The 45,123-nt window shown below is 50.2% G+C and carries 45 protein-coding genes, 3 tRNA genes and 1 pseudogene; 32 read left to right on the forward strand and 17 right to left on the reverse strand.

Features of this window, described 5'->3' with window-relative positions; translation table 11 throughout:
• A pseudogene (locus tag ACTHSQ_RS09760) lies at positions 1 to 126 on the forward strand (IS5/IS1182 family transposase); the annotation flags it as partial.
• 199 nt (positions 127 to 325) lie between these two features.
• Here the strand turns inward: ACTHSQ_RS09760 and ACTHSQ_RS09765 are convergent.
• Both ACTHSQ_RS09765 and ACTHSQ_RS09770 read right to left on the reverse strand, forming a co-directional pair.
• On the reverse strand, positions 326 to 1,129 hold the full coding sequence (locus ACTHSQ_RS09765) for a basic amino acid ABC transporter substrate-binding protein (RefSeq protein ID WP_440371882.1): 804 nt from the start codon (positions 1,127 to 1,129) through the stop codon (positions 326 to 328).
• A gap of 76 nt (positions 1,130 to 1,205) precedes the next feature.
• Positions 1,206 to 1,457 (reverse strand): NGO1151 family protein, encoded by a 252-nt coding sequence (locus ACTHSQ_RS09770; RefSeq protein WP_003680526.1) that lies wholly within the window; start codon positions 1,455 to 1,457, stop codon positions 1,206 to 1,208.
• 162 nt (positions 1,458 to 1,619) lie between these two features.
• Between ACTHSQ_RS09770 and ACTHSQ_RS09775 the strand changes: the two genes are divergently transcribed.
• The 4 genes from ACTHSQ_RS09775 (at position 1,620) to ACTHSQ_RS09790 (ending at position 4,678) form a co-directional block, all read left to right on the forward strand.
• Positions 1,620 to 2,420 (forward strand): hypothetical protein, encoded by an 801-nt coding sequence (locus tag ACTHSQ_RS09775; protein ID WP_440371883.1) that lies wholly within the window; start codon positions 1,620 to 1,622, stop codon positions 2,418 to 2,420.
• A gap of 121 nt (positions 2,421 to 2,541) precedes the next feature.
• Positions 2,542 to 3,102: a DUF3465 domain-containing protein gene (locus tag ACTHSQ_RS09780; RefSeq protein WP_036472891.1), complete on the forward strand. Its 561-nt coding sequence runs from the start codon at positions 2,542 to 2,544 to the stop codon at positions 3,100 to 3,102.
• A 113-nt stretch (positions 3,103 to 3,215) separates the two neighbouring features.
• Positions 3,216 to 4,385: an O-succinylhomoserine sulfhydrylase gene (gene metZ / locus ACTHSQ_RS09785; RefSeq protein WP_440371884.1), complete on the forward strand. Its 1,170-nt coding sequence runs from the start codon at positions 3,216 to 3,218 to the stop codon at positions 4,383 to 4,385.
• 86 nt (positions 4,386 to 4,471) lie between these two features.
• Positions 4,472 to 4,678, forward strand: coding sequence for a DUF2788 domain-containing protein (locus ACTHSQ_RS09790; RefSeq protein ID WP_003680520.1), 207 nt, complete (start codon positions 4,472 to 4,474; stop codon positions 4,676 to 4,678).
• A gap of 72 nt (positions 4,679 to 4,750) precedes the next feature.
• On the opposite strand, the gene ACTHSQ_RS09795 is transcribed toward ACTHSQ_RS09790, so the two are convergent.
• Together ACTHSQ_RS09795 and ACTHSQ_RS09800 are read right to left on the reverse strand one after the other, a co-directional pair.
• Positions 4,751 to 5,542: a Cof-type HAD-IIB family hydrolase gene (locus ACTHSQ_RS09795; RefSeq protein ID WP_440371885.1), complete on the reverse strand. Its 792-nt coding sequence runs from the start codon at positions 5,540 to 5,542 to the stop codon at positions 4,751 to 4,753.
• 197 nt (positions 5,543 to 5,739) lie between these two features.
• The gene (locus ACTHSQ_RS09800; protein WP_440371886.1) at positions 5,740 to 7,131 is read right to left on the reverse strand and encodes an exonuclease domain-containing protein; all 1,392 of its coding nucleotides are present in this window, start codon (positions 7,129 to 7,131) and stop codon (positions 5,740 to 5,742) included.
• A 115-nt stretch (positions 7,132 to 7,246) separates the two neighbouring features.
• On the opposite strand from ACTHSQ_RS09800, the gene ACTHSQ_RS09805 reads away from it, so the two are divergent.
• The 17 genes from ACTHSQ_RS09805 to ylqF all read left to right on the forward strand — a co-directional run bounded on the left by ACTHSQ_RS09805 (position 7,247) and on the right by ylqF (position 21,685).
• Positions 7,247 to 7,323: transfer RNA gene (locus ACTHSQ_RS09805), tRNA-Arg, on the forward strand.
• Positions 7,324 to 7,335: 12 nt separating this feature from the next.
• Positions 7,336 to 7,410, forward strand: a tRNA-Glu gene (locus ACTHSQ_RS09810).
• Positions 7,411 to 7,578: 168 nt separating this feature from the next.
• Positions 7,579 to 9,804: a DNA internalization-related competence protein ComEC/Rec2 gene (locus tag ACTHSQ_RS09815; protein WP_440371887.1), complete on the forward strand. Its 2,226-nt coding sequence runs from the start codon at positions 7,579 to 7,581 to the stop codon at positions 9,802 to 9,804.
• A 404-nt stretch (positions 9,805 to 10,208) separates the two neighbouring features.
• Positions 10,209 to 10,829, forward strand: coding sequence for a phosphoribosylanthranilate isomerase (locus ACTHSQ_RS09820; protein ID WP_440371888.1), 621 nt, complete (start codon positions 10,209 to 10,211; stop codon positions 10,827 to 10,829).
• 36 nt (positions 10,830 to 10,865) lie between these two features.
• Complete coding sequence (locus ACTHSQ_RS09825) at positions 10,866 to 11,468, forward strand: hypothetical protein (RefSeq protein ID WP_003685255.1); 603 nt, start codon at positions 10,866 to 10,868, stop codon at positions 11,466 to 11,468.
• Positions 11,469 to 11,472: 4 nt separating this feature from the next.
• Positions 11,473 to 11,883 (forward strand): hypothetical protein, encoded by a 411-nt coding sequence (locus tag ACTHSQ_RS09830; protein WP_003685036.1) that lies wholly within the window; start codon positions 11,473 to 11,475, stop codon positions 11,881 to 11,883.
• A 111-nt stretch (positions 11,884 to 11,994) separates the two neighbouring features.
• Positions 11,995 to 13,197 carry a tryptophan synthase subunit beta gene (trpB, locus tag ACTHSQ_RS09835; RefSeq protein WP_003685337.1) on the forward strand — a complete coding sequence of 401 codons (1,203 nt, stop codon included), beginning with the start codon at positions 11,995 to 11,997 and terminating at the stop codon, positions 13,195 to 13,197.
• 194 nt (positions 13,198 to 13,391) lie between these two features.
• The gene (locus ACTHSQ_RS09840) at positions 13,392 to 14,297 is read left to right on the forward strand and encodes a DMT family transporter (protein WP_003685126.1); all 906 of its coding nucleotides are present in this window, start codon (positions 13,392 to 13,394) and stop codon (positions 14,295 to 14,297) included.
• Positions 14,298 to 14,349: 52 nt separating this feature from the next.
• On the forward strand, positions 14,350 to 15,639 hold the full coding sequence (bioA, locus tag ACTHSQ_RS09845) for an adenosylmethionine--8-amino-7-oxononanoate transaminase (protein WP_440371889.1): 1,290 nt from the start codon (positions 14,350 to 14,352) through the stop codon (positions 15,637 to 15,639).
• Positions 15,636 to 16,292, forward strand: a complete 657-nt coding sequence (gene bioD, locus ACTHSQ_RS09850) for a dethiobiotin synthase (protein WP_440371890.1) — start codon at positions 15,636 to 15,638, stop codon at positions 16,290 to 16,292. Before bioA ends, bioD begins: the two co-directional genes overlap by 4 nt.
• Entirely contained in the window at positions 16,282 to 16,776 is a 495-nt protein-coding gene (locus ACTHSQ_RS09855; RefSeq protein ID WP_003684952.1) for a chorismate--pyruvate lyase family protein, read from the forward strand. Before bioD ends, ACTHSQ_RS09855 begins: the two co-directional genes overlap by 11 nt.
• 228 nt (positions 16,777 to 17,004) lie before the next feature.
• Entirely contained in the window at positions 17,005 to 17,844 is an 840-nt protein-coding gene (gene ubiA / locus ACTHSQ_RS09860; RefSeq protein WP_372340633.1) for a 4-hydroxybenzoate octaprenyltransferase, read from the forward strand.
• 296 nt (positions 17,845 to 18,140) lie between these two features.
• On the forward strand, positions 18,141 to 18,590 hold the full coding sequence (gene ptsN, locus ACTHSQ_RS09865; RefSeq protein ID WP_003680500.1) for a PTS IIA-like nitrogen regulatory protein PtsN: 450 nt from the start codon (positions 18,141 to 18,143) through the stop codon (positions 18,588 to 18,590).
• Positions 18,591 to 18,593: 3 nt separating this feature from the next.
• Positions 18,594 to 19,556, forward strand: coding sequence for an HPr(Ser) kinase/phosphatase (hprK, locus tag ACTHSQ_RS09870; RefSeq protein ID WP_049328647.1), 963 nt, complete (start codon positions 18,594 to 18,596; stop codon positions 19,554 to 19,556).
• Positions 19,537 to 20,391: an RNase adapter RapZ gene (gene rapZ / locus ACTHSQ_RS09875; RefSeq protein ID WP_440371891.1), complete on the forward strand. Its 855-nt coding sequence runs from the start codon at positions 19,537 to 19,539 to the stop codon at positions 20,389 to 20,391. The genes hprK and rapZ overlap by 20 nt, the downstream gene beginning before the upstream one ends.
• A 34-nt stretch (positions 20,392 to 20,425) precedes the next feature.
• Positions 20,426 to 20,650, forward strand: coding sequence for a protocatechuate 3,4-dioxygenase (locus ACTHSQ_RS09880; protein ID WP_070748174.1), 225 nt, complete (start codon positions 20,426 to 20,428; stop codon positions 20,648 to 20,650).
• 93 nt (positions 20,651 to 20,743) lie between these two features.
• A complete protein-coding gene (ylqF, locus tag ACTHSQ_RS09885) occupies positions 20,744 to 21,685 on the forward strand; it encodes a ribosome biogenesis GTPase YlqF (protein ID WP_440371892.1) in 942 nt (313 codons plus the stop codon).
• A gap of 55 nt (positions 21,686 to 21,740) precedes the next feature.
• On the opposite strand, the gene ACTHSQ_RS09890 is transcribed toward ylqF, so the two are convergent.
• The 8 genes from ACTHSQ_RS09890 to ACTHSQ_RS09925 form a co-directional block, all read right to left on the reverse strand.
• Entirely contained in the window at positions 21,741 to 22,334 is a 594-nt protein-coding gene (locus ACTHSQ_RS09890; protein WP_003685091.1) for a LolA family protein, read from the reverse strand.
• Between the two features lie 58 nt (positions 22,335 to 22,392).
• A complete protein-coding gene (locus ACTHSQ_RS09895) occupies positions 22,393 to 24,615 on the reverse strand; it encodes an NADP-dependent isocitrate dehydrogenase (protein WP_440371893.1) in 2,223 nt (740 codons plus the stop codon).
• A gap of 173 nt (positions 24,616 to 24,788) precedes the next feature.
• Entirely contained in the window at positions 24,789 to 25,991 is a 1,203-nt protein-coding gene (locus tag ACTHSQ_RS09900) for a beta-ketoacyl-ACP synthase (RefSeq protein WP_440371894.1), read from the reverse strand.
• A 3-nt stretch (positions 25,992 to 25,994) separates the two neighbouring features.
• A complete protein-coding gene (locus ACTHSQ_RS09905) occupies positions 25,995 to 26,513 on the reverse strand; it encodes a hypothetical protein (RefSeq protein WP_440371895.1) in 519 nt (172 codons plus the stop codon).
• A 97-nt stretch (positions 26,514 to 26,610) separates the two neighbouring features.
• On the reverse strand, positions 26,611 to 27,849 hold the full coding sequence (locus ACTHSQ_RS09910; protein WP_440371896.1) for an NAD(P)/FAD-dependent oxidoreductase: 1,239 nt from the start codon (positions 27,847 to 27,849) through the stop codon (positions 26,611 to 26,613).
• A gap of 134 nt (positions 27,850 to 27,983) precedes the next feature.
• Positions 27,984 to 30,302, reverse strand: coding sequence for an MMPL family transporter (locus tag ACTHSQ_RS09915; RefSeq protein ID WP_440371897.1), 2,319 nt, complete (start codon positions 30,300 to 30,302; stop codon positions 27,984 to 27,986).
• Between the two features lie 93 nt (positions 30,303 to 30,395).
• Positions 30,396 to 31,013: a 4'-phosphopantetheinyl transferase family protein gene (locus ACTHSQ_RS09920; protein ID WP_137040991.1), complete on the reverse strand. Its 618-nt coding sequence runs from the start codon at positions 31,011 to 31,013 to the stop codon at positions 30,396 to 30,398.
• Positions 31,014 to 31,065: 52 nt separating this feature from the next.
• Positions 31,066 to 31,578 (reverse strand): hypothetical protein, encoded by a 513-nt coding sequence (locus ACTHSQ_RS09925; RefSeq protein ID WP_003685285.1) that lies wholly within the window; start codon positions 31,576 to 31,578, stop codon positions 31,066 to 31,068.
• 199 nt (positions 31,579 to 31,777) lie between these two features.
• Here ACTHSQ_RS09925 and ACTHSQ_RS09930 point away from each other — a divergent pair.
• The 3 genes from ACTHSQ_RS09930 (at position 31,778) to ACTHSQ_RS09940 (ending at position 33,141) form a co-directional block, all read left to right on the forward strand.
• A tRNA-Ser gene (locus ACTHSQ_RS09930) sits at positions 31,778 to 31,870 on the forward strand.
• Between the two features lie 80 nt (positions 31,871 to 31,950).
• Positions 31,951 to 32,511, forward strand: coding sequence for a pseudouridine synthase (locus tag ACTHSQ_RS09935; protein WP_440371898.1), 561 nt, complete (start codon positions 31,951 to 31,953; stop codon positions 32,509 to 32,511).
• A gap of 135 nt (positions 32,512 to 32,646) precedes the next feature.
• Complete coding sequence (locus ACTHSQ_RS09940; protein ID WP_283121360.1) at positions 32,647 to 33,141, forward strand: hypothetical protein; 495 nt, start codon at positions 32,647 to 32,649, stop codon at positions 33,139 to 33,141.
• 99 nt (positions 33,142 to 33,240) lie between these two features.
• Here the strand turns inward: ACTHSQ_RS09940 and ACTHSQ_RS09945 are convergent, their stop codons facing one another.
• The 4 genes from ACTHSQ_RS09945 to ACTHSQ_RS09960 all read right to left on the reverse strand — a co-directional run bounded on the left by ACTHSQ_RS09945 (position 33,241) and on the right by ACTHSQ_RS09960 (position 39,169).
• Positions 33,241 to 34,047, reverse strand: a complete 807-nt coding sequence (locus ACTHSQ_RS09945; protein ID WP_440371899.1) for a DUF4198 domain-containing protein — start codon at positions 34,045 to 34,047, stop codon at positions 33,241 to 33,243.
• Between the two features lie 151 nt (positions 34,048 to 34,198).
• On the reverse strand, positions 34,199 to 35,575 hold the full coding sequence (gene radA, locus ACTHSQ_RS09950; RefSeq protein WP_440371900.1) for a DNA repair protein RadA: 1,377 nt from the start codon (positions 35,573 to 35,575) through the stop codon (positions 34,199 to 34,201).
• Positions 35,576 to 35,670: 95 nt separating this feature from the next.
• Entirely contained in the window at positions 35,671 to 37,143 is a 1,473-nt protein-coding gene (locus ACTHSQ_RS09955; protein WP_440371901.1) for a S41 family peptidase, read from the reverse strand.
• A 214-nt stretch (positions 37,144 to 37,357) separates the two neighbouring features.
• Positions 37,358 to 39,169 carry a peptidoglycan DD-metalloendopeptidase family protein gene (locus ACTHSQ_RS09960; protein ID WP_440371902.1) on the reverse strand — a complete coding sequence of 604 codons (1,812 nt, stop codon included), beginning with the start codon at positions 39,167 to 39,169 and terminating at the stop codon, positions 37,358 to 37,360.
• A gap of 174 nt (positions 39,170 to 39,343) precedes the next feature.
• Here ACTHSQ_RS09960 and ACTHSQ_RS09965 point away from each other — a divergent pair, with 174 nt between their 5' ends.
• The 7 genes from ACTHSQ_RS09965 to ACTHSQ_RS09995 all read left to right on the forward strand — a co-directional run bounded on the left by ACTHSQ_RS09965 (position 39,344) and on the right by ACTHSQ_RS09995 (position 43,667).
• Entirely contained in the window at positions 39,344 to 39,889 is a 546-nt protein-coding gene (locus ACTHSQ_RS09965) for a CreA family protein (RefSeq protein WP_440371903.1), read from the forward strand.
• Between the two features lie 27 nt (positions 39,890 to 39,916).
• Positions 39,917 to 40,465 carry a YqgE/AlgH family protein gene (locus ACTHSQ_RS09970; protein ID WP_440371904.1) on the forward strand — a complete coding sequence of 183 codons (549 nt, stop codon included), beginning with the start codon at positions 39,917 to 39,919 and terminating at the stop codon, positions 40,463 to 40,465.
• Positions 40,458 to 40,913, forward strand: coding sequence for a Holliday junction resolvase RuvX (gene ruvX / locus ACTHSQ_RS09975; protein ID WP_440371905.1), 456 nt, complete (start codon positions 40,458 to 40,460; stop codon positions 40,911 to 40,913). The genes ACTHSQ_RS09970 and ruvX overlap by 8 nt, the downstream gene beginning before the upstream one ends.
• A gap of 163 nt (positions 40,914 to 41,076) precedes the next feature.
• The gene (locus tag ACTHSQ_RS09980) at positions 41,077 to 41,499 is read left to right on the forward strand and encodes a YidB family protein (protein ID WP_440371906.1); all 423 of its coding nucleotides are present in this window, start codon (positions 41,077 to 41,079) and stop codon (positions 41,497 to 41,499) included.
• A gap of 148 nt (positions 41,500 to 41,647) precedes the next feature.
• The gene (locus ACTHSQ_RS09985; RefSeq protein WP_003685141.1) at positions 41,648 to 42,196 is read left to right on the forward strand and encodes a carboxymuconolactone decarboxylase family protein; all 549 of its coding nucleotides are present in this window, start codon (positions 41,648 to 41,650) and stop codon (positions 42,194 to 42,196) included.
• Positions 42,197 to 42,320: 124 nt separating this feature from the next.
• Positions 42,321 to 43,412, forward strand: a complete 1,092-nt coding sequence (locus tag ACTHSQ_RS09990; protein ID WP_440371907.1) for an acyl-CoA dehydrogenase family protein — start codon at positions 42,321 to 42,323, stop codon at positions 43,410 to 43,412.
• Positions 43,413 to 43,496: 84 nt separating this feature from the next.
• Positions 43,497 to 43,667: a rubredoxin gene (locus tag ACTHSQ_RS09995; protein ID WP_049328628.1), complete on the forward strand. Its 171-nt coding sequence runs from the start codon at positions 43,497 to 43,499 to the stop codon at positions 43,665 to 43,667.
• A gap of 47 nt (positions 43,668 to 43,714) precedes the next feature.
• On the opposite strand, the gene dapC is transcribed toward ACTHSQ_RS09995, so the two are convergent.
• A complete protein-coding gene (gene dapC, locus ACTHSQ_RS10000; RefSeq protein ID WP_003685143.1) occupies positions 43,715 to 44,905 on the reverse strand; it encodes a succinyldiaminopimelate transaminase in 1,191 nt (396 codons plus the stop codon).
• Between the last annotated feature and the right edge of the window lie 218 nt (positions 44,906 to 45,123).

Consider the following 45,123-nt stretch of genomic DNA (forward strand, 5'->3'; position numbering starts at 1 on the left):
AAATTCCGCTACGCCCGGGCAGCCTATTTCGGGCTGATTAAAGTGAGTGCGCAAAGCCATCTGAAGGCGATGTGTTTGAACCTGTTGAAAGCGGCCAACAGGCTAAGTGTGCCTGTTGCCGCCTAAAAGGCGGCCCGGATGCCTGATTATCAGGTATCCGGGGAGGATTAGGGGGGCATTTGGGTAGAATTAGGAGTGATTTGGGGAGGGAAATAGCCGAAAACCTGTGTTTAGGTTTCGGCTGTTGGGGAAAGGCTTTTTTGCAAAGGTCTCAGGCCATCTGAAAAATTTTCAGACGGCCTTAAGTTTAAGAAGTCATACCGGATTATTTGGCTGTTTCGGCTTTTTCGCCTTCCTTAGCAAAGTATTTGGCGTAAATTTTGTCGTATTCGCCACTTTCGCGTACTTTTTTCAGCGCATCATTCAACATTTTGATGGTTGCTTCGTCGCCTTTGCGTGCAGCAATACCGTAGTTTTCGATGGTGAAGTCAGGCAGGGAAATGAAATCCAAGCCTTTGGTCGGGTTGTTTTTCACATAGTTGGCAATGACCGCGCTGTCGCTGACGACGGAATCCAGACCACCGTTTTCCAATTCTTTGATAATCAGGGGAACGCTTTCAAAGCGGGCGATTTTCGGATTGTCGTTGCCCAAGAGTTTGGAAACGGAGAAGTCGCCAGTGTAGCCGGTTACCACGCCGACTTTGGCCATGTTTTTCAGGTCTTCGGAAGAAGCCACTTTTTTGCCTTTTGGAACGAGGACAACTTGGGTAATTTCAAAGTATGGATCACTGAAGAGCATGCTTTGTTTGCGGTCGTCAGTGATGGTTACGCCGGACATAACGATGTCCACGTCGCCGTTGTTCAGAGAAGGGAAGAGGCTTTCCCATGGCTGGTGTTTGAATTCGACTTTGAAGTTGCCGGCTTTGGCCATGGCATTCATCAAATCTACGTCAAAACCTTCTACTTTGCCGGCAGAATCCAAAGATTCAAATGGGGCAAACTCGGCGTTAGAGCCGACACGGTACACTTTATCGGCAGGAGCAGAGGCATTGTTGCTTTGACCGCCGCAGGCAGTCAGGGCAAGGGCGGAACAAGCGAGGGCAGTGGCCAGCCATTTTTTTATGTTCATGATATGTGCTTTCTTAATAAAATGTTAACGGATAAAATCTTAGTTTAGCATAATTTTGTGAACAAACTAGCTGAAATTAGTGGTCTTTTTCTCGGAAAAATGCGTAGGTTACGTCATGGAAGAGGTCGGTGTGCGGACTGTCTTCGTAGCTCAATTCTGCCAATGCGTCTTCAAAGGCAAGCTGGATGGATTCTACGGCATCGTTGGCCATGTCGGAGGGCAGAGAGCGGATGAGGCCTTTGAGTGCGGTGGCGAGGACGTGGTTTTGCATACGCAAAGCGTCGTTGGCCTCTTCCAGATATTCGAGGCGTTGTTCGATGCTGCTCATGATGTATCCTTGAGTATTAAATAAAATAGTGATTATATAGCGAATTAATATTAAAATGTGACGCTTGCGCCGGCTTGCCGGATATGTCCAACCATCGGCCGTATTTCAAGTGATTTTAGGTTTGAATGCGGTTCACAATAAAAATGAAAAGACGAGATTATTATGGAAAACAACCGTCTTGATCCCACAGCCCTCAAGGAAGAAGACCTGAATTGGGAAAAACGCCTGGAAAGATTGCGTCAGGCACGACAATTTAATACCGCGCCGACTCATGCGCCATTGGTTAAAAAATTGGACGACGCTGTCGAAGCTGCGCCCAAAACCGCGCCTAAAAAAGAATATAAACTGGATGCTGACAATCGTGAAAAAGTATTGGAAGAGTATTTGTACCGCTGGCAGTTGGAACACAATACAGCCCTTGCCGACGAGGGCGAAGCAGTGGAAACCGATGCGATGGTGGTTTTGCAGGACAACTGGTTGAGCGCGCAATCGGCATTGCAGGCCGAGGCTTCAGAGCGTCATATTGAATCAACGCGTACCGTCAGACTGAATCCGAAATCAGGTGCCGTAGATTTTGATGTGCCTGAAGTGGAAGAAACGGAAAAACCGGAAAATGATGATACGAAAGCGGCTGAAGAGGCGGTTTCAGACGGCCTTGAACAAGAACCGGCCATTAATGTCCATATCAATGTATTGAACCCGCAAGCGATCGGCCGTCGGGAAGTATTCTGCGTTTCTGAAAAAGAGTTAACCGAGCGTCTGATTAAGCGTTTGCGTCCCCATGTGGCCGATGCGGTCAACGGCATGATTCGGATTGCCGTGCAAAAACAGATGGCCTTGTTCACTTATCAGTTGCAGCAAATGCTGAACGAGCAGGCGCCGGGTTTGGTGGAGGATGTATTGGAACACAACGTCAAACGTATTTTGGACGATATGAAGACTGAAATGAAATACCGCCGTTGAGTATCCAGGCCATCTGAAAAGTTTCAGACGGCCTTCGGCGTAAAATTCCCTTAAAATTTTACGAAGCGTGTATAATAGCGGCTCACGTTTTCGTGATAAATATCCTTTCTAAATAGTTGATATGCCCGATGCAGAATCGGGCATTTTTTTTGAGATCGTTATGAATAAAAATAAAATCATTGTATTGCTGATTGCTTTGGTTGCTGTATTTGCCTATAACAAAATGCAAAACAAGCAGCTAGTACAATCGCAGAATCAGCAGCAAATAGAAGTCGTTCAAAAACAAAATAATACGGGTAAAAAGAATGCCGATACGGCTCAGCAACAAATCGGTTCGGGCAAAGAATCAGCCGAAGCGGTTTTGAAACAGGCGTTTGAAAACGAGCAAAGTGATATTCAGGTTGAGGGCGAGGGCACGGTATGGAAAACCCTGCCGGATGACAACAAAGGCACGCGCCATCAACGCTTTATTTTGAAGCTTTCCAGCGGTCAAACGCTTTTGGTGGCGCATAATATCGATTTGGCCGATAAAATCAAAGGCTTGAAAAAAGGTGATAAAGTAGCGTTTTACGGCGAATATGAATGGTCGGAGCAGGGCGGCGTTATCCATTGGACGCATCATGATCCGGCAGGCCGTCATGAAGACGGTTGGCTGAAGCACGGCGGACAGGTTTACCAATAACCGTTCAGACGGCCTCCTGCTTGAAAGATGACAGGAATAAGCGCAAAATGTTAACAAATTAAACAGGCGTATTGTTTACTGCGCCCATCGAAACATACGGTAGATTGAAAAAAATGAGCAAAAAACTTCATCCTCAAACGCTTGCCATCCGCAGTGGCAAAGAGCAAACCGAATACCGCGAACACAATCAGGCATTGTTCCTCACCAGCAGCTTCATGTGGGAAAACGCCCAACATGCGGCTGATTTGTTTTCTAAAAAAATCAAAGGTTTTACTTATACCCGTACGGCCAATCCGACTACTGCCGCCTTTGAAAAACGCATTGCCGCATTGGAGGGCGCAGAGCGCGCGGTGGCCACTTCGACCGGTATGTCCGCGATTCAAGCAGCGTTTTTTACCTTCTTGAAAGCCGGTGATCATGTTATTTCCAGCCGCAGTCTGTTTGGTACGACTGTCGGTTTTATCAATAACATCGTAACTAAGTTCGGCATCGAGGTCAGCCATGCATCGCCGGTTGATGTAGATGAATGGAAAGCGGCAATCAAGCCCAATACCAAACTGTTTTTCTTGGAAACCCCGTCCAACCCTTTGGGCGAAGTTGCCGACTTGGAAGCGTTGGCCGAACTGGCACACAGCATCGGCGCGCTGTTGGTGGTGGACAACAGCCTCTTGTCGCCAGCCGGTTCGCAACCTTTGAAACATGGTGCGGATATTTCCGTGTCTTCCGCAACCAAAGCGATTGACGGACACGGCCGCGTGATGGGCGGCGTGTTAGCGGGTTCGGAAGAATTGATGACGCAGGTCGCCGTTTACTGCAACTCTTGCGGGCTGGCGATGTCGCCGTTTAACGCATGGCAGTTGTTGAGCGGCGTGGAAACCCTGTCGCTGCGTATGGAAAAACAGTTCGACAACGCCCTAAAAATCGCCCAATGGCTGCAAGCGCAGCCACAGGTTCAAGCCGTGTACTACACCGGATTGCCCGACCATCCGCAGGCGGAGCTTATCCGCAAACAGCAAAACGGCGGCGGCATCGTCATCGGCTTTGAAGTCGCCGACCAAGAAGCCGCGTGGAAAGTCGTCGACAGTGTCGAACTTTTCTCTCGTACCGCCAACCTCGGCGACGTGCGCTCGACCATTACCCATCCGTGGACAACAACCCACGGCCGTATGCAGCCTGAAGAAAAACTTGCCGCCAATATCCGCCCGGGATTGGTGCGCCTGTCTGTCGGCTTGGAATACGTTGACGATTTGATTGAAGATTTGAAGCAAGTCTTGAACAAATAAGTTTAAAAAAGATATTTCAGACGGCCCGTTGCGGTAAGGCCGTCTGAAATTTACGGACACACATCTGAAGCATACAAGGAAAGAATATGACTGAAGCAGAATTCGCCTCATGGGCAATGAAAATCCTACTGAGCGGCCTGATTATCTTTTTGGGCTTTATCGTTTGGAACTTGGGTAAAGAATCCAAAGCCGGCAAATTCGGCATTGCCATGCTCTTCTTGGTTTTGGGCTTGGGTGTGTTTGGATTTGTATTTAAAGAGTTGCTGATTAGCTTTTTGGTATTGCCGAAGTAAGCAGAACGTTTATAGATGGAACAAGGCCGTCTGAACATTTTTTCAGACGGCCTTTTCCTTTTGATTTGAAATTTAAATGACGCCCAATTCTTGCAAGCCTCGTAATACGCCGTCTTCATCGACACTTGGGCAGACGAATTGTGCGGCCGCTTTGGCTGCTTCTTCGCCATTGCCCATGGCAACGCCAAAGCCGACGGTTGACAGCATTTCCAAGTCGTTGAAGCTGTCGCCGAATGCCATTACTTTACTCATATCAATGCCCAGTTTTTCCACTGCGTGGGCAATGCCCCGTGCTTTTGAACCTTCTTTGCGTAGCAGGTCCACGGCATATTCATGCCAGCGGGCGGATTTGAAGCCGTGTTGCTGGGTCAGCGGTTGCAGGATTTTTTCTTCTTCCTTGTCCACAAAGACCAGCATTTGATAAACAGGTTGTTTGCGGAAATATTCTTTGTCAGTCAGGAAGTTGGGCAGGATATGCGATAAGCCTTCGACAACTCGCGGCGAATGGGAGGAAACGGCAATTTCTTGGTTGTTGACGAATGCGTAGTCTATTTTATGTTGTTCAAGCAGGTTGATGGCGGTTTCGATGTCGGCAATGTCCAAGGGATAGCTTTGCAGGGGTTTGCCGCGAAAGGAAATATATTGGCCGTTGATGGTAACGAGCATGTCGATACCGCATTCTTGAATCAAGGCTTTGACTTTGGCGGGAATGGCGGCTTCCGGACGGCCGGTGGCAATGGCAGTCAAAATGCCTTTGGCTTTCAATTCGTGCATGGCTTGGGCAACCGAAGGACGCAGGGTATCCGTGTATTTGCGGTAGAGGGTGTCGTCAATGTCAAAGAAGATGATTTCAGGGTTGTTCATGGTTTACTCGTTGGGCTGGGTATACACAGCTTTCATTGAAAATTGTGTGAACAGCTTGTGTATAAATTGGCTTAGTATTTGATTGCTATTATGAAAATAAGTTCTGATTAAAATTTAGGCAGTTTTTGTTTTGAGAATAAAGCGGCAAGTTATTCACAATAGGCCGTCTGAAAATTTGGTTTTCAGACGGCCTTGTTTTAAGCAATCAAACGGATATTTTCTTTGTCTTGCCTGAATTTGTTTTTAATCACGATAGGCAGGCTGCTGTCGAAATACCAGCTTCCATCAGGCAATGCCAACGCGCCGCCGGCGCAGAGCAGGGTAATGCTGTTTCCGGTCAGGGGATCGGTTTCGGTAATTTCAATTTCGTGCGCTTTGCCCCAATCGGTTACGGGGAGTAGGGCGGCAAGCTCGGTAATGCGTTGGTTTTGATGTTTGATACCGTTTAGCTGGCGGCAGTTGCCATTGCATTTTCCGACGGCCTCGACAGGGCAGGGTTCGCCTTTTGCGTAGCTGGTCGGCAAAATGTTGAGCGAATCTGGGCAGAGTCTGTGTTCTTGCGACCATTGCATCAAAGCGCGTTTGGCTGCTTTTTTATGGGCAAACAAACCGTAAGGGCGCCAATTTCTGGTGCCGCTGTTTAACAAGACAATGCGTGCTTGAAGGCTGCCGTGTTCGTCAGCGATAAAGCGGACGGTAGAAAACGATGTGGACTTTTCAGACGGCATCAGTTGGTATTCCTGCATGGTCTGGGCTTTGAGCCATAATGTATGAAGCTGTCCGACTGCCGGAATAAAACGGATAGAGGCTGCGGCTTTGATGTACGGTGGCAGTTTTTTGCTGTGCAGCAGGGTGGCGGTTTCACTGTATGCGCGTTCGTGTGCTTCAATGGCTTGGGCTTTGCCGAAATGGTCAAGCCAAACCAATACGCCGTAACTGTCGGGCAGGGCATAGAGCTGTTGGGCAAGCGAATCAGGCAGCCAAGTGGGCAACATTTTCGGATTCATCAATACACGGACGTGTTCGTCCCATTGTTGATGATTTTTTTCTACCAGACTTAATTCGAGATAATCACACAATGCGGCAACATCGGTCATGGCGCGGTGGCGGTTGGCCGTCTGAATGCCGGTGCGTTCGATAATGCTGTCGAGGCTGTGTTTGTAAAACTCAGGATAGAGACGGCGAGACAGCTGCACCGTACAGAGCGAGGGTGCGGCAAAGTCGGTATGGATACGGGCAAACTCGTGGCGCAGGAAGGTATAGTCAAAGCGGCTGTTGTGGGCAACAACCACTGCACCTTGCAATAGCGGCAACAAATCGCCTGCAATATCGGCAAAGACAGGCGCGTTTTTCACCGTTTCATCATGAATCCCGGTCAGTCTGGCAACAAATTCGGGAATGCTGCGGCAAGGATTGACCAATTGCTCGTAATGTGTGGCGCGTCCTTGCTTAAAACGAACAAGGGCGACTTCCGTTATCCTGTCTTGATAGAAATTTCCACCGGTCGTCTCCAAATCCACCACGACCACAGGCCGTCCCAAACGGGAAAATGCTTCGGATAAGAGCGGCCAGCGTGCGAAATCTGACATTTTATTCTCTGTAAATTCAATAGCAAATGCGCATTTTACACGCTGTCTGCAAGTTTTCCAAATAAAACGCTTGACAGTAAACAGCCCTCTCTTTATAATCCAAATCTTTCTTGATGCACCCGTAGCTCAGTTGGATAGAGTATCTGGCTACGAACCAGAGGGTCGGGCGTTCGAATCGCTCCGGGTGCGCCACAGAAAATCTCCGCGCCCATCGTCTAGCGGTTAGGACATCGCCCTTTCACGGCGGTAACCGGGGTTCGATTCCCCGTGGGCGTGCCAGTTTATAAAAAAGCGCAATCTGTTTCGGATTGCGCTTTTTTGCGTCTATCGGTTTTGAAATGATTTGAACCTATCTTTTATCTGCTCATGCAGGTTGGCGTTTGTCATAATCTACTAAAAGCATTTATTATTACATATCTAATAATCATAATTTAAGGGAAAACGTTCATGGCGTGGTGGTTTGTGTTGCCTGCTTGGGTGGTGGGTGTAGTGCTTTCATTTGCGTTGCCGTTTGTGCCACCATGGTGGGTTTGGTTGTCTGTGCTCATTGGTACGCTTGCGTTGTGTCGAAAATTTGCTGTGGCTTGGTTGGTGCTGGCTGTCTGCATGGGCATGGCATTTGGCGTGTGGCGGACCGGGCTGGTATTGGCTGGTCAATGGCCTGTGGGGGAGGCGGTGGCTAAAGTTTTGACGGTTGAAGTGGCGGATATGCCGCGTGATGATGGTCGGCGCGTGCAGTTTGCGGCAAGGGCTTGGGATGATCGTGGGCAGGCTTTTGATTTGATGTTGTCGGATTATCAGCGGCGTGATTGGGCGGTGGGCAGTCGGTGGTCTGTACCGGTGCGGGTAAAGCCGGTGATCGGTGAAGTGAATGTGCGCGGTTTGAACCGTGAAACATGGGCTTTGGCCAATGGTATCGATGGCATGGGTACTTTGGGGCGCGACAGGAAACTCGTGCGGCAAGGTGGCGGTTTCGGTTTGGCTGATATGCGTGATGCGGTAAGCCGGAGTTGGCAGAGAACAGGGGACAAATATCCTGAGTTTTCAGACGGCATAGGGCTGATGCGTGCTTTGAGTATTGGCGAGCAATCGGCGTTGAGGCCGCCTTTGTGGCAGGCATTCCGTCCTTTGGGACTGACGCACTTGGTCAGTATTTCGGGTTTGCATGTGACGATGGTGGCGGTATTGTTTGCTTGGCTGATTAAGCGAATTTTCCGTTATTTGCCGTGGATTCCGGCGAAACCGCGTGTGTGGGTATTGGCCGGCGGTGTTGCCGGTGCTTTGTTTTATGCGCTTTTGGCCGGTTTTTCCGTGCCGACGCAACGCAGTGTGTTGATGTTGGTTGCGTTTGCGTGGGCATGGTGGCGCGGCAGTGGCGGCTCGGGCTGGACGGCGTGGTGGCAGGCTTTGGCCGTTGTTTTGCTGTTGGATCCGTCGGCTGTATTGGGCGTGGGAACTTGGTTGTCTTTCGGTTTGGTTGCTGCTTTGATTTGGGCTTCATCAGGCCGTCTGAAAGAGTCGGGCTGGCGTTTGGCTGTACGGGGGCAATGGGCGGCAACTGTATTGTCGGTGGTATTGCTAGGCTATTTGTTTGCTTCGTTACCTTTGCTCAGTCCGTTGGTTAATGCGCTGGCTATTCCTTGGTTTTCTTGGGTGTTGACGCCGTTGGCTTTGCTGGGTTCGGTTTTCCCGTTTGAGCTTGTTCAGTTGGTAGCGGCATTTTTGGCGGAATATACTTTACGCGGTTTGGTATGGCTGGCTACGGTATCGCCTGAATTTGCTGTTGCAGCGGCGCCTGTACCTTTGCTTGTGTTGGCGATAATGGCGGCTTTGCTGTTATTGCTACCTAAAGGAATGGGCTTAAAACCTTGGGCATGTCTGGTTTTATTGGGTTTTGTGTTTTATCATCCTGCCAAGTTGGAGGAGGGAGTGGCAAGAGTTACCGTGATGGATGCGGGACAAGGTTTGTCGGTGTTGGTGCAAACGCGTAACCGCAATCTTTTGTTTGATACGGGAACGGAGCAAGTGGCGCAAACAGGTATTGTGCCGAGTTTGAACGCTATGGGTGTGCGCCGTTTGGACAGCCTGATTTTGTCGCACCATGATATTGACCATGACGGTGGTTTTCAAAGTATAGCGGCTGTCGGTACCGATAAGTTGCTTGCCGGACAGCCTGAGTTTTATCCGAATGCAGAGTTTTGCCAAGAAGACAAATGGCGATGGGACGGCGTAGATTTCGAGTTGCTCAGGCCGTCTGAAAATACGGGCAAGGAAGATAACGACCAAAGCTGCGTATTGCGTGTCGTGGCAAACGGCAAAGCCTTGTTGATAACCGGCGATTTGGGTGTGAAAGGCGAGGCCGGTTTGATTGAGAAATACGGCAATGCGCTGTATAGCCAAGTGTTGATATTGGGACATCACGGCAGCAGCACGGCTTCGTCAGGCAGCTTTTTGCATACGGTTTCGCCACAATATGCCGTGGCATCCAGCGGCTATGCCAATGCCTACAAACATCCGACCGTTGCCGTACAAAATCGTGTCCGCGCGCACGGTATTACTTTGTTGAGAACGGATTTGTCAGGCGCGTTGGTGTTTGCTTTGGGACAGGGCAATATATTTCAAGGCCGTCTGAAAAAGGATAAGTTTTATTGGCAGAAGAAACCGTTTGAGTAAAAAGGCTAAAAGGCCGTCTGAAAGACTTTTTCAGACGGCCTTAATATTTTTTATTGACGGGCATTATCCAAATTTTGTGTGAATCCAATTGTGGATAGTTTGGTTTGATATTTGATAATAAAGAATAAATTAATTGTGATGAAAAAATGGGCAGTTTAAAAATAGGGTAATAATCACAAAGTTATTAGTAATTATCAGTATAATGTTCTGTATATCAAGTGGGAACTGAAAGCAGCACAGAGTTTGCACGTTTCTACAACGAAGATACTGCGCAGTTGACAGCCGCCAATATTATCGGCTGATGTTTATTTTAAAGTTTAAGGCCGTCTGAACCTGATATTTCATGTTCAGACGGCCTTAAACTTATATAATATCCGACCCATCTGTTTAAAAAGGCAATCCCCATGAACACCATACGCACCAAAATTTGCGGTATTACCCGACCTGAAGATGCGCTGGCCGCAGCCGAATTAGGCGCGGATGCCATCGGGCTGGTGTTTTACGCCAAGAGTAAACGGGCTGTGAATATTGAGCAGGCGCAGGCGGTTGTGAAAAACCTGCCGCCGTTTGTATCGGTGGTGGCCTTGTTTGTGAATGAAAACGAGCAAACCATCCGCGAGATTTTGCGTCAAGTGCCGATAGATGTGATTCAGTTTCATGGCGATGAAGACGATGATTTTTGCCGTCGGTTTGACCGCCCGTATTTGAAGGCTGTGCGCGTACAGTCCGCTGCCGATATTCAGACGGCCTGTGCCAAATTCCCGAATGCCCGCGCCTTGCTGTTTGATGCTTATCATCCGACCGAATACGGCGGTACGGGACAAAGTTTCGACTGGACTATGTTGCACGGCAATATCTGCAAACCGTGGATACTTGCCGGCGGATTGACTGCGGAAAACGTTGCCGAAGCGGTAAAAATCAGTGGCGCGGCGGCGGTGGATGTGTCCGGCGGCGTGGAAATCTCCGGTGGGATTAAGAGCAGGGAGAAAATAGCAGCGTTTATTCAGGCAGTAAAGGCCGTCTGAAAATTTGTTTGAATGAAAAACAACCGGAATACAGCTATGCAAGAGCCAATCGTTGAATCCCACCCCTTCGCAGCCTTGTTGCCGCCGCAGGCAACGGTCATGATGATGGGGACGTTTCCGCCTAAAGAAGAAAAACACGCGATGCAGTTTCATTATCCGAATTTTCAAAACGATATGTGGCGTGTGTATGGGCTGGTGTTTTTTGGCGATGTGGCGCATTTTCAAAAGCAGGGCGAAAAAGCGTTTGATGCCGATAAAATCAAAGCGTTTTTAAGTGAGAAAGAGATTGCATCCTGTCCGACCGTGTTGAAGGCAATACGCGAACATGGCAATGCTTCGGATAAGTTTTTAAAAGTGATAGAAACCGTCGATTTGGCGGCAGTATTGGCGCAAATGCCCGAGTGCCGCCATCTTTGCACCACCGGCGGCAAGGCAACCGAAGTTTTGTTGGAGATTCAAGGCAGCGGCATGAAAATGCCGAAGACGGGTGAAACAGTACCGTTCCCCTATGCTGGGCGTGAGTTGACCCTGACGCGCCTGCCTTCGACTTCGCGTGCCTATCCTTTGAGTTTGGCGAAAAAAGCGGCGGCGTATCGGGCTTTTTTTGAAATGGCTGGATTGACTGTTTTTCAGGAGTAGGGTGATGGACCGTTATGAAATTTCTGTAATGGTGTTTATGGCTTTGTGGTGGCTTTTTAATGTCGTCTCGGTGTGGCTGAAGGCCAAACAATGGCACATCAAGGTATTGTTGGGCGGAACGCTTTTGTATGTGATACAAATATCTGCAGTCATTATGTCTGTTAATGGCCTTAATTGGATATTTTTGAACATAAGCACTATAAATACCAATGAGTTGATTATTGCTTTGCTTGTGCTTAACTTTCTGGGTTGGTGGTTGCTGGCGCTGTGGCTGGGGATGTTGGTATTAAAACTATGCCTGAGAAACAAAAACAAAGAAAAATATATTGCGCCGCCGTTGGGTACGGCATTAGTTGCAACATCGAGCTGTACGCTGTTGTTTCTATTTTGTCTACTGATATTATTATTCAATTAGTTGCCGACAAGATGAATGGAAAACGGCTATAATTGCTGACAATTTTACTTTCAGACGGCCTTGTACTGAATCAGGCCGTCTGAAACCATAAAACGAACAAGGAAAAATCCCATGAAAAATTATCACGCTCCCGACGAGAACGGCTTTTTCGGCGAACACGGCGGCCTGTACGTTTCCGAAACCCTGATTCCGGCTTTGCAAGAATTGGTAGAAGCCTATAAAGCAGCGAAAGAAGATCCTTCATTTTGGGAAGAGTTCCGCCATGATTTGAAACACTATGTCGGCCGACCCAGCCCTGTTTACCATGCCGCGCGCTTGTCCGAGCATTTGGGCGGCGCGCAAATCTGGCTGAAGCGTGAAGATTTGAACCACACCGGCGCACACAAAGTGAACAACACCATCGGTCAGGCATTGCTCGCCCGCCGTATGGGCAAAAAACGCGTGATTGCCGAGACCGGCGCGGGTCAGCACGGCGTGGCTTCTGCTACCGTCGCCGCACGCTTCGGCATGACTTGCGACGTGTACATGGGTGCGGACGATATCCAACGTCAAATGCCCAACGTGTTCCGCATGAAATTATTGGGTGCGAACGTGGTCAGCGTGGACAGCGGCAGCCGCACGCTGAAAGACGCGATGAACGAAGCCATGCGTGAATGGGTGGCACGTGTGGACGATACGTTCTACATTATCGGCACTGCCGCAGGTCCTGCTCCGTATCCCGAAATGGTGCGCGATTTCCAATGCGTTATCGGCAACGAAGCCAAAGCGCAGATGCAGGAAGCCATCGGCAGACAGCCCGACGTCGCCGTTGCCTGCGTCGGCGGCGGCTCGAACGCCATCGGACTGTTCCACCCGTATATCGGCGAAGAAAACGTGCGCCTCGTCGGCGTGGAAGCCGGCGGTTTGGGCGTGGACACCCCCGACCACGCCGCACCGATTACCAGCAAAGCCCCCATCGGCGTACTGCACGGCTTCCGCAGCTACCTGATGCAGGACGAAAACGGCCAAGTCTTGGGGACGCACTCCGTTTCCGCAGGCCTGGACTACCCCGGCATCGGCCCGGAACACAGCCACCTGAACGACATCAAGCGCGTCGAATACACGGTAGCCAAAGACGACGAAGCACTCGAAGCCTTTGATTTGTTGTGCCGCTTCGAAGGCATCATCCCCGCACTCGAATCCAGCCACGCCCTCGCATGGGCAGTCGCCAACGCGCCGAAGATGGGCAAAGACCAAGTGATTCTGGTCAACCTGTCCGGCCGAGGCGATAAAGACATCAATACCGTGGCGAAACTGAAAGGGATTGAGTTGTAAGCCTTATTGATTGAGCAGTAAAGGCCGTCTGAAAAAGCTGGATTTCAGTCTTTCAGACGGCCTTTGTTTCCATAATGATTCAGCGTAGTATTTTATCCGCGCAAACTCTATCAAGTATCGGCGGTTAAGGAAATTTATCCTTTCAAACCGAGCTTGTACGCTTTCTAAACCGATTATTCAAGTTATCCATTACCATGAAACATTTAGCAATCCATCTAAAACTATTGGGCATGGCGGCGTTTTGGGGCGCATCTTGGCCGATGGGGCGGATGTTGGGACAGGCGCTGCCGCCTTTGACGGGCGGCATGCTGCGCTTTTTGACGGCGGCAATCTTGCTTTTGGGCTGGCTGTTTACACGGTATCGATTGCGTACTTTGGCGGTTTTGTCGCGCAAACAATGGCTTGGATTGGCATTGGCAGCGGCATTCGGCGTATTTGGTTTTACTGTGTTGTCTATGCTGGGTTTGCAGCGGATTCCTGCTTCAAGGGCGACGGTGTTGGTCACGTTCAATCCTGTGCTGACAATGTTTTTTGCAGCTTTGCTATTTGGCGAGAAACTTAACGGCAAGATTGTGTCGGGTATGTTGTTGGCAGTGGCAGGCTCGATATGGGCGGTTACACATGGCGAGATTGCGGCATTTTTGTCGGGCGGCGGCATAGGGTGGGGCGAAGTGCTGGTATTTTGCAGCCTTTGTTGCTTGGTTACTTATACGATGATAGGCAGGGCGGTGTTGCGGGGGATTGATGCGCTGACGGTCACTGTGGCTACTGCTTGGCTGGGTGCAATGATGTTGTTGCCGCCTGCGTTGATTTCAGACGGCCTGCCGTTTGGTATGCTTGCCGAAATGGACGGTAGGGGCTGGTTTTCTTTGATTGGCCTGTCTATCGGGGCAACGGTGTTGAGCTATGCGTGGTATTTTGAAGGCGTGAAGACTTTGGGCGCAGGCAGCGCGGCGGCGTACATTACTTTGGTGCCGGTATTCGGCATTTTGTGTTCCGCTTGGTTTTTGGGCGAGGCATTGCATGTTTCCTTGGTTGCCGGCTGTTTGGCGGCAGTAGGCGGATTGGCATTGATGCAGTACGGAAGACGTGCCGTCTGAAATAGGAAATATGTTATATAATAATGAGACTAATCAAACCATTGTTTTCAACATGTCTGAACATTCCTCCCTGCTCGATTTCGACCGCGCCCATCTGCTCCATCCCTATACATCCATGACCGACCCGTTGCCTGTTTATCCGGTTCGCCGTGCGGAGGGCGTGCATATCGAATTGGCGGACGGCACGCGGCTGATTGACGGGATGTCGTCTTGGTGGTGTGCGATACACGGCTACAATCATCCCGTTTTAAATCAGGCAGTTGAGGCGCAGATTAAGCAAATGTCGCATGTGATGTTCGGCGGTTTGACGCACGAGCCAGCGGTGGAGCTGGGCAAGTTGTTGGTCGGGATTTTGCCGCAGGGACTGGATCGTATTTTTTATGCGGATTCGGGTTCGGTTTCGGTGGAAGTCGCGCTGAAAATGGCGGTGCAATACCAGCAGGCGCGGGGGCTGACGGCGAAGCAGAATATTGCGACGGTACGGCGCGGTTATCACGGCGATACTTGGAACGCGATGTCCATCTGCGATCCGGAAACGGGGATGCACCATATTTTTGGCAGCGCTTTGCCGCAGCGTTATTTTGTCGATAATCCGAAAAGTCGTTTTGACGATGAATGGGACGAGGCGGATTTGCAGCCTGTCCGCGCCTTGTTTGAAGCGCATCATGCGGATATCGCTGCCTTTATTTTGGAGCCGGTCGTGCAGGGCGCGGGCGGCATGTATTTTTATCATCCGCAGTATCTTCGCGGTTTGCGCGATTTGTGCGACGCATTTGATATCGTGTTGATTTTTGATGAAATCGCCACCGGATTTGGGCGCACTGGCAAGATGTTTGCCTGCGAACACGCAGACGTCGTGCCGGATATTATGTGTATTGGCAAGGGCTTGAGCGGCGGCTATATGACGCTGGCGGCGGCAATTACTTCGCAAAAAGTCACCGAAACGATTTCGCGCGGCGAGGCAGGCGTGTTTATGCACGGACCGACGTTTATGGCGAACCCGCTGGCGTGTGCCGTTGCCTGCGCTTCGGTCAAGCTGCTTTTGTCCCAAGATTGGCAGGCAAATATCCGCCGCATTGAAAGCATCCTGAAAGGTCGTCTGAAAACCGCATGGGAAATTCGCGGCGTAAAAGACGTGCGCGTTTTGGGTGCCATCGGCGTGATTGAGCTGGAAAAAGGCGTGGATATGGCGCGTTTTCAAGCGGATTGCGTGGCGCAGGGCATTTGGGTGCGCCCATTCGACAGGCTGGTGTACCTCATGCCGCCTTACATTATTTCAGACGGCCTCTTGACCGAACTTGCCGATAAAACCGTACAAATCTTGAAGGAACACAGTAAATGAAAGGCGTTTACTTCGTCAGTGGTATAGACACGGACATCGGCAAAACCGTCGCTACCGGCATGTTGGCAAAACAATTATTGCAGCAGGGCAAAAGTGTAATCACGCAAAAGCCTGTGCAAACCGGTTGCCAAGACATCGCCGAAGACATCGCCGTCCACCGTAAAATCATGGGCATACCCATGCAGGAAGCCGACAAACAGCGGCTGACCATGCCCGAAATCTTCAGCTATCCGGCTTCGCCCCATCTCGCCGCCCGTCTGGACGGCAGGGCGTTGGACTTGGACAAAATCCGCAACGCCACGCAACAACTGGCGGCACAATACGAAATCGTCTTGGTCGAAGGCGCAGGAGGATTGATGGTTCCGCTGACAGAAAATCTGTTGACCATTGATTATATTCAGCAACAGGCTTATCCCGTCATCCTTGTTACCAGCGGACGGCTCGGCAGTATCAACCACACTCTGCTCAGCTTCGCCGTGCTCAAACAATACGGCATCCGATTACATAGCCTGATTTTCAACCATATTCACGACAGCAAAGATGAAACTGTTGCCGGAGATACCTTGGAATATCTTAAAAGCCGTCTGAAAGATGAGTTTCCCGAAGCCAAATGGCAGGAGTTGGCCAAGGCAGAGGTGTCAGATGGAGCTTGATATACCGCGCGGCACGCTTTGTTCACATGCCGAAGCTTCAAGTCTTTTGCCGTCTAAGGCCGGACATCTGCTGACCGTTTCTTCGCTAACCGCCGCTTTACGCGCTTCCGGTAAGGATTTTTCAGTCGAGCCTGTGTATTTGGGTTTGACGAAGGGGGCGGACAATAGCGATGAAATCTTTGTGCGCGATGTTTTGCTCAAACTGGACGGCGAAACAGTGATACAAGCCAGAAGCGCGTGCCGGCCGGATAGCCGTCTATGGACAGAATTATTAGATTGCGGAACGCAGCCTTTGGGCGAGCGCCTGTTTGACGGTACATTGCCGTTGAAACGTTCGGATTTTGAGTTTCTTCGTTTTGAAGATTCCGACTATCCATCTTTCAGACGGCCTGTTACCGCGCGCCGTTCGTATTTCGATTGGAACGGGGAAACATTGGAATTAACAGAATATTTCTTATTGAAATTAATAGATTTATACCGCTAAGGCCGTCTGAAAATAAAACCAATTACCGATATTTGTCATAATTCTGTTATAATACAATAAATTAAATTGTTAAGATCTGTTTAATTTCAGACGGCAATAAATTATAATAAGAGCTAAGGCTCTAAAAAAGCCTTTTCTTTCGAATCGACATATAAACAACGACACATTACATCAATGAACATAAGGCGATTTTTTCTACAATTTCTACCGCGTTACGCTGTCGGACGGATGGTGATATACGCCAAGCTGATGCGCGTCGACAAACCCATCGGCACACTGCTTTTGCTGTGGCCGACTTATTGGGCATTGTGGATTGCGTCTAAAGGCGTTCCTGACGCGGATATTTTTATTGCCTTTACCGCAGGCACATTTCTGATGCGCAGCGCAGGTTGCGTGGTGAATGATTTTGCCGACCGCAATTTTGACGGTGCAGTAGAGCGCACCAAAAACCGCCCATTTGCCAAAGGTTTGGTGTCCAAAACTGAAGCGCTGCTTTTGACCGTCATGCTGTGTCTGATGGCGGCTTTATGCTTGGTGCCGCTTAACCGCTTTACTTGGCTGATGAGCCTTCCGGCCTTGTTCTTGGCCGTCACATATCCCTTTACCAAACGCTTTTTCCCGTTGCCGCAGTTTTATTTGGGGCTGGCATTTTCGTTCGGCATTCCCATGGCCTTTGCCGCCGTACAAGACCGAGTGCCTCCCGAAGCATGGCTGATGTTTACCGCCAATGCCTTATGGACGCTGGCTTACGACACGATTTATGCCATGGCGGACAAAGAAGACGATTTGAAAATCGGCATTAAAACTTCGGCAATCACATTTGGCCATCACGATATTACCGCCTCTATGCTTTGCCATTTTTGGTTTACCGTATTGATGGCGGTATTGGGTATCAAAATCGGCGCAACTTGGCCTTATTGGCTGGTATTGCCGGTAACCGTTTATTGGCAGTATCAGCAGTATGCCGCCATCCGTACGCGCGACCGCCAGTTGTGTTTCCAAACGTTTTTGGCCAATAACCGCATCGGTTTGGCGTGGTTTTGCGGATTGGTCTGCCATTATTTCTAGTTGTTTTTGGTTCCCAAACTGTTTTAAAAAACTAGGTTGAGGCCGTCTGAAAAGAAAAGGAAAATGGGTATGCCGGACATACCCCTTTTCATTTGAATCATAGTTTGGCTAGTGATAGGATTTTTATTTTAAATTCTATATAAACAAATAGTTGGATTATTTTTGGCTCGTTAAAAAATATCAAAAACAACATGGAAAATGTTAGCAGGGCGAGTGTAAATTACGCCTTCAGGATTGAGATTTGCACCGACAATCGGTACAATCCCATTGTTTTGCGACATTTAAAAGAGATACACATGAGCCTGATCGGCGAAATTTTACCTTTGTCCCATATCGTTTTGGATTTGGAAGTCAGCAGCAAAAAGCGTCTGTTTGAAGAGGCCGCACAGCTGCTGGAGAATGAAGCAGAATTACCGAATACCAACGTGTTCGACTGCCTGTTTGCCCGTGAAAAACTTGGTTCGACCGGTTTGGGGCAGGGGGTGGCGATTCCTCACGGCCGTCACGCATGCGTGAAAAAAGCCACCGGTGCTTTTATCCGCACCAAAGAGCCGGTTGCCTTTGATGCGCCCGACGGCAAACCCGTTTCCCTGATTTTCATCCTGCTTGTGCCTGAAAACGCTACCGGCGAACATTTGGAAGTCTTGTCCAAACTTGCCGGCAGATTCTCTCAAAAAGCCATCCGTGAAGCGTTGATGGCCGCTACTTCTGCCGAAGAAGTACGCACACTCCTGAGCGAAGAGTAATTCATGCCCAGCATATCTGTCCGCCGCCTGTTTTCCGACAATCAGCACAAACTCGAACTTGCTTGGGCTGCCGGTAATTCCGGCGCGGACAACCGTATCGGTGTCGAAGCTGATAAACCCGTCTTGGCCTTGGTCGGCCACTTAAACTTTATCCATCCCAACCAAATTCAAGTTGTCGGCGTAGCTGAAGCCGAATATTTGCGCCGCTTGGAAACGGGCGAGCTCAACTACGATTTCGGCGAGCTTTTCGATATCCCCATGTCTTTGGTCATCGTTGCCAACGGCTTGCCGGTTTCGCCCAAATTGCGCGATTATTGCCGTACCAACAGTATCCCCTTGCTGACTTCCAAGCAGGAAAGCCCGCACTTGATGGACGTTTTGCGGATTTATTTGCAACGTACATTGGCTACTTCCACTATCAAGCACGGTGTATTTTTGGATGTATTTGAAGTGGGCGTACTCATTACCGGACAATCCGGCTTGGGTAAGAGCGAATTGGCATTGGAGCTGATTTCGCGCGGTCACAGCCTGATTGCCGATGATGCGGTCGAACTCTTCCGTACCGGCCCGGAAATGCTGGAAGGCCGTTGTCCGCCTATGTTGCGTGATTTCCTCGAAGTACGCGGTTTGGGCATACTCAATATCCGCCATATTTTTGGCGAAACCTCTATCCGTCCGAAAAAAATCCTCCAGCTGATTATTAATTTGGTTCCGGCCGACGACGGATACATGAAACAACTCGATCGATTGAGCATCCGTACCGAAACAGCATCTATCCTCAACGTCAGCGTCCGTTCCGTTACCCTGCCTGTTGCAATCGGTCGAAACTTAGCAGTATTGGTTGAAGCTGCAGTGCGCAATTACATCCTTCAATTGCGCGGTAAAGACAGTACCAAAGAATTCCTCGAACGCCATCAAACACAACTCAAAGAAAACGAACAAAATCATGAAAATCGTCCTGATTAGCGGCTTATCCGGCTCAGGAAAATCCGTAGCCCTCAAACAACTCGAAGATTTAGGCTATTATTGCGTCGATAATTTGCCTTTGGAAATGTTGCCTTCACTGGTGTTGCACCATATTGAACGTGGCGAAGAAACCCAGCTTGGTGTTAGCGTTGATATCCGTTCCGGTATCAATATCCAAGAAGCGCAAGAGCAAATCCAATATTTGCGTGACGAAGGGCATCAGGTCGAAGTCCTGTTTGTGGAAGCGGAAGAGGGTGTTTTGGTTCGCCGCTTCTCAGAAACCCGTCGCGGACACCCTTTGTCCGGCCAAAACCTGACTTTGTTGGAAAGCCTGCAAAAAGAACGCGAGTGGCTCTTCCCGCTTAGAGACATCGCATATTGCATCGATACGTCCAAAATGAACGCTCAGCAGCTGCGTTATGCTGTGCAACAATGGCTCAACATTGAACGTGTCGGTTTGCTGGTCATTCTTGAATCCTTTGGTTTCAAATACGGCGTTCCCAATAATGCCGACTTTATGTTTGATATGCGCAGCCTGCCCAATCCGTATTACGATCCGGAATTGCGCCCCTTTACCGGCATGGACAAGCCTATTCAAGATTATTTGGGCCAGCAGCCGTTGGCTCAAGAAATGGTTGATGACATCGACCATTTTATTAGCCGCTGGCTGCCGCGCCTGCAACAAGAGAGCCGCAGTTATGTGACGATTGCCATCGGTTGTACAGGTGGTCAGCACCGCTCCGTTTATGTTGTGGAAAAACTGGCCGAGCGCCTCAAAGGCCGTTACGAACTCCTTGTCCGCCACCGTCAGGCACAGAGCTTGGCAGGACGCTAACTTGCCGTTTCAGACGGCCTTAAAGGAAGAAACCATGAAAAAAATCAGTCTGACCGCATTATCCCTGCTTATCTTGACCGCTTGTGCAACAGAGCCTGTCACTGCTTACCGTTGGCACCGCACCGGCGCAAGCGAAGCCGAAGTTTCCCGCCAAATCAATACCTGCAAATCACAAGGTAAACGTGGCGATACATCCAAAACGTTTGAGCAATGTATGGATGAAGCAGGTTATTACAGCTACGAGCATGGCAACCTCTAAATCCTGATTGACCGATTATCCAAATACTGAGGCCGTCTGAAAAACAATGATTTTTCAGACGGCCTCAGATACGAATAGAAAGAATAAAAAGACATGGCTATCCAATGGTTTCCCGGCCACATGAACAAGGCAAAAAAAGCCATTGCCGAACGCATTAAAAGCGTTGATATGGTGATTGAGATGTTGGACGCGCGTATGCCTGCCTCCAGCGAAAACCCTTTGCTTGCCCAGTTGTCCAAAGGCAAGCCAAAACTGAAAATCTTAAATAAACAAGACCTTGCCGATCCCGAGCGCACCAAAGTTTGGCTCGAACATTACAACAGCCGCCAAGATACCCGCGCCATTGCGCTTGATTCTTCCGAAACCGGCGCGCATGGCAAAATTACCCAAGCCTGCCGCGCCATGATTCCGCATCGCCAAGGTATCGAGAAGCCGCTGCGTGTCCTGATTTGCGGTATCCCCAACGTCGGCAAATCTACCTTGATTAACGGCATGATCGGCAAAAAATCTGCCAAAACCGGTAACGAACCCGGTATTACCAAAGCCGAACAGCGCCTTTTCCTTGCCGACGATTTCTGGCTTTACGATACCCCCGGTATGTTGTGGCCGAAAATTATTGTTGAAGAAGGCGGCTACAACCTTGCGGCCGGCGGTGCAGTCGGACGCAACGCGCTGGACGAAGAAGAAGTGGCGCTTGAGCTTTTGGATTACCTCCGCCGCCATTATCTGGCCCTGTTGCAAGAGCGCTATCAAGCCGACAAAGATCCAAGCAGCCATTGGGACGATACTTCTTGGCTGGAGTGGATTGCCAAGAAACGCGGTGCGGTTTTGAGCGGCGGACGGGTCAACTACCAAAAGGCCGCTGAAAATATCCTGACCGATTTCCGCGAAGGCAAAATCGGCAGAATTACGCTGGAAACGCCAAACCAATGGGAAACTTGGCTGAAAAAAGCCAGACAGAAAGAGGCCGAACTTAAAGCCATTCGCGAAGCCAGAAAGGTGGAAAGAAAAGGGCAGCAGCCTTCAGCCGATTAATATAAAAGGCCGTCTGAAATCTATTTTCAGACGGCCTTTTGTTGGAATAGACAATTTAGAGGGCGGTACGGCTGAAGCTGTCCAAGGTTTTATCGGTTTGGATTTGGTTGAACTGCATGATGGTTTTGTCGCCTTGCTTTTCGTCCAATTCGATTTTTCGTACCAGCGTATCGCCGTTGATTTCGATACGGTTGAAGATCTGACGGGTAATGGCGGTTTTCGGAGTTAAGGTCAACGTCCATTTTTTCTCGTTGCCGTTTAATTTCAAATCAAATTGTTTTTCCAAGCCTTGGGTATTGCCGCCCAAAAGGTCGAGGAAGAGTTTGATTTGGCGGCTTTGGCCGTTGAGCTTGCTGGCGTTTGGGTTGACCCATTGGCTGCCGTTCCATTGCATGATGCCATCTGAACGCACGCGCAGGGTGGTTTCAAATGGTTTTTGCATTTTCCAGAGCAGGCCTTTTTGTGGGACAAGGGTAAAGCTGCCGCTGGTGGTCATGGGTTTGCTGAGGGATTTTAGCTGGCGTTGTTGGACAAAATTGCCTTGCACGTTTTGCGGTTTTTGCAGGGTTTGTGCCAATTCGGCAGGGGAAAATGCCCACAAAGCCGGAGCGCTGATGAGGAGAGTAAGAGAAAGAATGGTTTTTTTCATTGTGCTTCCATAAGGTCTGAGGCCGTCTGAAAGTTCAGACGGCCTTTTATTGCTTTAATTATAAGGTTGACAAGGCCTGATTAAAGGTTGCGCTTGGACGCATCGCTTGTGCGGCTTTTTCAGGATTGGCTGCGTAGTAGCCGCCGATGTCGACCGCTTTGCCTTGTACGGCAGAGAGTTCTTCAACGATTTTGGCTTCGTCGGCAGTCAAAGCTGCTGCCAATGGCGCAAATGCGGCTTTCAGTTCGGCATCTTTGTCTTGCGCTGCCAATTCTTGCGCCCAATAGAGGGTGAGGTAGAAATGGCTGCCGCGGTTGTCGAGTTCACCTGCTTTGCGTTTAGGCGATTTGTCGTTCAACAGCAGTTTTTCGGTGGCGGCATCCAGCGTGTCGGCGAGGACTTGGGCTTTGGCGTTGCCGGTTTTTTGCGCCAGATGTTCAAACGATACGGCAAGCGCGAGGAATTCGCCCAAAGAGTCCCAACGCAAGTGGTTTTCTTCGAGGAACTGTTGGACGTGTTTCGGTGCGGAGCCGCCCGCGCCGGTTTCAAACATACCGCCGCCGTTCATCAATGGAACGATGGACAGCATTTTCGCGCTGGTGCCGAGTTCCAAAATCGGGAACAGGTCGGTCAGATAATCGCGCAGGACGTTGCCGGTTACGGAAATAGTGTCTTCGCCGTTTTTCAGACGACCCAAGCTGAATTTAGCGGCTTCTTCAGGAGCGAGGACGCGGATGTCGAGACCGTTGGTATCCAGTTCGGCAAGGTAGGCTTTGACTTTGGCGAGCAGGCTTTTATCGTGCGGACGGTTTTCGTCAAGCCAGAACACGGCGGGTGTGTTGCTCAGACGGGCGCGGTTGACGGCGAGTTGTACCCAGTCTTTAACCGGAGCGTCTTTGGTTTGGCACATACGCCAGATATCGCCGGCTTCAACGTCGTGTTGCATCAGGACATTATCTGCCGCATCAATGACTTGAACTTGGCCGTCGGCTTCGATTTCAAAAGTTTTGTTGTGTGAACCGTATTCTTCGGCTGCTTGCGCCATCAGGCCGACGTTAGGAACGGTACCCATGGTTGTCGGATCAAACGCGCCGTGTTCGCGGCAGAAATCGATGGTTGCTTGGTAAACGCCGGCGTAGCTGCTGTCCGGAATGACGGCTTTGGTGTCTTGCGCTTTGCCGTCTTTGTCCCACATACGGCCGGAGTTACGAATCATTGCAGGCATAGAAGCATCGACGATGACGTCGCTGGGGACGTGCAGGTTGGTGATGCCTTTGTCGGAATCGACCATCGCCAAATCAGGGTTGGCGGCATAAACGGCGGCGATTTCGGCTTCGACGGCGGCGCGGGTGTCCGCATCCAGTTTGTCCAGATTGGCCAGCAGGTTGCCGAAGCCATTGTTGACGTTGACGCCTGCGGCAGCCAATTTGTCGCCGAATTTTTCAAAGACGGGTGCGAAGAATACTTTGACGGCGTGTCCGAAGATAATCGGGTCGGACACTTTCATCATGGTGGCTTTCATGTGCAGCGAGAACAAAACGCCTTTTGCTTTCGCGTCTTGCACTTGTTCGGCAAGGAAGGCGAGCAGGGCTTTTTTACTCATCACGGTCGCGTCGATGATTTCGCCGGCTTTCAGGGCGACGGGCTCGCGCAACTCTTTCTTGTTGCCTTGTTTGTCGGTGAACACGATGGATACGGAAGTCGCATCGGGTACGGTAACAGATTGTTCGTTATGGAAAAAGTCGCCGCTTTGCATGGTGGCAACGTGGGTTTTGGAGTCTTTGGTCCATGCGCCCATGCTGTGCGGATGTTTTTTCGCAAAGTTTTTCACTGCCTTAGGCGCGCGGCGGTCGGAGTTGCCTTCACGCAGGACAGGGTTTACCGCGCTGCCTTTGATGCGGTCGTAGCGTTCGCGTACGGCTTTTTCTTCATCGGTTTGCGGGTCGGCGGGATAGTCGGGGACGACAAAGCCTTTTGCCTGCAATTCTTTAATCGCGGCGGTCAGTTGCGGTACGGATGCGCTGATGTTCGGCAGTTTGATCACGTTGGCGTCGGGCTGCTTCACCAGTTCGCCCAACTCGGCAAGCGCGTCGGGTACGCGCTGCGCTTCGGTCAAATGCTCGGGGAATGCCGCTAAAATGCGGCCGGAGAGAGAGATGTCGCTGGTTTTGACTTCGATACCGGCATGGCGGGTAAACGCCTGCACAATCGGCAACAGGGATTGGGTGGCCAATGCAGGAGCTTCGTCGGTGTAGGTATAGATAATGGTGGATTTAGTCATGGGATTATTCTCTATGTAGGTTAAGTTTTTCTTTTCGGGCACATCGCGAGATGAAACGTGCTAAGCCTATTATGGCATATTTCGGCGGATTTGGTTGTTGTTTTGATGTTATTGTTTTTTAAGTTGCGGAAAAGAAAAAGGCCGTCTGAAAAGACGACCTAAATATTAAGGACTTATCCGATAATCAAAACGGCATTGCTGCCGCCGAAGGCAAATGACGAGCTGGCGGCAATGCGTTTTTCAGACGGCCAGCGGCTGTTTTCGTCGGTCAAAGCGATGTTTGGTAGCTCGGAATCGGGTACGTTGTCCCATTGTTGCGGTGGTAGTTTGCCTTCCGGATTGTATTGGCAGTTGGCCATCAACCAGGCAAACGCGGCTTCAATCGCACCGGCTGCTCCCAAGGTATGGCCGGTGGACGGCTTGGTTGAGGTGCAAAGGGTGTGGCTGCCAAATACTTCGGCAACGGCTCGGCTTTCCATGCTGTCGTTGTGTTGCGTACCTGTGCCGTGCAGATTGATCCAGCCGATGTCTTCCGCTTTCAAACCGGCTTTATCTAAAGCGGCCTGAAAGGATTGGGCTGCACCCAAACCATCGGGGCGGGGCGAAGACATGTGGTAGGCATCGCTGCTTGCGCCGTAGCCGAGCAACTGCATTTCGCCGTCAAAATCCGCATCACGCGTCATCACGAAAAATGCGGCCGCTTCGCCGATATTGATGCCGTTGCGGTTGGCAGAAAAGGGCTTGGCGATGCCGTCTGAAAGCACTTCCAAAGAGGCAAAACCATTAATCGTCAGCGGAGAAAGCGTATCCGCGCCGCCGCAAATCACGGCATCACACAATCCGGCACGAAGCAGTCGGGCTGCGCTGATGAGGGCGCGTGCGCCGGAAGTGCAGGCGGTGGAGACGGTATAGCGCAAGCCGTCCAAACCGTAAACTTGGGCGATAAATTCGGAGGGAGAAGCCATGGTGTGTTGCAGTTGTTTGAACGGAACATCCGTCCACTCACCACCTTGGACAACGTGTTGGAACAAAGGGATATTTTCGTCTGCGCCACTGGTGGACGTACCGGTAACGACAGCGACCCTTTCTTTGCCGTAACGGGCAATGGCCGCCTGAATCAGTCCGTCTATTTGCGAAAGCGCGTGCAGGATAAGCTGGTTGTTGCGGCTGCGATGTGCTTCGGGAATGCTGTCGGGCAGAGGCATCAGGGTTTCTTTGATTGCACCGAAAGCATGCGTTTTACTTTTTACCCATTGGTCTGAAAAAGTCAGGGGCGTGTTTTCAGACGGCGTGAGTAAGGCATCGGCATGAATTTGCAAGCCGCTGCCCAATGCGCTGGTCAGTGCCGGACGGCTGAGATAAACAGGAGTATTCATGGATTAGTCTTCTGCAATCGGGCTGACCGTCCAGAAAGTTTGGTCGGGGAAGCCGATAAGGAATTGTTCGGAATGGTGGGCGACACACCACAAATCACGCTCGCGGTAGCTGAACACCGCGCCTTTGCCGTCAGGGCAGAATCCTTGATGTGTGGCATTTTGTTGGCGGGCTTCAGGGTAAAGCGTGGCGGCGTGTTCGGCGGCCAAAAGCGGCAACAAGGCGGCAAATAGTCGGCGCGAAGCGGCATTGGGCATCACAAAGCCGTCGTTTTTCCAGCCTTTGGTGCTGACCGATTGACGCGATACCGGCGCACCCAGTGCATTGGTTTGGACAAAGCGGATGCCGTCTGAATGAGGCTCGACTGCCAAGAGATTGGTTTGAACGGTCTGCCCCGCCGCATTGGTCTGCTCGAGTTTAAACCATTGGCCTTCTTTGGAAAGCGGCGGCAGCGTTTGCGGATGAGGGAGCGAGGTCGTGCATGCGGGAAGCAGCAGTGCGGCAAGCAAAGGGATAAATCGCATAAGGTTTTATCTATCGGTCAAAATATTTAATGGTGTGGATAAAGTTTCAGACGGCCTGTTCTGTTTTCGGGTTTGGCCGTCTGAAAGGCATTCGTCCTTATTCTACCTTCAAATCGCCCACCAATGCGGCAAGTGTGGACAAGCGTTGCTCGGATTTTTCCACGAATGGATTGTTCGTATCCCAAGCGTAGCCTGCCAGAATAGACGAAATCATGCGGCTGATTTCAGGGCTGCGGTTGGGCGCGTAGATGGCGTTTTGGAAGCGGAAATCGTACCAGCCGGTTACATAAGTGCGGAAAGCGTTCACGCCGATCATCAGCTGGTCGGCAAATTCGGTTTGCCAATCTGCGGCTTCGCCTTTGAGCTGTTTGCCCAGTAAATCAGCAGCCAGTTTGGCAGAGTGCAGGGCAATGGTTACACCGGAGGAGAAAACGGGGTCGAGGAATTCGGCGGCGTTACCTAAAAGAGCGAAGTGTTTGCCGTATAAGGTTTTCACGTTGGCAGAGTAGCCTTGGATAGAGCGGAACGGGAAGTCGTTTTCCCAAACGGCTTTATCCAAAATTTCCGCCAGCATCGGGCATTCGTACACAAATTTTTTCAACACGGCTTCTGATTCACCGGCCAGTTTGTCGGGCGTGCCGACAACGCCAATGGAGCAGCGGTTGTCGCCGAAAGGAATCAGCCAAATCCAGACATCGCGATGTTCAGGATGCGTGTTGATCAGGATTTTGTTGCGGTCGAATTCCGGGCTGGTGATGTTGTCGTCGATATGCGTGAAGTGGGCTTGGCGCGGAGGCAGCTCGGACGGGCTTTCCAAGTTCAAAAGGCGGGGCAGGACACGACCGTAACCGCTGGCATCCAAAACAAATTTGGCGGTCAGTTCATAGTTTTCGCCTGTATCGGTCGAAACGCTCAAACGTGCCACATCGCCGCTGTTGTCAAACGCGGTTACACCATGTCCGAAGCGGACATCGACGCCTTGTTTTGCCGCTTCATCAATCAGGATTTTGTCGAAGATACCGCGGCGTACTTGATAAATGGTGCCGGGGCCGTCTGAAAATTTTTCAGTAAAGTTGAAATCTGTGTAACGGCTGCCCCATGAAAACGCAGCGCCGTCTTTAAATTGAAAGCTGGGCTCGGCATGCACTGCGTCGGCAAAACCGGCTTCTTCCAACATTTCCATACAATGCGGCAACAGGCTTTCGCCGATGACAAAGCGCGGGAAATGTTGTTTTTCCAATACGCAAACTTTAAAGCCTTGTTTGTTCAGCAAAGCAGAAGCAACCGAACCTGAAGGGCCTGCGCCGATAACGGCAACGTCAAATTCTACGGACATTTGAAAATACCTTTGATTTTAATGATAAATAATGTTTAATCCATCGCCTGAAATTTTTCAGACGGCCTTTTGCAATTTGGCGATAGAAGTTGAAACAAAATATCGCTTCAATTTCAATCGTCTTCATTTTGTGTCTAATTTTTCAACAATGTGCCTGCCAGCCAAATATTGAATGCCACGCCGATGGTAACCGTCATGCCGAACGCGGCAACAGCGGGTGTGCTGCTGATGGCGAGCAGGGCAAAGGAAATGGCTGTCGTCGCGGCGGCAAGCAGCATGCCGCCTAATTTTGCCGGGGCGCTGTGGTGTGCGGTGGCGGCATAGACGGCATAGTCCACGCCGATGGCGGACACTAAAAGCAGGCCGAACATGGCAAACAGGCTGACGGGAATGCCTGCCAAACCGAGTACGGCAACGGTGCAGATGGCCGCGGCCAGCGGCACGGCAAGTATTTTGCTGCCGCGTTTGAAACCAAACATTTTCCACAAGAGCAACCATGCCAACGCATAGGAAGCCAGTTTTAACCATGCAGCCTGATTGCGCGTGTGGTGGAAAAGTTCGTTTAAGTGGGCGCGCTTGTCTGCCCAGTGTACGCCGGAGACGTGTTGAGCTACGGCGCGTACGGCAGCTTCATCGGTCATGCCGTTCAAACGCACGACGGCAGCAAAACGGCCTGGTTCCACTTCGCCCAAATATAAGGAACGCCAAGCTTCTGCCAAATCGGTATTTAGGCCGTCTGAAAGCGACAATGGTTGCGTATTGGCGGCTTGCAGCAGGGCATCACGCACGGTTTTGCGCGGAATACCGATTTCTGTGAGCGGTTTCCAGCTATCAGGCAATTTGGTCAATTCGCGCAGGCGGTTTTGCAGTTTTTGCTGTTCCGTTGTCGGCAGGATGAATTGGTCGGGCGATTGGATGCCGGACAGTTTGCCTTGCGCGATTAAGGGCTGCAGGGAGCGGCTGAGTTCGGCGGTTTTTTTCAACAGGGCATCTTCGCTTTGTGCTTTGGCCACCAAATATTTGCCGCCAAAATCTGTACCGCTCAATTGGCCGATTTGTTGTACTTCGGTCAACATCGCGGTCGGCATATTGACCCATTGACGGATGTCGTCACGCCAGTCGCTGCGCCACAGTCCGACTGCCAGCAAAATTCCGCCCACGATTAACCAGCCGCGTTTGTGCAGGCGGTTTTTCAGACGGCCTGACAAGGAATAGAGCTTTTCAGTTAATGCGGCAAAAGGCACAGTTTTTGCACGGTAGCGGCGAAACAGCGGCGGCAGCCATAAAACGGTGGCACCAAACGCGCCAAATAAAGCGAATCCTGAAAATACCGCAGTTTGGCGCAGTACAGGCAAAGGGGTAAACCACAACAGCGCGTAGCCCAAGACGGTAATCGTCAGGCTGACGGCAAAACTCGGCAAGACATGTTTCATTGCCGATTCAGCCTGCCAAACGGTCTTTTCAGACGGCCCGAATACTGACGGAGCAAGCCAGTGCAACGGGAAATCCACCAACATACCCACCAGGCTGGTGCCTATGACGATGGTCAGGATATGCACTTCGCCGAAGGTTAATAACGCAACTGCCAATCCGGTCAACATACCGGCCGCCAGCGGCAAGGACAGCAAAAATACCCGGCCGCTGCGGAAGACCCACAGCAGCAGCGCAAAGGTCAGCCCAAGTCCGACCATGCTCATCAGCCGACTTTCTTTTTCTGCGGCTGCTTTGGATACGGCGGCGAACAATGCGCCACCTGCGCTTAAGGTTTCCGCGCCGTTTTCCGAAGCGATTTGACGGCTTTGCGCCATCAGCGGCAAGAGGGCATCGTTGCCGGAAAATTGATCGCCGCCGGCGAGCCGTCCGCGCAAAAATACCCAAGTTTTGCCTTTGTCTTCGGCAAAGAGCATGCCATTGTCCATGTCCCACTGCAAGCGGCTTTGCGGATTGGCTTTGTCGGCAACAAAGCGTCCGAAGCCCAGCCAGTCTTGTTCTAAAGACAAAGGCGAGGGGGCGGCAAACGGATTGGCCGCGGCTTCTGCACGCGCTTGAAAATAGGCTTGCGGCTGCTCAAACAGCAGGCGTATTTCATCTTGCGGCAAAACCGCCAAGCTCAGTTTCTGCATATCTGCCCGCACTTTGTCCAAATTCGGCGTAATGCTGCTGTCGACTTGTTCAAATACGCCGCTTTTGCGCCATGCGTCGGCAATTTGTGAGGCCGTCTGAAAAGCGGTTTCGGCATCGGTACTGCCTGCAAGCAAAATGACTTGTGAATTGAGCTGCGCTTCTGCGGCTTTATCCGCGGCCGTCAGTAAGGCATCGGGTTGCTGCTCGCTTGGCAACAACGCGGTCAAATCGGTTTGGATGCGCGCTTGTGAAGCAAAGGCATAAACCAAAAACAGGGTAAGAAACAGGATAAGGGCAGTATAGAGGCGGTTTAGGAGGCGAAGATTCATCGTTCAGACGGCCTTTTGCAAATGCTGCTGTTGGGGTGTGGAATAAGTAAAAGTGCAGTAAATTAAATCAGATTATTATTATTTTGTCAGTTGTTAGATAGTTTGCCGGTCGGTTAAATCATTGGGCTTGAGCGAACCGAAAAACTGCCATTGCAGGGCGATGGCTTTTCCCTTCCAAACGCAGGCAAGTGCCATCGTATCCGCCAAAATCACGCTTGTGCCGTGCCAATCGGTTTGCTTTCCAGCGCGTAAACCGACGAGTTGCCCTGAATCGAAAACATAGCCGACCGATTTCATGTCTGACGGGAAATCCAAATTCGCCGCTTTAATCAATGCTTCCTTGAAACACCACAATCGGTAAAACGTTTCAGACGGCCAGTTTGCCGTTTCCAAAAAGTCTTGTTCTTCCTGCGTGCAGACCAAAGACGACAGCTCTTTGAAATCACGCGGGCGGATAAATTCGATATCGACACCGGCTGTTAAGGGATGAGGCGCACACAATAAAGCGGCAAAGCCTTGGCTGTGGCTCAGCGATACAGTCGCTAAATCGGTTTGCTGTTTTAACGCGCGGCTGACTTGCCAGTCTTGACGCTGCGCCAGTTGCGGCGTGGCAGCCAAACGTTGGGAATCGGCTGCGTTTAGAGACGCATGGTCGTAGCAGGCGGCAAAAGACGGATCGGCCAGCAGGCAGTGAAGGGGTGTTGTATCCATAAAATAGAAAAATGCCAAACTTCATATTGAAGTCCGGCATTTTTGACATTGCTTAGTGGAAGCTGCCTTTCAAAACCACACGGCTGTTGAATGTAGCGATGTGGCATTCGTATTCGTTACCGCCTTTGGTTACTTTGTCAAAGTAGCTAACCAGATGAACGGATTTGGCTTTTTTACGAAGTGCAGTGCTTTGGAAGCGTTTAACCGCGCTCAGGAATGCGCGTTGGCAGGTTTCATCAGGAGTTTTGCCGACTGAGTTGGAGATTTGACGGGAAGTCAAAGTCGCGCCGGACGTACTGCCGTAGTGAACGCGGATGCTAGGATTCAAAGCGGATTTGGCTTCGGCAGAGTTCAAAGCCACATCGACTTTACACATATAGATATCGTTTTGACCTTTGCCATTGACTTTATGGCCTTCACCCATGCTGCGGCAGGCAGAACCGGCTGCAGTTGTTTTTTGAGTAGAAGTTTGAGAGGAGGAAGTAGATGGTTGGGAATTGCCGGATTGTGAGCAGGCGGCAAGCATCAGGGCGGATACGGCAACCAAAGCAGAAAAACGTAACATACGAACTCCTTTGTAATAATGGGCGTAGAAAAAGTTTACAGAAAGCAGAATCATTTTAACATATATGAAAGAAGTATAAAAATAGGGTTATGCAAAAAAATATTATATTTTTATTTAAATGATTTCATGGCGTTAAGAAAGTTTGAGGCGGTAATGCTTGACGAAGGAAGGGAGAAAGCGTATATTGCGGTCTTCCTTAGGAGTAATGGCTGAGAGGCTGAAGGCACTTCCCTGCTAAGGAAGCATGTGGGGTCAACCTGCATCGAGGGTTCGAATCCCTCTTACTCCGCCAAATATGAAAGACACCGTTTATACGGTGTCTTTTTTATTATCCGGAATTTCTTGAAATCCAAGGCCGTCTGAAAGTGTGAAATGAACGATTTGATTATTCTAAACAAGCCTTATGGCGTGATTTGCCAGTTTGCTGCACATGAAAAACATCAGTGTCTTAAGGATTTTGTCGAGAAACCGGGATTTTATCCAGCCGGACGTTTGGATACGGACAGCGAGGGTTTGCTGCTGCTGACCAATAATGGCCGTTTGCAGGCGCAGATTGCTGACCCGAAATTTAAGCAGGTTAAAACTTATTGGGCGCAGGTGGAGGGTTCTCCAGATGAAGCTAAATTGGATTTATTGCGCCGTGGCGTAGATTTGGGCGATTTTGTCACCCGTCCGGCAGAGGTCAGGGTATTGGAGGAGGGCGAAGCGGATGTTTTATGGCCGCGCGTGCCGCCGATTCGCGTGCGCAAGTCCGTGCCTGATTTTTGGGTGGAAATCAAAATTTCGGAAGGGAAAAACCGCCAAGTGCGAAGGATGACGGCGAAAGCAGGCTTTCCATGTTTACGCTTGGTCCGTGTGGCAATAGGTCGTCTGAATCTATTCGATTTGGGCTTGGCGCTTGGTCAATGGACGTTTGCGCCGCATAAACCTTGATTAAGGTCATTAAAATTAATATTAATAATAAAATACTAATTCATGAAATTGTCTGATAAAATATTAAATATTGTTATTTATATTTAATATTTATTTATTTTTGTGAAATTTAAAATCACTACCTGAGGTTATGAAATGTCAGAACATACTACGCTGATTATTAATTGGAAAGGTCCATATTCATACGATGATATTACCAACAATCCAGAATTGAGAAATGGATTGTATCTTGCGGCAGGCAAACAAAAATATGAAAGAGGTGATAATTCCATCCAATATTGTGGAATTACGGAAGGAAATTTCTCCTCAAGATTTAGGAATCATCACAAACTCCCACTTATTACAAGAGAACAGGAATTTTGGTTGGGAACAGTGGCTGTACCAGCAAATGCGAGCCGTTATTATCTTGAAATGGCTGAAGCCCTGATTATTTATTTCTGGCAACCCTCTTTAAACGAAAAGAAAAAAATTTCTCCGCCTAAATCAACAACAGTAATAAATTATTGGTTCACAAAAGACGGACAGCCTAGATTTAACCAGCGAGCTATTTATAGAGATTTACCAGATGTTCTATCATGGGATACAGAACATTGGAGGACAGGTAACCTAACTGTTTACACAGATTACTAAAATCTTATTTCTCAAAAATATCTTAATTTTAAAATATAGATAAAAAGGTCGTCTGAAAACCCTGCAATACGGTTTTCAGACGACCTTTGTCATTAGAGATTAATGATGTGAATGACCGATTTGGAAAGTCAGTGTGGTGTAGTTCGCCTGTTTTTGGCACACGCTTTGATCAGGGAAATCGGCTTTGTGTTCTACGCTGGCTTTCCAGAAACCTTGGCGCAATGGAATGATGCTGACTTCGCCTTTGTCATCCGTAGTGTCGGAGAAGGCTTGGGCTTCGGTTTTATGGGTTTTGCTGCGGTCGCTGGTGTCGAAGCCGTCAAATGTAGCGGTAACGGTAGCATTGGGCAGCGGCTCGCCATTGAAGAGGACACGGACTTTGAAGCGTTCGCCGACGTGGACGTTGGCAGGGTTGTCCAAAGGTACGATTTCCAAATGTTGACCGACTTGCTTGGTGATGATGGCGGTATCTGCGCTTTCATGGCCGACATTGACAATGTTTTTACCGAACATACGGGTTTGCTCGCAATAGCTTGCATCAGGCATTTCTTTGATGCTTGCCTGCTTCCAGCCCGTGCTGTTTTTTGACCAGAAAGTCGGTTGGTATTCGGCAGTTACCAAGTAGCTACCGTCTTTGACCGGCAATTTGCTGCGGTATTGGTAATTGTATGTACCTTTTTGAATCATGTTTTCTTTGCCTTTTTCAGTCACCAGTTGCATGGGTTTGCTGAAAATGTGTAGGCGGTCTTTGGCGATCGGCTCAAGCTCCGGGAATTCGCCATAGCCCAATTCGGCTTCAAGGTATTCGCCGCCATGTGTGTGGGCGGTTTCAACCCAAACGCGATGGGCGTGGGCGGCAGTGCTGAACAGGAAGGCGGATGCGATAAGCAAAGCAGTTTTTTTCAAGATTTCTCTCCGATTTTCGATGTGTAGAAAAGATAGAATAAAATAGTTCGTTATAGTATAACAAAATTATTTAAATTTAAAGAGAGGCCGTCTGAAAGTTTTCAGACGGCCTTTTAGATGATTGTTTTTTGAGGCGGATTATCGAAACGGTTTAGTCCCCGTTACGACAAACGTCAATCGCTTCCTGCAAACTGCTGACGCCGTAGATTTTCAGGTTTGGAAATTCTTTGGCATGGCGTGGCATATTGGCTTTTGGGACGATGGCGCGTTTGAAGCCGAGTTTTTCCGCTTCTTTGAGCCGCTCTTGTCCGCGTGCAACAGGGCGCACTTCGCCGCTTAAGCCGATTTCGCCGAAGGCGACCATTTTTTCGGGCAGCGGGCGGTTGCGGAAGCTGGAGAGCATGGCGAGGATGACAGCGAGGTCGGCGGCAGGTTCGCCGATTTTGACGCCGCCGACGGCGTTGAGGAACACGTCTTGGTCGAAGCAGGCGATGCCGCCGTGGCGGTTGAGGACGGCGAGCAGCATGGCAAGGCGGTTTTGTTCGAGGCCGACTGTGAGGCGTTTGGGGGTGAAGCCGTGCGCGTCATCGACCAATGCCTGAATTTCGACCAGAAGCGGGCGGCTGCCTTCCTGCGTGACCAAAACGCACGAGCCGGGCGTGTCGTCGCGGTAGCTGGCGAGGAAGATGGCGGACGGGTTGGACACGCCTTTCAAACCGTTTTCGGTCATGGCGAACACGCCCAATTCGTTTGCCGCGCCGAAGCGGTTTTTGATGGCGCGTATCATGCGGTAGTTGGAATGTTGGTCGCCCTCGAAATACAGCACGGTATCGACCATGTGTTCCAGCACGCGCGGGCCGGCAATCGCGCCGTCTTTGGTAACGTGTCCGACCAGTATCATGGCGATGCCCATCTGTTTTGCCATACGCGTCAGTTGGGCGGCGCATTCGCGTACCTGCGATACGGAGCCGGGGGCGGAGGTGATTTGGTCGGAATACATGGTTTGGATGGAGTCAATGACGACGACTTCGGGCTGATGCTGTTTCAAGGCCGTCTGAATCGCTTCCATGCGGATTTCAGCAAGCAGGTTCACGCCTTCAGTGGGCAGTTCCAAACGCTGCGCGCGCAGGGCGACTTGTTGGGCGGATTCTTCACCGGAAACGTACAGTACTTTGCGGCTTTGCGCCATTTTGGCGATGGTTTGCAACAGCAGCGTGGATTTGCCGATGCCGGGGTCGCCGCCGAGCAGGATAACCGCGCCATCGACTAGGCCGCCGCCCAATACGCGGTCGAGTTCACCCATACCGGTCGGATTGCGCGGCACTTCGGTGGCGGTAACGGCGGAGAGGGATTGGACGGTCGAGGTGTCCGCCGCCCAAGATTGGAAGCGGGCGTTTTTCGGTTCGGGCGCGGCTAGGCTTTCCTGAAGTGTGTTCCACTCGCCGCAATGCGGGCATTTGCCTTGCCATTTCGGGGAAGTGCCGCCGCATTCGGTGCATTGGTAGATGGTTTTGGGGGCTTTTGCCATGATGTTTTCCCTGTGGAATATTTGATGTGTGAAAAGGTCGTCTGAAAACAATCATATCGTTTTCAGACGACCTTTTTTATTGAGAAATAACAGGTTTATTTTTTGCTGTCTTTATCTGCATCTTTTTTCGGCGCAGGTTTTTTCGCTGCCAAACCCAAAGATTTTTGCCATTCGGCTGGATTTTTCACCAAGTCCAAGGCTTTACGGAGTTGATCGTCTTTGACCGGATTTGGAATGCGGCGGCTGGAGATGTCTTCATCTTTGTCTTTTTTAGACTTGTCTTTATCGGCTTTGGTTTCGGCGTTGGCAGGCGTTTCAGTGCTGCTGTTGACGTCTTGGCCGCCCAACGGATTGCCGATATGGCCGACCAAATCGGCTTCGCGGCTTTCAAAGGCGCGGTCTTTATCTTTGACTTCAACGTCAGGAACAATGCCTTGTGCTTGAATCGAGCGGTCGTTTGGCGTGTAGTAAAGGGCAGTGGTCAGTTTGACTGCGCTGCCGCCGGAAAGCGGAATCAGGGTTTGCACTGAGCCCTTGCCGAAACTTTGTGTGCCGACGACGACGGCGCGCTTGTAGTCTTGCAATGCGCCGGCAACGATTTCGGAAGCGGAGGCCGAGCCTGCGTTAATCAGGACGGTCATTGGAATGGTTTTCAGCTCGGCAGGCAATCCGGCCAACGGGTCTTTGCCGCTGGTGGTGATGTAGTCTTCGGCAGTTGCTTTGAGAACCATGCCTTCTTTTTTGTTGCGGCCTTTAGTGCTGACAACGGTGACGTCAGGTTGTAAGAAGGCTGCGGATACGCCGACTGCGCCATTGAGCAGGCCGCCCGGGTCGTCGCGCAAGTCGAGGATGATGCCTTTGAGCGGGCCTTTGTTTTCTTTGACAAGAGCTTGTGCGGCTTCATTCAGCGCGGCAACGGTGCGTTCTTGGAATTGGGAGACGCGGATGTAGCCGTAGTCTTTTTCAAGCAGGTGATGGCGTACGCTTTTGACTTTGATGATGGCGCGGGTCAGGTTGACGACGATGGGTTTGTCGGCATTTTTGCGTGAAAGGGTCAGGGTGATTTTGGTACCCGGTTTGCCGCGCATTTTTTTGACGGCTTCGCTGACGGTCAGGCCGCGTGTAGAGGTATTGTCGATTTTGACGATGAAGTCGCCACTTTTCACGCCGGCGCGTTCTGCCGGAGTGTCTTCAATCGGGGCAACGACTTTGACAAAGCCATCTTCTTGTCCGATTTCCATGCCCAAGCCGCCGAATTCGCCGCTGGTGGATTCTTTCATTTCGGCATAGCCTTTTTTGTCCATATACTCGGAATGCGGATCGAGGTCGGACACCATGCCTTTCATTGCACCTTCAAAGAGCTCGGCGTCTGGTTTGTCTTGGTAATAGTTGGCTTTGATTTGGCCGTACACTTCTGCCATGGTGCGGATGGTTTGCACGGGCAGGGCCTCGTTGTCTTTTTTGTCTTTTTCGGCGGCAAAACTTTGTACACTCAGACTGAGGGCGATGCCGCTAAACGCGCCGAGAGTGTAGATTGCAACTTTTTTCAAAGTGGATTTTGTTGACATTCGTTTGACTTTCTTTTTGTGTACGGTAAGCAAAGTGGTTTTTGTTTTCTCTGAACCCGTTGACTTTATGTGATTTAAACGCTTGGAACAATAAGTTTAAGGTAAAAGTTTGTTGTTTAATGTGCTGAACAGGCGTGAAAATCGTGTTTTATTGTAGTTTATGATGAAATTCAGACGGCCTGAAGGGGAAAACTCACTCAGGCCGTCTGAAACATCAGTTAATCCAGGAAAGCGGATTCATGACTTGTCCGTTGTAGCGGACTTCAAGGTAAAGGCCGGTTTCGCCCGACGGCAAAGTGCCGCTGGTGCCAATCTTGCTGCCGGCATTGACGGCGTAGTTTTGGGCGATGTCGATTTCGTTTAGGCCGGAGTAAATGCTGACATAGCCGTCACCGTGGTCGAGGACGACTACTTTGCCGTAGCCTTCAAGTTCGCCGGCAAAAGTGACTGTACCGGAAGCAATGCTGCTGACCGGAGCAGGAACGGTATTGTAGAACACGCCTTTCCAAACTTCACCATCGCCACGGTCTTGACCGAACAGGCCTGCCAGTGTGCCGTTGACCGGTTTTTTCAGACGGCCTTGCATACGGCTGAAGCTGTTGGCGTTGCTGACGGTAAAGCCTTGGGTGTTCGGGGCTTGCAGTTTCATGTCTTCGTCAGTCAGCGTGGACATGGCGGCGCGTTCGGCTTCGGCTTTTTGTTGGGCGGCAGCCTGCTCTTTGCGGGCTTTTTCGGCAGCGGCCAAGCGGGCTTCGGCGGCTTTTTTACGTGCTTCGGCTTCGGCTTTGCGTTGCTCGGCTTTGCGTTTTTCCAAATCTTTCAAGAGATTGTTGAGGCGTTGCTCGTTTTCTCTGTGGTTGATTTTCTTTTGCGCTTCTTTGGCCATTTGCGCGTTTTGACGGCGGCTTTCAGCTTGTTCGGCGGTATTGGTTACACCTTGTTGACGCAAAGAAGCTTGGATATTGGCTTGCAGTTTTTTCAGGTAAGCCAATTCATTGTTGATTTTTTGCTCTTGCGCTGCCAGCTCTTTCTGTTGTTTTTCCAAGTCTCTCATGACTTGGTCGTTGGCGTTGTTGATATAACGCGTGTAACGCAGGAAGCGGGTCTTTTGACCGGCATCGGCGTTTTTCAGGAAGAGGGCGACCGCGTTGGGCTGGCTGTTTTTATAGTTGCCGGACACAAAGCGCGAAATTTGGGCGCGCGTGTTGGAAACTTCGGCTTTCAACTGGTTGGCATCGGCATTGAGCTTTTGGAATTTTTCCCATGCGTCGCGTTGTTTGCGGTTGATGCCGGAGAGGTTGTTGCGTGTTTGTTGCAGCTGTTTGAGCGTGGCATTGACATGGATAATGAAACCCTCGTTGCGTTTGGCAAGGGATTTTTTGGTTTCCATATCGTTGGCGGCGGCAGTTACGGCTGCTTTGAACTCGTTGTCGGCTGAAGAAGTGGCTTTATGCTCAACTTTAGGCTCGGCTTTTTTGTTTTGCTCTTTGGTTTTTGTGTCTTTTTTAGCGTCTTTTTTGTCTTCAACAGCTTTTTTAGCAGGCTCTTTGGCTTTGGTTTCCTTCGTGTCTGCTTTTTTTACGGGTTCTTTGGCTTTGCTGTCTTTTTTATCTTCAACAGGTTTCTTGTCTTGTTCTTTGGCTTTGCCGGATTTTGCGGCTGCGGCTTTTTTGTCTTTTGCCGTTTCTTTAGGCTCTTCGGCTTTGCGGTTGGCCTTTTTATTGTCGGCAGCTGCTTCGGCGGATTTAGCCGTTTTGTTTTTGGCTGAAGCGCGTTCGTTTTTGTCGGTGGTTTCCTTCTCTTTGGAGGCTTTGGCTTTAACCGCTTTTTTGTCTTCCTCTTTTTCTTTTACTGCTTGTTTTTTTGAGGTTTCTTTTTTGACATCTGCCTTGGCGGCTTCTTTCTCTTTTTTCACGGGCGCAGCCTTTTTGACGGTGGCCGCTTTTTCTTTCGGCGCGTCTTTGGCAGCATAGGTTGGCAGGGAGAAACTGAGCAACAGGGCGAGAATGAGGGGTTTGTAACGCATGGTTCGATCTTGCTATCAAAATAGGAACAATAGGACGGATTATACTGTCTGTCAGGCCGTCTGAAAATAATATCGGGTTGCAATATGGACGAACGGTCTTATATAGTAACGATAGAGTAGGCGGATGGGATTTAAGTCTGCCTGGAAACTGACAGTCTGGATCGACAGGATATTATGAAAAAATATTTATTAGTAGTGTTGGGCGCCATGGTTTTGGCGGCTTGCGGTGACAATACCGATAAAATCGGACGCGCCAGTACGGTGTTTCATATGCTGGGTAAAAACGACCGTATTGAAGTGGAAGGTTTTGACGATCCTGATGTGCAGGGGGTTGCCTGTTATATTTCGTACGCGAAAAAAGGCGGTTTGAAAGAAACGGTCAATCTGGAAGAGGATGCCAGCGACGCATCGGTTTCATGTGTACAAAGTGCGGAAGTCATCCGTTATAACGAGGCTGCGGTTTTGAAACCGCGACAAGTGTTCAAACGCAGCGCCAGCATGGCATTTAAGAGCCAGCAGATTATCCGCTATTACGATCCGAAACGTAAATCTTTCGCTTATTTGGTATACAGCGATAAAATCGTTCAAGGCTCTCCGAAAAACTCTTTGAGCGCGGTATCGTGTTTTGCCCATGCGAAAACCGATACGCCGGTACCGGCAGGCGGTGCGGTTTACGGTGCGTGCGTGGTGGGCGCGCCGGTTGCCGACGGACAAAAATAATAAAATCAGCTTATAGATTAAAAGAATATGAATTTAGCCAACCATTTCCTGATTGCCATACCTCATATGGACGATCCGTTTTTTACGGATACGGTTATTTATGTGTGCGAACACGATGAAGAAGGTGCGCTGGGCATCATCATCAACAAGCCTTCGCCGATTACCATGGACATGATTTTCGCCGCCGCCGACCGCAATATCCCGTTGCGCCTGCAACATGAAAACGTGATGATGGGCGGGCCGGTTCAGATTGAGCGTGGCTATGTCGTGCATACGCCGATCGGCCGCTGGCAAAACAGCATGGTGGTAACCGATAACGTCGCGCTGACTTCTTCGCGCGATGTGATTGAAAACCTGTCTAAAGAAGGTGCGGTTGATAAGGCTTTGATCAGCATTGGTTATTCAAAATGGGGTAAAGGGCAGTTGGAACACGAGTTGGCAGAAAATGTTTGGCTGACCGTCCCTGCGGACGAGCATATTCTGTTTGATGTGCCTTACGAACTCCGTTATGCCGCCGCTTTTGAAAAATTGGGCGTCAATCCGAATGCCTTGGTTTCAGGAGTCGGCCATGCCTGATGCACCAAAAGGCACGGTTTTGGCCTTTGACTTCGGTGAGGCGCGTATCGGCGTGGCGCAGGGCGATACCGAGTTGGGCATGACTCATCCGCTGGCGACGGTAACTGGCAACAGCAATGATGAGAAATTTGAGGCCATTGCCAAGCTAGTCAAAGAATGGCAACCCAAGTATTTTGTGGTTGGACTGCCGACACATACCGACGGCACGGAGCATGAGCTGACCCGTTTGAGCCGCAAGTTTGGCCGCCGTTTGCAGGGACGTTTTAACTTGCCGGTTTATTGGGTGGACGAAAGGATGTCTTCCCTATACGCGGAAAGCTTGCTTGCTGAAGCCCAAGTATTTGGCCGAAAACAAAAATCCGTACTTGACCAAGTAGCGGCGCAGGCGATTTTGCAAGGGTTTTTTGAAGGTGGCGCGGCCGAGTATTTCAATGGCCGCGAAGAATAGCATTATTCATTATAAAGGCCGTCTGAAACCGGGTTTCAGACGGCCTTTGTTTTATTACGGCTTTGGGATAAAAGAAGTTTAGTTTGGTTAAGCCTGATTTTTTTCAGTGCAAATTTTGCTACACTCCATTTTCTTTTTTAGACACAAATACAAGGAAAAAGTCATGGCACTCATGGAGAATCTTTTGAATGCGGCTACTCAAATGTTGGGTGGCAACAGCGAAAACGGCGCACAAGGTTCTCTGACCGATATGGCGATGGATTTGGTGAAACAGCAAGGCGGCGTGGGCAACCTGATCAACCAACTGCAACAAGGCGGTTTGGGCGATGCCCTGAGCAGCTGGGTTTCCAACCAATCCAGCAACCTGCCTGTGTCCGGCAGCGACCTGCAAAATGCGTTGGGCAGCGATACGGTAAACCAAATCGCGCAAAAATTCGGCGTGGATGCCGGTCAAGCAGGCGATTTGTTGGCAAAAGTATTGCCAGACTTGGTTGATAAAGCGACGCCTAACGGCACGGCTCAAGATGCGGATGGCTTCGGCTTGGACGACATCGCTTCTATGCTGCTGAAAAACTTTATGAAATAATGAGTTGAATCATTTGATAAGGCCGTCTGAATCCGTTCAGACGGCCTTATAACTTTTGGTTCACGGTAAATAACCAATAAGTCTTTTTCTGATGGAGGCGGATAGCTTATCATGCCCACTTCGTTTTATTACAAAAAAGGTCATAAAGATGTCACGTTTAACCATACACACAGTCGAAACCGCTCCTGAAGCTGCTAAACCACGCATTGAAGCCGTATTGAAAAACAACGGCTTTATTCCTAACCTGATCGGCGTTTTGGCCAATGCGCCTGAAGCTTTGGCGTTTTATCAAGAAGTTGGCAAGCTGAATGCGGCCAACAGCCTGACTGACGGCGAAGTTGAAGTTGTCCAAATCATTGCCGCCCGTACCAACGAATGCGGTTTCTGCGTTGCCGGCCACACCAAACTGGCTACCCTGAAAAAACTGCTGTCCGAACAATCCATCAAAGCCGCACGCGCATTGGCTGCAGGCGAGTTTGACGATGCCAAACTGGGTGCTTTGGCGACATTCACCCAAGCCGTTATGGCGAAAAAAGGCGCGGTATCCGACGACGAGCTGAAAGCTTTCTTCGATGCAGGCTACAACCAACAGCAAGCCGTTGAAGTCGTCATGGGTGTTGCTTTGGCAACCTTGTGCAACTACGTCAACAACCTTGCCAAAACTGAAATCAACCCTGAATTGCAGGCATTTGCCTAATCTCATCAAAGGCCGTCTGAAAATTCAGACGGCCTTTTAGTAAAAAGCAAGGATATCCTTGTTGCTAAGAATAATTCATGAGTAGAACCATCTACGCTTCAAACCTTATTCAGAGGAAAAAATCATGACACGCGAAGCTTTACTGAACAATGTTGCCGCACTCGTTAAAAGCAAGCTGAAACCATTGGTGGACGACATCGACCGCAAAGGCCTGTATCCGAAAGAATTTATGCTGGAATTGGGCAAAATCGGCGGTTTTGCCGCGACCGGTACGGTTGAAGAAGGCGGCAACGGTTTGGGTTTGGCAACGCAAATCGCCGTATTGCGTGAAATCGGTAAAGAATGCGGCGCCACTTCGTTCAGCGCATGGTGTCAGGCGGCTTGCGCGTGGTATCTGCACCAATCGCCCAATCAAGCGGTTAAAGACAAATATCTTGCCAATATTCTGCAGGGTAAAGTTTTGGCCGGTACGGGCATGTCCAATACCGTCAAACACCTTGCCGGCATTGAAAAACACAACCTGCAAGCCGAGCGCGTCGAGGGCGGCTACAAAGTCAACGGCTCTTTGCCTTGGGTATCCAATATCGGCGAAGACCATATTTGGGCGAATACCGCCCAAGTCGGCGACAGCTATGTGATGTTTATTACCGGCGGTCAATGGGAAGGCGTTACCCTGCAAGATTACCCTGAGTTTTGCGGTTTGGAAGGCACGCGCACTTACAGCCTGAATTTTAAAGACGTGTTTATTCCCGATGAAGATGTGATTGCTTCGCCTGAGCAGTTCCAGTCTTATATTCCGACCATTAAAGCCGGTTTCATCTTGCTGCAAATAGGTATCGGCGCCGGTGTGATTGACGGTGCGCTCGGCATTATCCGCATGGCCAATGTAGTGAACGCTGAAGTGAACGCTTACCTCGACCACAGCTACGATGATTTGAAAGCCGCGTTGGACGGCGCATGGGCGGAAACCGAACGCCTTGCCGATAATGCATGGAACAATAAACCTGATACGCTGGCAACTTTGAAACTGCGTGAAGCCGCTGCTGTACTGGCACTGAACGCCACTCAATCTGCCGCACTGCATGCAGGCGCGAAAGGTTATCTGATGCGCAGTCCGGCGCAACGCCGCGTCCGCGAGGCCATGTTCGTCGCCATCGTAACACCGGCCATCAAACACCTGCGTAAAGAAATTGCCGCTTTGGAAGCAGCGCAATAAATCCAAAATATCAACAATAAAACACACGAAAGGCCGTCTGAAAATACGGTTTCAGACGGCCTTTTAAAATATAAGGAACACAAAATGGCTCAATATATGTGCGGCCCTTGCGGCTGGATTTACGACGAAGACCTCGGTGATCCCGAACACGGCCTGCCTGCCGGAACCAAGTTTGAGGATATTCCCGACGACTGGAAATGCCCTGAGTGCGGCGTAGGCAAAGAAGATTTTTATCTGTTGGATTTCGCGATATAACTTGATTGATTTAAAAAGGCCGTCTGAAATTTCAGACGGCCTTTGTTTTATCGGCGGTATAAAGCAACCATGGTTTCAGCCGCTTTAACGCAGCTTTCCACATCGGCAACCAAAGCGATGCGGACGTAGCCTTCGCCCGGATTGCCTTGTTCGGTATCGCGGGCGAGGAAGCGGCCGGGCAATACTTGGATAGCGGCTTTCTGCCACAGGTTGCGCGTAAATGCCAAGTCGTCGCCATTGGGAACTTTCAGCCAAATGTAGAACGATGCGTCAGGAAGTTTGACATCGAATGCCTGTTGCAAAATAGGGATGACGCGGTCGAATTTTTCTTGGTAGAGGCGGCGGTTGTCAATGACGTGTTCTTCATCATTCCAAGCGGCAATGCTGGCGCGTTGGACGGGAATGCTCATCGCGCTGCCGTGATAGGTGCGGTAGAGCAGGAAGTTTTTGAGCAGCTCGGCATCGCCTGCGACAAAGCCGGAACGCAAACCGGGGACATTGGAGCGTTTGGACAGGCTGGTAAACATAATAATGTTGCGTGTGCCGCGTCCTAATTGCGCCGCAGCCTGCAGGCCGCCGATTGGTTTGTTGCCGTCAAAATAGATTTCGGAATAGCATTCGTCAGAGGCAATAACGAAGCCGTATTTGTCTTGCAAATCAAAAATTTCTTTCCAGTCTTCTAATTGCAGGACGCTGCCGCTCGGGTTGTTTGGCGAGCAGACGATCAGGACTTTGGTGCGTTGCCATACGTCTTCGGGCAGGCTGCTCCAATCGGGGTTGAAGCTGGGCGCAGGACAGTTGGCAAAATGGATTTCGCCGCCGCCCAAAATAGTCGCGCCTTCGTAAATTTGATAGAAAGGATTAGGGCTGATAACGACCGGTTTGGGGCCGTCTGAAGCCGGATTTAAAACGGTTTGGATAAAAGAGAACAAAGCTTCCCGGCTGCCCAATACCGGCAGGATTTCATTGTCGGGATTGAGGCTCAAACCATCATAACGGCGGGCAACCCATTCGGCGCAGGCTTGGCGCAGTTCGGGCAGGCCTGCGGTCAGCGGATATTTTTCCAGTTCGTGCAGGGAGGCGGTTAGCGCGTCGGTGATGACTTTGGGCGTCGGGTGTTTCGGCTCGCCGATTTGCAGATGAATGGGCGTTACACCCTCGGGTGCATCAATGCCTTGCATAGCTTCACGCAGGCGGGCGAAAGGATAGGGTTTGAGATGGTTCAATAATGGGTTCATGATGTTTCAGCCGGATAAATTCAGGCAACAATCTTAGCATTTTTTAGATAGATTGGGATAAAAAGGCCGTCTGAAAACAGGGTTTAAATGTGAACTGCACCCCAAAAGTTGGACATCCCCCCTCCAACTCACAAGGTGCAGTTTTTTATGAGCAAATATACATTACACTTCAAATACCAAGCCGTACTCCACTACCTGCACATACGCAGCTAACAGCG

Origin of the sequence: Neisseria sp. P0009.S008 (assembly GCF_051958615.1) — a bacterium.
Classification (GTDB): Bacteria; Pseudomonadota; Gammaproteobacteria; order Burkholderiales; family Neisseriaceae; genus Neisseria; species Neisseria subflava.

Coding starts and splice junctions, on each gene's coding strand:
- ACTHSQ_RS09765 (WP_440371882.1), bottom strand. CDS start 1,129: ATGAACATAAAAAAATGGCTGGCCACTGCCCTCGCTTGTTCCGCCCTT.
- ACTHSQ_RS09770 (WP_003680526.1), bottom strand. CDS start 1,457: ATGAGCAGCATCGAACAACGCCTCGAATATCTGGAAGAGGCCAACGAC.
- ACTHSQ_RS09775 (WP_440371883.1), top strand. CDS start 1,620: ATGGAAAACAACCGTCTTGATCCCACAGCCCTCAAGGAAGAAGACCTG.
- ACTHSQ_RS09780 (WP_036472891.1), top strand. CDS start 2,542: ATGCCCGATGCAGAATCGGGCATTTTTTTTGAGATCGTTATGAATAAA.
- metZ (WP_440371884.1), top strand. CDS start 3,216: ATGAGCAAAAAACTTCATCCTCAAACGCTTGCCATCCGCAGTGGCAAA.
- ACTHSQ_RS09790 (WP_003680520.1), top strand. CDS start 4,472: ATGACTGAAGCAGAATTCGCCTCATGGGCAATGAAAATCCTACTGAGC.
- ACTHSQ_RS09795 (WP_440371885.1), bottom strand. CDS start 5,542: ATGAACAACCCTGAAATCATCTTCTTTGACATTGACGACACCCTCTAC.
- ACTHSQ_RS09800 (WP_440371886.1), bottom strand. CDS start 7,131: ATGTCAGATTTCGCACGCTGGCCGCTCTTATCCGAAGCATTTTCCCGT.
- ACTHSQ_RS09815 (WP_440371887.1), top strand. CDS start 7,579: ATGGCGTGGTGGTTTGTGTTGCCTGCTTGGGTGGTGGGTGTAGTGCTT.
- ACTHSQ_RS09820 (WP_440371888.1), top strand. CDS start 10,209: ATGAACACCATACGCACCAAAATTTGCGGTATTACCCGACCTGAAGAT.
- ACTHSQ_RS09825 (WP_003685255.1), top strand. CDS start 10,866: ATGCAAGAGCCAATCGTTGAATCCCACCCCTTCGCAGCCTTGTTGCCG.
- ACTHSQ_RS09830 (WP_003685036.1), top strand. CDS start 11,473: ATGGACCGTTATGAAATTTCTGTAATGGTGTTTATGGCTTTGTGGTGG.
- trpB (WP_003685337.1), top strand. CDS start 11,995: ATGAAAAATTATCACGCTCCCGACGAGAACGGCTTTTTCGGCGAACAC.
- ACTHSQ_RS09840 (WP_003685126.1), top strand. CDS start 13,392: ATGAAACATTTAGCAATCCATCTAAAACTATTGGGCATGGCGGCGTTT.
- bioA (WP_440371889.1), top strand. CDS start 14,350: ATGTCTGAACATTCCTCCCTGCTCGATTTCGACCGCGCCCATCTGCTC.
- bioD (WP_440371890.1), top strand. CDS start 15,636: ATGAAAGGCGTTTACTTCGTCAGTGGTATAGACACGGACATCGGCAAA.
- ACTHSQ_RS09855 (WP_003684952.1), top strand. CDS start 16,282: ATGGAGCTTGATATACCGCGCGGCACGCTTTGTTCACATGCCGAAGCT.
- ubiA (WP_372340633.1), top strand. CDS start 17,005: ATGGTGATATACGCCAAGCTGATGCGCGTCGACAAACCCATCGGCACA.
- ptsN (WP_003680500.1), top strand. CDS start 18,141: ATGAGCCTGATCGGCGAAATTTTACCTTTGTCCCATATCGTTTTGGAT.
- hprK (WP_049328647.1), top strand. CDS start 18,594: ATGCCCAGCATATCTGTCCGCCGCCTGTTTTCCGACAATCAGCACAAA.
- rapZ (WP_440371891.1), top strand. CDS start 19,537: ATGAAAATCGTCCTGATTAGCGGCTTATCCGGCTCAGGAAAATCCGTA.
- ACTHSQ_RS09880 (WP_070748174.1), top strand. CDS start 20,426: ATGAAAAAAATCAGTCTGACCGCATTATCCCTGCTTATCTTGACCGCT.
- ylqF (WP_440371892.1), top strand. CDS start 20,744: ATGGCTATCCAATGGTTTCCCGGCCACATGAACAAGGCAAAAAAAGCC.
- ACTHSQ_RS09890 (WP_003685091.1), bottom strand. CDS start 22,334: ATGAAAAAAACCATTCTTTCTCTTACTCTCCTCATCAGCGCTCCGGCT.
- ACTHSQ_RS09895 (WP_440371893.1), bottom strand. CDS start 24,615: ATGACTAAATCCACCATTATCTATACCTACACCGACGAAGCTCCTGCA.
- ACTHSQ_RS09900 (WP_440371894.1), bottom strand. CDS start 25,991: ATGAATACTCCTGTTTATCTCAGCCGTCCGGCACTGACCAGCGCATTG.
- ACTHSQ_RS09905 (WP_440371895.1), bottom strand. CDS start 26,513: ATGCGATTTATCCCTTTGCTTGCCGCACTGCTGCTTCCCGCATGCACG.
- ACTHSQ_RS09910 (WP_440371896.1), bottom strand. CDS start 27,849: ATGTCCGTAGAATTTGACGTTGCCGTTATCGGCGCAGGCCCTTCAGGT.
- ACTHSQ_RS09915 (WP_440371897.1), bottom strand. CDS start 30,302: ATGAATCTTCGCCTCCTAAACCGCCTCTATACTGCCCTTATCCTGTTT.
- ACTHSQ_RS09920 (WP_137040991.1), bottom strand. CDS start 31,013: ATGGATACAACACCCCTTCACTGCCTGCTGGCCGATCCGTCTTTTGCC.
- ACTHSQ_RS09925 (WP_003685285.1), bottom strand. CDS start 31,578: ATGTTACGTTTTTCTGCTTTGGTTGCCGTATCCGCCCTGATGCTTGCC.
- ACTHSQ_RS09935 (WP_440371898.1), top strand. CDS start 31,951: ATGAACGATTTGATTATTCTAAACAAGCCTTATGGCGTGATTTGCCAG.
- ACTHSQ_RS09940 (WP_283121360.1), top strand. CDS start 32,647: ATGTCAGAACATACTACGCTGATTATTAATTGGAAAGGTCCATATTCA.
- radA (WP_440371900.1), bottom strand. CDS start 35,575: ATGGCAAAAGCCCCCAAAACCATCTACCAATGCACCGAATGCGGCGGC.
- ACTHSQ_RS09955 (WP_440371901.1), bottom strand. CDS start 37,143: ATGTCAACAAAATCCACTTTGAAAAAAGTTGCAATCTACACTCTCGGC.
- ACTHSQ_RS09960 (WP_440371902.1), bottom strand. CDS start 39,169: ATGCGTTACAAACCCCTCATTCTCGCCCTGTTGCTCAGTTTCTCCCTG.
- ACTHSQ_RS09965 (WP_440371903.1), top strand. CDS start 39,344: ATGAAAAAATATTTATTAGTAGTGTTGGGCGCCATGGTTTTGGCGGCT.
- ACTHSQ_RS09970 (WP_440371904.1), top strand. CDS start 39,917: ATGAATTTAGCCAACCATTTCCTGATTGCCATACCTCATATGGACGAT.
- ruvX (WP_440371905.1), top strand. CDS start 40,458: ATGCCTGATGCACCAAAAGGCACGGTTTTGGCCTTTGACTTCGGTGAG.
- ACTHSQ_RS09980 (WP_440371906.1), top strand. CDS start 41,077: ATGGCACTCATGGAGAATCTTTTGAATGCGGCTACTCAAATGTTGGGT.
- ACTHSQ_RS09985 (WP_003685141.1), top strand. CDS start 41,648: ATGTCACGTTTAACCATACACACAGTCGAAACCGCTCCTGAAGCTGCT.
- ACTHSQ_RS09990 (WP_440371907.1), top strand. CDS start 42,321: ATGACACGCGAAGCTTTACTGAACAATGTTGCCGCACTCGTTAAAAGC.
- ACTHSQ_RS09995 (WP_049328628.1), top strand. CDS start 43,497: ATGGCTCAATATATGTGCGGCCCTTGCGGCTGGATTTACGACGAAGAC.
- dapC (WP_003685143.1), bottom strand. CDS start 44,905: ATGAACCCATTATTGAACCATCTCAAACCCTATCCTTTCGCCCGCCTG.